The 56179-nt window shown below is 70.0% G+C and carries 53 protein-coding genes (2 of these 53 cut by a window edge); 36 read left to right on the forward strand and 17 right to left on the reverse strand.

What is annotated here, in order from left to right; translation table 11 throughout:
• From ACIA03_RS18840 to ACIA03_RS18885, 10 genes are all read left to right on the forward strand, one after another.
• A protein-coding gene (locus tag ACIA03_RS18840; RefSeq protein ID WP_396985237.1) for an ABC transporter substrate-binding protein crosses the window boundary here: on the forward strand, positions 1–421 show its final stretch. It extends 914 nt beyond the left edge of the window; 421 of the gene's 1335 nt are visible here — the last part of the coding sequence; its start codon lies beyond the left edge, outside the window; its stop codon occupies positions 419–421.
• Positions 422–525: 104 nt separating this feature from the next.
• Entirely contained in the window at positions 526–1497 is a 972-nt protein-coding gene (locus ACIA03_RS18845) for a carbohydrate ABC transporter permease (RefSeq protein WP_396985239.1), read from the forward strand.
• The gene (locus tag ACIA03_RS18850; RefSeq protein ID WP_350717347.1) at positions 1494–2441 is read left to right on the forward strand and encodes a carbohydrate ABC transporter permease; all 948 of its coding nucleotides are present in this window, start codon (positions 1494–1496) and stop codon (positions 2439–2441) included. The genes ACIA03_RS18845 and ACIA03_RS18850 overlap by 4 nt, the downstream gene beginning before the upstream one ends.
• Complete coding sequence (locus ACIA03_RS18855) at positions 2441–3541, forward strand: Gfo/Idh/MocA family protein (protein WP_396985241.1); 1101 nt, start codon at positions 2441–2443, stop codon at positions 3539–3541. The genes ACIA03_RS18850 and ACIA03_RS18855 overlap by 1 nt, the downstream gene beginning before the upstream one ends.
• A gap of 19 nt (positions 3542–3560) precedes the next feature.
• On the forward strand, positions 3561–4709 hold the full coding sequence (locus tag ACIA03_RS18860) for a CaiB/BaiF CoA transferase family protein (protein ID WP_396985243.1): 1149 nt from the start codon (positions 3561–3563) through the stop codon (positions 4707–4709).
• A complete protein-coding gene (locus ACIA03_RS18865; protein ID WP_396985245.1) occupies positions 4706–5884 on the forward strand; it encodes an extracellular solute-binding protein in 1179 nt (392 codons plus the stop codon). The genes ACIA03_RS18860 and ACIA03_RS18865 overlap by 4 nt, the downstream gene beginning before the upstream one ends.
• The gene (locus ACIA03_RS18870; protein ID WP_396985247.1) at positions 5881–6354 is read left to right on the forward strand and encodes a MaoC family dehydratase; all 474 of its coding nucleotides are present in this window, start codon (positions 5881–5883) and stop codon (positions 6352–6354) included. The genes ACIA03_RS18865 and ACIA03_RS18870 overlap by 4 nt, the downstream gene beginning before the upstream one ends.
• Positions 6351–7649 carry an L-fuconate dehydratase gene (locus ACIA03_RS18875; protein ID WP_396985249.1) on the forward strand — a complete coding sequence of 433 codons (1299 nt, stop codon included), beginning with the start codon at positions 6351–6353 and terminating at the stop codon, positions 7647–7649. The genes ACIA03_RS18870 and ACIA03_RS18875 overlap by 4 nt, the downstream gene beginning before the upstream one ends.
• Positions 7646–8539: an amidohydrolase family protein gene (locus ACIA03_RS18880; protein WP_396985251.1), complete on the forward strand. Its 894-nt coding sequence runs from the start codon at positions 7646–7648 to the stop codon at positions 8537–8539. The genes ACIA03_RS18875 and ACIA03_RS18880 overlap by 4 nt, the downstream gene beginning before the upstream one ends.
• Positions 8540–8703: 164 nt before the next feature.
• A complete protein-coding gene (locus tag ACIA03_RS18885; protein WP_396985254.1) occupies positions 8704–11109 on the forward strand; it encodes a glycosyl hydrolase family 95 catalytic domain-containing protein in 2406 nt (801 codons plus the stop codon).
• Positions 11110–11146: 37 nt separating this feature from the next.
• Here ACIA03_RS18885 and ACIA03_RS18890 read toward each other — a convergent pair whose 3' ends face one another.
• The 4 genes from ACIA03_RS18890 to ACIA03_RS18905 all read right to left on the reverse strand — a co-directional run bounded on the left by ACIA03_RS18890 (position 11147) and on the right by ACIA03_RS18905 (position 14540).
• Positions 11147–12121: a 2-hydroxyacid dehydrogenase gene (locus ACIA03_RS18890; protein ID WP_396985256.1), complete on the reverse strand. Its 975-nt coding sequence runs from the start codon at positions 12119–12121 to the stop codon at positions 11147–11149.
• A gap of 2 nt (positions 12122–12123) precedes the next feature.
• A complete protein-coding gene (locus tag ACIA03_RS18895; protein ID WP_396985258.1) occupies positions 12124–12819 on the reverse strand; it encodes a FadR/GntR family transcriptional regulator in 696 nt (231 codons plus the stop codon).
• A gap of 16 nt (positions 12820–12835) precedes the next feature.
• Positions 12836–13603 (reverse strand): SDR family NAD(P)-dependent oxidoreductase, encoded by a 768-nt coding sequence (locus ACIA03_RS18900; protein WP_396985260.1) that lies wholly within the window; start codon positions 13601–13603, stop codon positions 12836–12838.
• Positions 13604–13679: 76 nt separating this feature from the next.
• Positions 13680–14540: a fumarylacetoacetate hydrolase family protein gene (locus ACIA03_RS18905; RefSeq protein WP_396985262.1), complete on the reverse strand. Its 861-nt coding sequence runs from the start codon at positions 14538–14540 to the stop codon at positions 13680–13682.
• Positions 14541–14689: 149 nt separating this feature from the next.
• Here ACIA03_RS18905 and ACIA03_RS18910 point away from each other — a divergent pair, with 149 nt between their 5' ends.
• The 7 genes from ACIA03_RS18910 to ACIA03_RS18940 all read left to right on the forward strand — a co-directional run bounded on the left by ACIA03_RS18910 (position 14690) and on the right by ACIA03_RS18940 (position 22369).
• The gene (locus ACIA03_RS18910) at positions 14690–15640 is read left to right on the forward strand and encodes an aldo/keto reductase (RefSeq protein WP_396985264.1); all 951 of its coding nucleotides are present in this window, start codon (positions 14690–14692) and stop codon (positions 15638–15640) included.
• Positions 15631–16386: a (Fe-S)-binding protein gene (locus tag ACIA03_RS18915; RefSeq protein WP_396985266.1), complete on the forward strand. Its 756-nt coding sequence runs from the start codon at positions 15631–15633 to the stop codon at positions 16384–16386. The genes ACIA03_RS18910 and ACIA03_RS18915 overlap by 10 nt, the downstream gene beginning before the upstream one ends.
• A complete protein-coding gene (locus ACIA03_RS18920) occupies positions 16383–17819 on the forward strand; it encodes a LutB/LldF family L-lactate oxidation iron-sulfur protein (RefSeq protein WP_396985268.1) in 1437 nt (478 codons plus the stop codon). Before ACIA03_RS18915 ends, ACIA03_RS18920 begins: the two co-directional genes overlap by 4 nt.
• Positions 17806–18411 (forward strand): lactate utilization protein C, encoded by a 606-nt coding sequence (locus tag ACIA03_RS18925; protein WP_396985270.1) that lies wholly within the window; start codon positions 17806–17808, stop codon positions 18409–18411. Before ACIA03_RS18920 ends, ACIA03_RS18925 begins: the two co-directional genes overlap by 14 nt.
• Before the next feature lie 28 nt (positions 18412–18439).
• On the forward strand, positions 18440–18763 hold the full coding sequence (locus ACIA03_RS18930; RefSeq protein ID WP_396985272.1) for an L-rhamnose mutarotase: 324 nt from the start codon (positions 18440–18442) through the stop codon (positions 18761–18763).
• A complete protein-coding gene (locus tag ACIA03_RS18935) occupies positions 18756–19607 on the forward strand; it encodes an amidohydrolase family protein (protein ID WP_396985274.1) in 852 nt (283 codons plus the stop codon). Before ACIA03_RS18930 ends, ACIA03_RS18935 begins: the two co-directional genes overlap by 8 nt.
• Positions 19608–19702: 95 nt before the next feature.
• Complete coding sequence (locus ACIA03_RS18940) at positions 19703–22369, forward strand: right-handed parallel beta-helix repeat-containing protein (protein ID WP_396985276.1); 2667 nt, start codon at positions 19703–19705, stop codon at positions 22367–22369.
• Between the two features lie 6 nt (positions 22370–22375).
• Here the strand turns inward: ACIA03_RS18940 and ACIA03_RS18945 are convergent, their stop codons facing one another.
• The 3 genes from ACIA03_RS18945 to ACIA03_RS18955 are packed head-to-tail and all read right to left on the reverse strand — an operon-like array spanning position 22376 to position 25583.
• Positions 22376–23125 (reverse strand): sugar phosphate isomerase/epimerase family protein, encoded by a 750-nt coding sequence (locus tag ACIA03_RS18945; protein WP_396985278.1) that lies wholly within the window; start codon positions 23123–23125, stop codon positions 22376–22378.
• Positions 23125–24570, reverse strand: coding sequence for a hypothetical protein (locus ACIA03_RS18950; RefSeq protein WP_396985280.1), 1446 nt, complete (start codon positions 24568–24570; stop codon positions 23125–23127). Before ACIA03_RS18950 ends, ACIA03_RS18945 begins: the two co-directional genes overlap by 1 nt.
• A gap of 26 nt (positions 24571–24596) precedes the next feature.
• Positions 24597–25583, reverse strand: coding sequence for a hydroxyacid dehydrogenase (locus ACIA03_RS18955; protein WP_396985282.1), 987 nt, complete (start codon positions 25581–25583; stop codon positions 24597–24599).
• A 215-nt stretch (positions 25584–25798) separates the two neighbouring features.
• Here ACIA03_RS18955 and ACIA03_RS18960 point away from each other — a divergent pair, with 215 nt between their 5' ends.
• From ACIA03_RS18960 to ACIA03_RS18970, 3 genes are read left to right on the forward strand one after another with little or no spacing between them, the layout of a single operon-like run.
• A complete protein-coding gene (locus ACIA03_RS18960; protein WP_396985284.1) occupies positions 25799–27061 on the forward strand; it encodes an ABC transporter substrate-binding protein in 1263 nt (420 codons plus the stop codon).
• Positions 27062–27100: 39 nt separating this feature from the next.
• A complete protein-coding gene (locus tag ACIA03_RS18965; RefSeq protein ID WP_396985286.1) occupies positions 27101–28078 on the forward strand; it encodes a carbohydrate ABC transporter permease in 978 nt (325 codons plus the stop codon).
• Positions 28075–28947 carry a carbohydrate ABC transporter permease gene (locus ACIA03_RS18970; RefSeq protein WP_396985288.1) on the forward strand — a complete coding sequence of 291 codons (873 nt, stop codon included), beginning with the start codon at positions 28075–28077 and terminating at the stop codon, positions 28945–28947. The genes ACIA03_RS18965 and ACIA03_RS18970 overlap by 4 nt, the downstream gene beginning before the upstream one ends.
• Positions 28948–28969: 22 nt before the next feature.
• Here the strand turns inward: ACIA03_RS18970 and ACIA03_RS18975 are convergent, their stop codons facing one another.
• Positions 28970–29734 carry a FadR/GntR family transcriptional regulator gene (locus ACIA03_RS18975; RefSeq protein ID WP_396985290.1) on the reverse strand — a complete coding sequence of 255 codons (765 nt, stop codon included), beginning with the start codon at positions 29732–29734 and terminating at the stop codon, positions 28970–28972.
• A gap of 223 nt (positions 29735–29957) precedes the next feature.
• On the opposite strand from ACIA03_RS18975, the gene ACIA03_RS18980 reads away from it, so the two are divergent.
• Positions 29958–31850: a right-handed parallel beta-helix repeat-containing protein gene (locus tag ACIA03_RS18980; RefSeq protein ID WP_396985292.1), complete on the forward strand. Its 1893-nt coding sequence runs from the start codon at positions 29958–29960 to the stop codon at positions 31848–31850.
• A 49-nt stretch (positions 31851–31899) separates the two neighbouring features.
• Here the strand turns inward: ACIA03_RS18980 and ACIA03_RS18985 are convergent, their stop codons facing one another.
• Positions 31900–32667 carry a hypothetical protein gene (locus ACIA03_RS18985; RefSeq protein WP_396985294.1) on the reverse strand — a complete coding sequence of 256 codons (768 nt, stop codon included), beginning with the start codon at positions 32665–32667 and terminating at the stop codon, positions 31900–31902.
• A 13-nt stretch (positions 32668–32680) separates the two neighbouring features.
• Complete coding sequence (locus tag ACIA03_RS18990) at positions 32681–33013, reverse strand: PepSY domain-containing protein (RefSeq protein ID WP_396985296.1); 333 nt, start codon at positions 33011–33013, stop codon at positions 32681–32683.
• A gap of 79 nt (positions 33014–33092) precedes the next feature.
• Between ACIA03_RS18990 and ACIA03_RS18995 the strand changes: the two genes are divergently transcribed.
• The 6 genes from ACIA03_RS18995 (at position 33093) to ACIA03_RS19020 (ending at position 37401) form a co-directional block, all read left to right on the forward strand.
• Positions 33093–33770: a response regulator transcription factor gene (locus ACIA03_RS18995; protein WP_396985298.1), complete on the forward strand. Its 678-nt coding sequence runs from the start codon at positions 33093–33095 to the stop codon at positions 33768–33770.
• Positions 33767–35110 carry an ATP-binding protein gene (locus ACIA03_RS19000; RefSeq protein WP_396985300.1) on the forward strand — a complete coding sequence of 448 codons (1344 nt, stop codon included), beginning with the start codon at positions 33767–33769 and terminating at the stop codon, positions 35108–35110. Before ACIA03_RS18995 ends, ACIA03_RS19000 begins: the two co-directional genes overlap by 4 nt.
• A gap of 12 nt (positions 35111–35122) precedes the next feature.
• A complete protein-coding gene (locus tag ACIA03_RS19005) occupies positions 35123–35596 on the forward strand; it encodes a nucleotidyltransferase domain-containing protein (RefSeq protein ID WP_396985302.1) in 474 nt (157 codons plus the stop codon).
• Complete coding sequence (locus tag ACIA03_RS19010) at positions 35596–35769, forward strand: hypothetical protein (protein WP_396985304.1); 174 nt, start codon at positions 35596–35598, stop codon at positions 35767–35769. Before ACIA03_RS19005 ends, ACIA03_RS19010 begins: the two co-directional genes overlap by 1 nt.
• A gap of 81 nt (positions 35770–35850) precedes the next feature.
• Positions 35851–36543 carry a hypothetical protein gene (locus tag ACIA03_RS19015; RefSeq protein WP_396985306.1) on the forward strand — a complete coding sequence of 231 codons (693 nt, stop codon included), beginning with the start codon at positions 35851–35853 and terminating at the stop codon, positions 36541–36543.
• Positions 36544–36630: 87 nt separating this feature from the next.
• On the forward strand, positions 36631–37401 hold the full coding sequence (locus ACIA03_RS19020) for an enoyl-CoA hydratase/isomerase family protein (RefSeq protein WP_396985308.1): 771 nt from the start codon (positions 36631–36633) through the stop codon (positions 37399–37401).
• A gap of 12 nt (positions 37402–37413) precedes the next feature.
• Here the strand turns inward: ACIA03_RS19020 and ACIA03_RS19025 are convergent, their stop codons facing one another.
• The 5 genes from ACIA03_RS19025 to ACIA03_RS19045 form a co-directional block, all read right to left on the reverse strand.
• The gene (locus ACIA03_RS19025) at positions 37414–39633 is read right to left on the reverse strand and encodes an MBL fold metallo-hydrolase (protein ID WP_396985310.1); all 2220 of its coding nucleotides are present in this window, start codon (positions 39631–39633) and stop codon (positions 37414–37416) included.
• A gap of 212 nt (positions 39634–39845) precedes the next feature.
• Positions 39846–41120, reverse strand: a complete 1275-nt coding sequence (locus ACIA03_RS19030; RefSeq protein ID WP_396985313.1) for a DUF222 domain-containing protein — start codon at positions 41118–41120, stop codon at positions 39846–39848.
• A gap of 552 nt (positions 41121–41672) precedes the next feature.
• On the reverse strand, positions 41673–42056 hold the full coding sequence (locus ACIA03_RS19035) for a DoxX family protein (protein ID WP_396985314.1): 384 nt from the start codon (positions 42054–42056) through the stop codon (positions 41673–41675).
• Positions 42057–42159: 103 nt separating this feature from the next.
• The gene (locus ACIA03_RS19040) at positions 42160–43062 is read right to left on the reverse strand and encodes a MerR family transcriptional regulator (protein ID WP_396985315.1); all 903 of its coding nucleotides are present in this window, start codon (positions 43060–43062) and stop codon (positions 42160–42162) included.
• Between the two features lie 9 nt (positions 43063–43071).
• Complete coding sequence (locus ACIA03_RS19045) at positions 43072–43509, reverse strand: SRPBCC family protein (RefSeq protein ID WP_396985317.1); 438 nt, start codon at positions 43507–43509, stop codon at positions 43072–43074.
• A gap of 125 nt (positions 43510–43634) precedes the next feature.
• Here ACIA03_RS19045 and ACIA03_RS19050 point away from each other — a divergent pair, with 125 nt between their 5' ends.
• Genes ACIA03_RS19050 through ACIA03_RS19075 form a run of 6 tightly spaced genes read left to right on the forward strand, consistent with a single transcriptional unit; the run spans position 43635 to position 51397 of the window.
• Positions 43635–44903: an NAD(P)/FAD-dependent oxidoreductase gene (locus tag ACIA03_RS19050; RefSeq protein WP_396985319.1), complete on the forward strand. Its 1269-nt coding sequence runs from the start codon at positions 43635–43637 to the stop codon at positions 44901–44903.
• Positions 44900–45655, forward strand: coding sequence for a DUF1365 domain-containing protein (locus tag ACIA03_RS19055; RefSeq protein WP_396985321.1), 756 nt, complete (start codon positions 44900–44902; stop codon positions 45653–45655). The genes ACIA03_RS19050 and ACIA03_RS19055 overlap by 4 nt, the downstream gene beginning before the upstream one ends.
• Positions 45652–46920, forward strand: a complete 1269-nt coding sequence (locus ACIA03_RS19060) for a class I SAM-dependent methyltransferase (RefSeq protein WP_396985323.1) — start codon at positions 45652–45654, stop codon at positions 46918–46920. Before ACIA03_RS19055 ends, ACIA03_RS19060 begins: the two co-directional genes overlap by 4 nt.
• Complete coding sequence (locus ACIA03_RS19065) at positions 46917–48257, forward strand: cryptochrome/photolyase family protein (RefSeq protein ID WP_396985326.1); 1341 nt, start codon at positions 46917–46919, stop codon at positions 48255–48257. The genes ACIA03_RS19060 and ACIA03_RS19065 overlap by 4 nt, the downstream gene beginning before the upstream one ends.
• Positions 48254–49273, forward strand: coding sequence for an SDR family NAD(P)-dependent oxidoreductase (locus ACIA03_RS19070; RefSeq protein ID WP_396985329.1), 1020 nt, complete (start codon positions 48254–48256; stop codon positions 49271–49273). The genes ACIA03_RS19065 and ACIA03_RS19070 overlap by 4 nt, the downstream gene beginning before the upstream one ends.
• 51 nt (positions 49274–49324) lie before the next feature.
• A complete protein-coding gene (locus tag ACIA03_RS19075) occupies positions 49325–51397 on the forward strand; it encodes an MMPL family transporter (RefSeq protein WP_396985331.1) in 2073 nt (690 codons plus the stop codon).
• Here the strand turns inward: ACIA03_RS19075 and ACIA03_RS19080 are convergent.
• Both ACIA03_RS19080 and ACIA03_RS19085 read right to left on the reverse strand, forming a co-directional pair.
• Complete coding sequence (locus ACIA03_RS19080) at positions 51381–52421, reverse strand: isopenicillin N synthase family dioxygenase (RefSeq protein ID WP_396985333.1); 1041 nt, start codon at positions 52419–52421, stop codon at positions 51381–51383. The genes ACIA03_RS19075 and ACIA03_RS19080 overlap by 17 nt on opposite strands.
• A gap of 122 nt (positions 52422–52543) precedes the next feature.
• Positions 52544–53251 (reverse strand): dienelactone hydrolase family protein, encoded by a 708-nt coding sequence (locus ACIA03_RS19085; protein ID WP_396985335.1) that lies wholly within the window; start codon positions 53249–53251, stop codon positions 52544–52546.
• A gap of 250 nt (positions 53252–53501) precedes the next feature.
• Between ACIA03_RS19085 and ACIA03_RS19090 the strand changes: the two genes are divergently transcribed.
• The 3 genes from ACIA03_RS19090 to ACIA03_RS19100 all read left to right on the forward strand — a co-directional run.
• Positions 53502–54668 (forward strand): ROK family protein, encoded by a 1167-nt coding sequence (locus tag ACIA03_RS19090; RefSeq protein WP_396985337.1) that lies wholly within the window; start codon positions 53502–53504, stop codon positions 54666–54668.
• 154 nt (positions 54669–54822) lie between these two features.
• Positions 54823–56145 (forward strand): ABC transporter substrate-binding protein, encoded by a 1323-nt coding sequence (locus tag ACIA03_RS19095; protein WP_396985339.1) that lies wholly within the window; start codon positions 54823–54825, stop codon positions 56143–56145.
• A 3-nt stretch (positions 56146–56148) separates the two neighbouring features.
• On the forward strand, positions 56149–56179 hold the start of the coding sequence (locus ACIA03_RS19100; RefSeq protein ID WP_396985341.1) for a carbohydrate ABC transporter permease. Its footprint extends 881 nt past the window's final position; 31 of the gene's 912 nt are visible here — the first part of the coding sequence; it begins with the start codon at positions 56149–56151; its stop codon lies off the right edge, out of view.

A 56179-nucleotide genomic window follows, 5' to 3' on the forward strand; every position in this document is an offset into this window, starting at 1 on the left:
CGGTGAGAGCGAGCCCTCCACCGGCAACGAGGGCGGGGGCCTCTGGGGCGTCTCGAACCACATCACGGGCAAGCAGCTCGAGAACACGCTGACCTTCGCCGAGTTCGTCGCCACCGACCCGAGGTGGCAGGTCGAGCTCTCCACCGGCCTGCCGGCGTACGGTCCCGTGCAGGACGCGTGGGCGGAGAAGCAGGCCAAGGCCAACTACTTCGCGGACAACGAGACCACGTTCGAGGCGATGAAGAAGGCCAACGACTACGTCGTCGACGGCCACGCCTACATGCTCTACAACACCGGAGCGGTGTGGACCGAGACGGTGGCCGCCGCCCTCGCCTCAGGAGGCGACGTCGACCAGGCCTGGAAGTCCTTCGGGGACGAGCTGGTCAGCCAGGCGAAGGCGATGGGCTACACGGTCGAGTAGCCCGGCCACTCACGAGCTCCTTCGGCCCGGAACGCCCGGGCCGAAGGGTGCCATCCCAGTCACATCGGGGCCTCACGGTGGCCCGGACACATCGGAGGAGCAACATGTCGACCGCCTTGATGGAGGACGTCGCCACCTCACCGCCCGAGGCGGGCCCGAGGCGCCGTCCCCGGCGACGAGTCGCGCGGCCCAGCGAGACGCGTGGCGCCTGGGTGCTGATGGCGCCCTACCTCGTCCTGCTGATGATCGCGGGCATCATCCCGGTCGCGTACGCGATCAAGACATCTCTGGAGAAGGCGCCGACGCCGCTGGACCCCACCGGCGGCTTCGGGGGCGTGGACAGCTTCAGGACCGTCGTCACCGACTACCGGTTCGTCGACACGTTCGTCAACATCTTCGCGACCCTGGTGGTCTGGCTTCCGATCATGACGATCGGCATCGTCGGGCTGGCTCTGCTGGTCCACGCCAGCCCCGGATGGTTCGGGTCGTCGATGCGGTTCGTCTACTACATCCCCGGCGCCCTGGCAGGCGTCGCCAACCTCGTGCTCTGGGTCTATCTGCTCAACCCGAGCCAGTCCCCGATCGAGGGGTTCTGGCAGGCGCTGGGCATCGACACCATCAAGCAGGCGGTCGCTGGACCCGGGAACCTGCCGTTCATCCTGGCCGCGATGATGTTCTTCCAGGGCGTCGGTCAGTGGGTCATCGTGGTCAACGGCGGCCTCAACGGGATCTCGGAGGAGACGCTCGAGGCGGCGCGGCTGGACGGTGCCAACGAGTGGCAGCTGGCCTGGCACGTGAAGCTGCCGATCATCCGGCCGTGGATCGGGTACGCGGTGCTGATGAACCTCGCCTACGGGTTCCAGCTGTTCCTCGAGCCGCAGCTGCTCGACCAGGTCGCCAGCAACGCCCTCGAGGACCAGTGGACGCCCACCCAGCTGGGCTACGCGTTCGCCTTCAGCAACTACAACTTCCCCGCGGCCGCCGCGATGTCGCTGATCCTGCTCGTGATCACGCTGGGGATCGGCCTGCTGGTCGTCTTCCGGACCGGCCTGTTCGGTGAGGAGGAGCAGCGATGAGTCAGATCACCGCAGACGTACGTCCGAAGGCCCGGCCTCGGCGGGCCATGTTCGACTGGAGCATCGGCAAGACCGCGCGCGTCGTCACGATGCTGTTCGTGGCGTGCCTGTTCGTCCTGCCGATCACCGGCTTCATCGCGATGGCGTTCCGGTCCAACGAGGGGGTCGCCTCCGGCGCCGGCGGGCCCTTCGGGTTCGGCGACATGTCGTGGGACAACGCGCAGTACAGCTGGTCCCAGGTCAACGGGTTCGGACCCGGCGGCGGGCTGTACACCCGGTGGCTGCTGAACACGCTGGCCGTCGCGGGCGGGGGTGCGCTGCTGGCGGTCTTCGCCGCACTGCCGGCCGGCTACGCGATGGCCCGGCTCCGGTTCCGTGCCCGCCGTCCCATCCTGCTGATCACGCTGGTCACGATGGTTATGCCGAACACCGTGCTGGTCATCCCCATCTTCCTCGAGGTGAACGCCATCGGTGCGGTGGGCCAGCTGTGGCCGGTGGGGCTGATCATGGGCTTCTTCCCGTTCGGGGTCTACCTGGCCTACATCCACTTCATGACCACCATGCCCCAGGAGCTCGTCGAGGCCGCCCGGATCGACGGTCTCGGCGAGGTGTCGATCTTCTGGCGGGTGGGGCTCCCGATCTCGCGCCAGGCCGCCGTCCTGGTCGGCTTCTTCGCCTTCGTCGCCAACTGGATCAACTTCTTCCTGCCGCTGGCGCTGCTCTCCTCCAACCAGAACAACCAGACCCTCCCCGTCGGGCTGCAGCAGCTGATCGGCGCGAGCCCGCTGTTCAACCCGACCGTCGCCGCCGGGCTGGACGTGAAGCTCTACATGCCGCAGCTGGCGCTGGCGACCTTCATCTCGATGCTGCCGCTGCTGATCGTCTTCCTCGGCGCGCAGAAGTTCCTGATGCGGGGCGAGACGATGGGGGCGGTGAAGGGCTGATGGCCCCGCATCCGCCACCGGAGCTCGACCCGCATCCCGGCTACTCGGCCGAGATGCCGAAGTCCCCGCGGCCGATCGTGGTCGTGGGCGCCGGCGGGATCGTCCGTGACGCCCACCTGCCGGCGTACGCAAAGGCGGGGTTCGAGGTCGCCAGCATCACCGACCTCGTCCCCGAGCGAGCGCGGGACCTCGCCGAGCGTTACGGCATCCGCACCGTGTGCGCGGACGTCGCGGACGCGGTCCGGTCGGCTCCGGCCGACGCGGTCTACGACGTCGCCCTTCCGCCCGAGGCGCACGTCGAGGTCCTCGAGCAGCTGCCCGACGGCGCTGCGGTCCTGCTGCAGAAGCCCTTGGGGAACCACCTGGCCGAGGGGATCCGCACCCGTGAGGTGTGCCGGCGCAAGGGGCTGGTGGCTGCGGTCAACACGCAGCTCCGGTTCGCACCGTACGTCGTCGCTGCCCGCGAGCTCATCGCTGCCGGCACGATCGGGGAGCTCTACGACCTGGAGGTCCGGGTCTCGGTGCGGACCCCGTGGGAGATGTTCCCGTACGTGCTCGATCTGGACCGGCTCGAGATCAACATGCACAGTGTCCACTACCTGGATCTGGTGCGTTCCTTCCTGGGGGACCCGACCGGGGTCCACGCGGTCACCGTGCGTCACCCCGAGAAGCCCCACGCCAACAGCCGCTCCGACATCGCGCTGAGCTACGGGGACCGACCCATCAGGGTCGTCGTCTCCACCAACCACGACCACCACTACGGACCCCGGCACGAAGAGTCCTTCGTCAAGTGGGAGGGCACCCGCGGCGCCATCCGGGCACAGCTCGGCCTGCTGCTGGACTACCCCCGCGGCGGGCAGGACTCGCTCGAGCTCGTCACCGACGACCGGCTCGGCGACGGCTGGCGGCCGGTGCCGTTCGAGGGGTCCTGGTTCCCCGACGCGTTCATCGGCTCGATGGCCGTCGTCCAACGCTTTCTCGAGGGGTCGATCCCGTCCCTGCCCACCGGGGTCGAGGACGTCTTCCGCACCATGGCGGTCGTCGAGGCGGCGTACACGGATGCGGCCCGCGGGGGAGAGCGGCCGCCATATGACCGGTAACCAGCCGAAAGGAACGTCGATGAGCGACGCTCAACCCTCCGAGCTGCCCTTGGAGGGCGTCACCGTCCTGGACTTCAGCCAGTTCCTGGCCGGTCCCGTGGCGGCGCTGAGGCTCGCCGACCTCGGCGCCCGGGTCATCAAGATCGAGCGACCCGCCGGGGGAGACGCGGGCCGCAGCCTGGCCTTCGCCGGACGGACGGTGAACGGCGGCAGCCTCTCCTTCCACGCCATGAACCGGAACAAGGAGAGCGTGGCAGCCGATCTGAAGGATCCCGCCGACCTCGAGCGCGTACGCGCACTGGTCGCGGGGGCCGACGTGATCGTCCAGAACTTCCGCCCCGGGGTGATGGAGCGGATCGGTCTCGACTACGAATCCGTCCGTGCGCTCAACCCGAGCATCGTCTACGGCAGCGTCACCGGGTACGGCGGCGTCGGCCCGTTCCAGGACCGCCCGGGACAGGACCTGCTCGCCCAGGCGATCGCCGGGCTGCCCTGGCTCAACGGGTCGGCCGATGACCCACCGGTCCCCGTCGGGCTGGCGGTGGCCGACCACCTCGCCAGCTGTCACCTGGCCCAGGGCATCACCGCTCTGCTGGTCCGGCGGTTCCGGACCGGGAAGGGCGGGCTGACGGAGACGAGCCTGATGGAGTCCCTGCTGGACCTGGAGTTCGAGCTGCTGACCACCCGGCTCAACGATCCGTCGGTCGAGGTACGCCGCAAGGGACCCCGATCGGCCCACGCCTTCCTCTCGGCTCCCTACGGCATCTACCCGACGAGCGACGGCTATCTCGCGATCGCGATGAACCCGGTGCCCACGATCGGACGGCTGCTCGGGCTCCCCGATCTGGAGGCGATGACCGACCCGCAGACCTGGTGGGACCGGCAGGCGGACATCGAGGAGGCGATCAGCGAGCGGCTCCGGAGCGACACCCGGGACGCCTGGCTGGCGGTCCTGGACGCCGAGGACGTGTGGTGCGCCCCCGTGCTCACCCTCTCCGAGCTGGTGGAGCACAAGGGCTTCGAAGCCATCGCGATGACCCAGCAGATCCGCCGTGACGGCCTCACCCTGACCACCACCCGCAGCCCGATCCGCATCGACGGCGAGCGGTTGACCAATCCGCGCCCGGCTCCACGCCTGGGCGAGCACGACCTCGAGGGGGACCGATGACCGTCCTGCACGGCATGACCTGGGAGCACCCGCGTGGCTATGACTGCCAGGTCGCGGCTTCCCAGGAGTACGCGCGCCGGACCGGTGTCGAGGTGCGCTGGGAGTTCCGCTCCCTGCAGGCCTTCGCCGACGCGCCGCTGGCTGACCTGGCGGAGCGCTACGACCTGCTCGTCATCGACCACCCCCACGTGCCGCAGGCCGTCGCCGAAGGCGTGCTCGCGCCTCTGGACGGCGCCGGGTACGACGACGCCCTGGCCGCCCTGGCCGCCCTGGCCGCCGATGCCGTTGGCAACAGCCACGCGTCCTACCGTCACGGCGGGCGCCAGTACGGCCTGGCCACCGACGCCGCGGCGCAGGTCGCCGCCCACCGCCCGGACCGCCTGCCGACTCCGCCCCGGACGTGGGAGGAGGTGCTCGAGCTGGCCGCGGAGGGCGCCGTGCTCTGGCCGGGCAAGCCCATCGACGCCTACTCGACGCTGTGCACCCTGGCAGCCAACCGAGGGACGCCGGTCAACGCCGAGCCCGGGACCTTCCTGCCCGAGGAGGACGCGCTGAGCGTGCTCGACCTCATGCATCGGCTCTGCGAGCAGGTGCCGTCGTGGTGCCTGGATGCGAACCCGATCGAAGTCGCCGAGGCACTGTCCACCGACGCCACCGAGCCGTGGGCCTACGCGCCGTTGCTCTACGGCTACAGCAACTACTCCCGGGCGGGGTTCCGGCCACATCGCCTCAGGTACGTCGACATGCCCTCCGGCCCCCGAGGGGTGGCCGGTTCGCAGCTCGGCGGTGCCGGCGTGGCCGTCTCGGCCCGGTCGCGAGACCTGGACGCAGCCCGCGCGTACGCGCTGTGGGTGGCCTCCCCGGAGGTTCAGTCGGGCATCTACTACGACGCCGGTGGCCAGCCCGGCTACGCCTCGTCGTGGGACGACGACCGGCTCAACGAGGACTCGTGGGACTTCTTCCGGGGCACCCGCGCGACCCTCGAGGGCGCCTGGGTGCGGCCGCGTACCGCCGGCTACCTGGAGTTCCAGGACACCGTCTCGCCATGGGTGACCGAGGCGATGGCCGGGCGGCTGAGCGATGCCGAGCTGGTCCGCCGGGCCGGCGAGCTCGCCGAGCGCCTGCTCGTTCCGGGAGCCGACGCGACGACCATCGAGGAAGGAGCATTAAGATGAGGGTCGAGGAACGCTGGTTCGAGGACTACGCGGTCGGGGAGACCCGGACCACCCTGGGGCGCACCATCACCGAGGCCGACATCGTCCTGCACGCCGGTCAGACGGGCGACTTTTTCCCGCACCACATGGACGCGGAGTGGATGGCCACCCAGCCGGCCGGGCAGCGGATCGCCCACGGGACGCTGATCCTCGCGGTGGCGGTCGGGATGACCGCCACCGACATCAACCCACAGTCCATGTCCTACGGCTATGACCGGATCCGGTTCATCGGCCCGGTCTTCATCGGCGACACCATCACGGTCACTGCCGAGATCACCGAGATGTCGGAGCACAGGAAGAAGCCGGCCGAGCTCGGGTACGTCCACGAGCTCGTCACGGTGACCAACCAGCGTGGCGAGACGGTGCTGGTCCTGACCCACCTCTACCTCGTGAACAAGCGCCACCCATCCCCACAGGAGGATCCCTCGTGACCCGTATCACCGCCGTCGATGTCACCGATGTCCGCTTCCCGACCTCTGTGTCGATGGACGGGTCCGACGCCATGAACAAGGACGGTGACTACTCGGCCACGTACGTCGTGGTGAGCACCGACGACCCGGAGCTGTCCGGCTTCGGCTTCACCTTCACCATCGGGCGTGGCAACGACATCTGCACCCTGGCGGCGCAGCGCCGCGGTGAGCCGCTGGTCGGGCGCGAGGTGAGCGACGTGGTGGGCGACCTGGGCGGGGTCTACCGGGATCTCGCCTCGGACTCCCAGCTGCGCTGGCTGGGCCCGGACAAGGGGGTCGAGCACCTGGCCCTCGCCGCCGTGATGAACGCGGTCTGGGACCTGGCCGCCCGGGCGGCCGGCAAGCCGCTGTGGCGGCTGCTGGCCGAGATGAGCCCCGAGGAGCTCGTCGACGTCGCCGACCTGACCTACCTCAGCGACGCCCTCACCCGGGAGGAGGCGCTGGACATCCTCCGCGAGAGCGTCCCCCACCGTGAGGAGCGGATCCGGCAGCTCGAGGCGACCGGCTACCCCTGCTACACCACGTCGGCCGGCTGGCTGGGCTACTCGGACGACAAGCTGCGCAGGCTGGCCGCCGAGGCCGTCGACTCCGGCTATCGACACATCAAGCTGAAGGTCGGCGCGAACCTCGAGGACGACATCCGGCGCTGCGAGATCGCGCGGGAGGTGATCGGCTGGGACGCCAAGCTGATGATCGACGCCAACCAGGTCTGGGACGTGCCGCAGGCGATCGAGTGGGTCAACGCGCTGGCCCGCTTCGAGCCGTGGTGGATCGAGGAGCCGACCAGCCCCGACGACATCCTCGGCCACGCTGCCGTCCGCAAGGCGGTGGCCCCGATCGGTGTGGCGACCGGTGAGCACGGCATGAACCGAGTGCTCTTCAAGCAGATGTTCCAGGCAGAGGCCATCGACTTCTGCCAGCTCGACTCGGCGCGGTTGGCCAGCGTCAACGAGATCCTCTCCGTCTACCTGATGGCCAGGAAGTTCGACGTCCCGGTCTGCCCCCATGCCGGCGGCGTGGGCCTGTGCGAGCTCGTCCAGCACCTGTCCGTCTTCGACTACGTCGCGGTCTCGGGCACGCTCGAGGACCGGGTCACCGAGTTCGTGGACCATCTCCACGAGCACTTCACTGACCCGTGCATCGTCGAGAACGGCGCCTATCGGCTGCCCGCCAAGCCGGGCTACAGCGCGGAGATGCACCCCGAGTCGGTGGCGACGTACGCCTATCCGGACGGCAGCTACTGGGCGAACCGGTGACGCCGCAGATGATCATCGACAGCCACCAGCACGTCTGGGACCTCACCCGCTCGCCCTACCCGTGGCTCGGTCCCGACGTACCCGAGTACAACCGCACGTTCACCTTCGACGAGGTCCGGCCGCAGCTGCGGGCGCAGGGGGTGGACGCGACCGTGCTGGTCCAGTCCGACGACCACGACGGCGACACCGACCTGATGCTCGAGGTCGCCGACCAGCATCCGGAGGTGGTGGGGATCGTCGTCTACGTGCCGCTGGACCGGCCGGACCTGGCCGCCGAGCGGCTCGACTGGCTGCGCGGGGACGATCGCGTCGTCGGCGTACGCAACCTCATCCACAACATCCCAGACCCGGACTGGATCCTCCGTCCGGACGTCGCCGAGGGGCTCGGGCTGCTGGAGCGGCTCGGGCTCACCTACGACCACGTCTCGGTGCTGCCGCGCCACCTCGAGCACGTGGCGACGCTCTCCGAACGCCACCCGGACCTGCGGATCGTGATCGACCACCTCTCCAAACCACCGATCGGCGATGCCGAGCGAGAGCCGTGGTGGAGCCTCATCGAGCGGGCGGCAGAGAACCCGAAGGTGTTCGGCAAGGTCTCCGGGCTGTACCCGGGTGCGGCCCCCGACAGCTGGACCGTGGCCGGCATCCAGCCCTTCGTCGACCGGGCGGTCGAGGTGTTCGGCCCGAGCCGGCTGATGTACGGCGGAGACTGGCCGATCTCCGTCACCGCCGGTGGCTACGAGCGGGTGTTCGCCGGGCTCGAGGACGCGTTGGCCGGCCTGTCGAGCGGCGAGCGCGATGAGATCTACGCCGGCAGTGCGCGCCGTTTCTACGGTCTCGACGAGCAGCGGCTGGCCGCCGCGGAGGCGTCTGTTCGGGAAGCGCGCTGATCTACAGAGATCAGATCACTTGTCCATCTCTTCTGTTGCGCTTCGGCCTACATCGGCCATATCCAGGCCAAATCCCGGCAAGCATCGACATGACGTGTGATGTCTATTACATTGAAACAACCGATGTTTGCCCCACCTCTGGGGCGTGAGTCAGGAGGAAGCTGATGGTGGACTTCACGAGACGACGGGTGCTGCAGGCCGCTTCGGCGCTGGCGGGCGGGGCCCTGGTGCAGCCGGTCGTCACCGAGGCGGCCGCAGCCGCCGCCGATGAGCCGGAGACCAACCCGCTGGAGCTCTGGTACCGCCAGCCGGCCGCGGAGTGGCTCCAGGCGCTGGCGATCGGCAACGGCCGGATGGGCGCGATGGTCTTCGGCGGTGTGGCCAGCGAGAAGCTGATGCTCAACGAGGACTCGGTCTGGGCGGGCCATCCGCACAACTACGACCCGCCCCGCGGGGCGGAGGTGCTCCCCGAGATCCGCCGGATGATCTTCGAGGAGAACTGGGTCGGGGCCCAGCGCCTGGCCGACCAGGAGTTCCTCGGGCGGCCCAGCGAGCAGGCCTTCTACCAGCCGGTGGGCGACCTGCTGCTCGAGTTCCTGGGCATCGATGGTGAGCCCACGACGTACCGACGCTCGCTCGACCTGCGGTCGGCGATCGCGACCTCGGAGTTCGAGGTCGGCGGCGTGCGCTACCGCCGGGAGTCGTTCGTCAGCCACGCCGACCAGGTGATGGTCGTCCACCTCACCGCGGACCAGGCCGAGAAGGTCTCGTTCAACGCCACCTTCGAGTCCCCGCAGCAGAGCGACGTACGTCCTCACGACGCGCGGACGCTCGCGCTGGAGGGCATCAGCGGCCCCACGGAGGGGATGGAGGGCGCCGTACGCTTCGTGAGCCTGGTCCGGGCCGAGACCGAGGGCGGGACGGTCCAGTGCCAGGGGGACCTCCTCCGGGTTCGCAACGCCACGTCGGTGACGCTGCTGGTATCGATGGCGACCAGCTACCGCAACTACGCCGACGTGAACGCCGACCACATCGGGCGAGCGACGAAGCCGCTGGAGGCAGCGACCGGGCGCGGGTACGGGCAGCTGCGCTCGGCGCACGTGCGGGACTACCAGTCGCTCTTCGGCCGCGTCGACATCGACCTGGGCACCTCCGCCGCGATCGAGAAGCCGACCGACGAGCGAGTGGCCGCGTTCCGTGCCGGCGGCGATCCGCAGCTGGCGGCGCTGTGGTTCCAGTTCGGGCGCTACCTGCTCATCTCGTCGTCCCGGACCCCCGGGCAGCCGGCCAACCTGCAGGGCCTGTGGAACTACAAGATGCAGCCCGAGTGGCAGTCGAAGTACACCCTCAACATCAACGCGCAGATGAACTACTGGCCCGCCGGCTCGGCCAACCTCGCCGAGTGCTGGGACCCGATGTTCGCGATGACCGAGGAGCTCGCGGAGGTCGGGCGGAAGACCGCCAAGCAGATGTGGGGGTCGGACAAGGGCTGGGTCGCCCACCACAACACGGACGGCTGGCGGGGAACTGCACCGGTCGACTTCGCCTACTACGGAGTCTGGCCGATGGGAGGCGCCTGGCTCTCGCTGCTGTTCTGGGAGCGCTACGAGTACACCGGCGACAAGGAGAACCTCGCCGAGCACTTCCCGACCCTGCGTGGAGCCGTCGAGTTCTTCCTCGAGACGATGGTGCGCGACGAGCAGTCCGGCTACATGGTCACCTGCCCGTCGCACTCGCCCGAGGTCAAGCACCACGAGCAGGACGACGAGGGGGTCAGCATCTGCGCCGGCCCGACGATGGACTGCCAGATCCTGCGCGACCTGTTCACCGCGTTCGAGAAGGCCGCCGCCGCGCTCGGCAAGCACGACCCGCTCGTCGAGAAGGCCGTGGCGATGCGGGACCAGCTGCCGCCCAACCAGATCGGCTATCTGGGCCAGCTGCAGGAGTGGCTGATCGACTGGGAGGACGCCGCCCTCGAGCGGAGCCGCCACGTCTCCCACCTGTGGGGCGTCTTCCCCTCGGACCAGATCAGCCCGCTGCGTACGCCGGAGCTGGCCGACGCGGCCCGCAAGGCGCTCGAGCTGCGCGGTCCGGCGATCACCACGGGCTGGTCGCTGGCCTGGAAGATGAACATCCGCGCCCGCCTGCTGGAGGCCGAGAACGCCTACCTCCATGTCCAGCACATGCTCCATCCCTCGCGGACGGCGCCCAACCTCTTCGACCTGCACCCGCCCTTCCAGATCGACGGCAACTTCGGCGCCGTCTCCGGGATCACGGAGATGATCATGCAGAGCCACTCCGGCGAGCTCTTCCTCCTTCCGGCGCTGCCGGCGGCATGGCCGGAAGGCAAGGTCCGCGGGCTGCGTGCCCGTGGTGGATTCGAGGTCGACCTGAGCTGGGTCGACGGCAAGGTCGAGGTGGCCCGGATCCGGTCGCTGCTCGGCAACCGCCTCCGGCTGCGTACGCAGCAGCCGGTCCAGGTGGCCGGGACGGACGTCTCCCGACCGGAGGAGAACGTCGTCGAGCTCGACACCCGGCGAGGCAGCACCTACACCGTGGTTCCGCGGTAGGACGATCTCGGACCGGCCGCGGTTGACCCGAGTCTGCCTACGGGTGGACCGGGGTCGGCGCGGGCTCGCCGGCGAGCACGGCGCGGGCGTTGTCGATCGCGAGCATGGCCATCCGGTCGCGGGTGGCCCGGCCGGCGCTGCCGATGTGGGGCAGCAGGACGACGTTGGGGAGCGTCAGCAGACCGGGGTGGACGGCCGGCTCGTTCTCGAAGACGTCGAGCCCGGCTGCGCCGATGGTGCCGTCGGCAAGCGCGGCCGCCAGTGCCGCCTCGTCGACGATGGGGCCGCGAGCGGTGTTGACGAGGACCGAGCCCGGCCCCATCGCCCGGAGCTCCTCGGCGCCGATCAGGTGTCGCGTGTCCGGGGTCAGCGGGCAGTGCAGCGACACGACGTCGGAGGCGACCAGCAGGTCGGGCAGCGGCAGGGTCTCGATGCCGAGGCGTGCGGCCTCGTCGCCGGCGGAGCGGGACGGGGTCGCGACGATGCGCATGTCGAACGCGCGGGCGCGCCGAGCCATCGCCAGCCCGATCCGGCCCAGGCCGACGATGCCCAGGGTCGCTCCGCTGCTCACGTCGAGGCCCACGAAGAGGTCCGGCCGCCAGGACCAGGGTTCGCCGCTGCGTACGAACGCGTCGGCCTCCACCACCCGACGGGAGGCCGCGAGCAGTAGCGCGAAGGCGAGATCGGCGGTCGCCTCGTCGAGCACCCCAGGGGTGTTGGTCACGGTGATGCCGCGAGCGGCGCAGGCGGCGACGTCGATGTTGTCGTGGCCGACCGCCATGTTGGCGACGACGCGCAGCGACGGACCGGCGGCGTCGAGCAGTTCGGCATCGACGCGGTCGGTCAGCAGGCAGACCAGCGCGGCGGCCCCGTGTACGTCCGTGAGCAGCTCCGCGCGGGCCTGTCCGGCAGGATCCGCGGCGCAGGTCACCGGTCCCGGCAGCGCGTCCAGAGCCTGCCGGGCGCGGTCGCTGGGCCGGAAGCTGACGTGCAGCCGCCCCTGGTTCGGCACGCTCACTCCTCCTTCTCCCGGTCCTCGGCGAGGCTGCGGCGGATCCAGTTCTCGATGCCCGCGACGTGGGCCAGCGACAGTGCGGCAGCGATGCTCGGCTGTCGGTCCGCGATGGCCAGGGCGATGCCGCGGTGCTCGCGCTGCGTCTGGTCGAAGGAGTCCTGCTGGGTCACGCCACGCCAGATCCGTGCTCGCTGGGTGCGGTTGGCGACCCCGTCGATGAACGAGCAGAGCACGGTGTTGCCGGAGGCCTGGGCGATCCGGTGGTGGAACTCCAGGTCGTTGGCGACGACCTCCTCCAACGACGTTTCCGGGTTGACCGAGTCGACCAGCGCGAGCAGGTCGGCGGACTCCTCCGGTGACATCTGCATGGCCGCCTTCTCGGCGGCCAGCGGCTCCAGCGCCCGGCGTACCTCGAAGAGGTCGAGGACACTGGAGTCCTGGTGGAAGTCGATGACGAAGCCCATCGTCTCCAGCAGGATCTCCGGTGTCAGGCTGGTGACGTAGGTGCCGTCGCCCTGGCGTACGTCGAGGATGCGCATCATCGAGAGCGCGCGCACCGCCTCTCGCAGGGAGCTGCGGGAGATGCCGAGCTGGACCGACAGGTCGGCCTCGCGGGGGAGACGGTCGCCGGGCTTCAGGCTGCCGTCGAGGATCATCTCCTTGATCTTCTCGATCGCCTCGTCGGTCAGCGCCATCGGGATCCTGGTCCTCTCACTCGGTCGGTCGCAACCGTAACGTTGCCATGCCGCCGTCGACAGCGAGGGCCACTCCGGCGGTCGAGCCCGACGAGGGGCTGGCCAGGTACGCGACCGCGAGGGCGACCTCGTCCGCGCTGACCAGCCGGCCGTGCGGCTGCCGCGCGTCCAGGGCGGCACGCTCGGCCTCGGGGTCGTCGGCCGAGTCGAGCAGGCGCTGAACCCAGGGGGTGGCGGCGGTCCCGGGGTTCACGCAGTTCACCCGGATGCCCTCCCGGAGGTGGTCGGCGGCCATGGCCTGCGTCAGGGACTGGACCGCACCCTTGCTCGCGGAGTAGACGGCTCGTTGCTGGATGCCCGTGGTCGCGGCCACCGAGGCCACGTTCACGATCGCCGCAGCGGGGGAGCGCCGAAGGTGCGGGAGCGCGGCTCGTGAGACTCGTACGGCACCGAGGACGTTGACGTCGAAGACCGCGTGCCACTGCTCGTCGGGGTTGTCCTCGACGGTGCCCTGGGCGCCGATGCCGGCGTTGTTGACCACGATGTCGAGCCGGCCGAGGTCGGCGACCGTCTGCTCCACCGCGGCCCTGATGCTCGCGTCGTCGGTGACGTCGGCGCGGATGCCGAGGGCCTTGGGGTGGATGCCCTCGGGGTCGAGGTCGAGGGCCGCGACCTGGGCTCCCCGCTCCAGCAGGACCTCGACGATGGCAGCGCCGATGCCGGAGGCGCCGCCGGTGACGAGGGCGACGAGCCCGTCGAGCTCGCGCGTCCCCGCGGCGCTCATGCCGCCGCCTCCGTAGCGCAAGCGCAATCGTACGGATGCGGCGACCTGAGGTCTATGGTCGCTCGCTGGCGCTCGCTCATGCCTGGCTCCCGAAGGCGACGTACTCCTGGCGCTGGCGGCCGAGTCCGTCGATCTCGATCTCGACGACGTCGCCGGGCTGGAGGTAGGGGAAGCGACCGGAGAGCGCGACGCCCTCCGGGGTGCCGGTCATGATCAGGTCGCCCGGGTCCAGGACCATGAACTGGCTGAGGTGGTGGATCACCGTCGCGACGTCGAAGATCTGGTCGGTGGTGACCGAGTCCTGGCGGGGCTCGCCGTTGACGAACGACCGCATGCCGAGCTTCTGGTGCTCGACCTCGTCGGGAGTCACGACCCAGGGGCCGACCGGGCTGAAGCCGGGGGCGATCTTGCCCTTGCTCCACTGGCCGCCGGAGATCTCGAGCTGGAACTCGCGCTCGGAGAGGTCGTTGGCGACCACGAAGCCCGCCACGTGCTCCAGGCTCTGGGCGGGGGAGTCGAGGTAGGACGCGCGCTTCCCGATCACCACGCCGAGCTCGACCTCCCAGTCGGTCTTGGTGCTGTTGCGGGGGACGGTGACGGTGTCGTTCGGCCCGGCGATCGTGTTGGGGGCCTTGAAGAAGATGACCGGCACGGCGGGCGGCTCCGCGCCGGACTCGGCGGCGTGTGCGGCGTAGTTCATGCCGATGCAGACGATGGCGCCGGGCTGGGTGATCGGGGCGCCGACGCGGAGCGTGTCGGCTCCTTCGACGAGGGGGAGGTCGCCCGCGGCAAGGGCGGCGGCGGCTCGTGCCGGTCCGTCGGAGGCCCAGAAGGCCCCGTCGATGTCGTCGGTGAGGCCGGCCAGGCTGCGCACCTCGTCCTCGAGCACGAGGACGGGCAGCTCCTCACCTACGGGTCCCAGGCGGGCGAACTTCATGGTGTGGCCTCCAACGTTGATTAATCGGATCTATGGTGGTCTGAGAGCGCCGAATAGGGCACTCAATGCATATTGACAGCCCAAACATCAGATGTCTAGCCTCGACGTGGCGGTCGGACGACCGTGGAGTCAGAGGTTGAGGAGGGCGGATGGAGATCCCGCTGTTCGGACTCGGTTGTGCGCCGATGGGCAACCTGTTCCGGCCGCGCACCGACGAGGACTGCCACGCCACGCTCGACGCGGCCTGGCAAGCAGGCGTACGTCACTTCGACACCGCGCCCCACTACGGGCTGGGGCTGTCGGAGGAGAGGATCGGGCGGTTCCTGGCCACGCGTCCGCGCTCGGAGTTCGTCGTCTCGACCAAGGTGGGCAGGCTCGTGCGGCCCAACCCGTCCTGGGACGGGCAGTCCGAGGACGACATGGGCTTCGCGGTCCCGGCACGTACGCACCGGGTCCTGGACTACTCCGTCGACGGCGTACGCCGCAGCCTGGAGGAGTCGCTGGTCCGCCTCGGCCTCGACCGGGTCGACATCCTCTACGTGCACGACCCCGAGTTCGCGAACGATCCCGCGGCCGTCCAGACCGCACTCGTCGGTCTGGCGAAGCTCCGGGAGGAGGGTCTGGTCGGCGCGATCGGGACCGGGTCGCTGTCGGTCGCGGCGCTCACCGCGACGGTCGAGACCGGCCTGGCCGACGTGATCATGGTCGCCAACCGCTACACGCTTCTCGACCAGTCCGTCGCCGACGGCGTGCTCGAGGCGTGCGACCGGCACGGCACCAGGATCGTCGCGGCGGCCGTCTTCGCCAGCGGCCTGCTGGCCACCACCCCGCGCAGGGGCGCCATGTACAACTACGGCGAGGTGCCCGAGGACATCCTCGAACGCGCGCTGAGGATCGGCGAGGTGTGCGAGGCGCACGGCGTGGAGATCGCCACGGCCGCGCTGCACTACCCGCTGCAGGACCCGCGGGTCGTCTCGGTCGTGGCGGGCGCGGGCCGGCCCGAGCAGGTGAGGCAGAACCTCGAGCGTCTGGCGGCCACGGTGCCCGAGGCGCTGTGGGCCGACCTGGCCGAGGAGGGGCTGGTGCCGTCGTGCGTGTAGCTCTGATGGTCACCTGTATCAACGATGCCCTCTTCCCCGACACCGGGCGCAACGTGGTCCGGCTGCTTCGCAGGCTGGGCGTCGAGGTGGACTTCCCTCAGGCCCAGACCTGCTGCGGCCAGCCGATGGTCAACACCGGCTACGTCGACGAGGCGGTGCCCGTGCTCCGTTCCTTCGTCCGCGCCTTCGAGGGGTACGACGCCGTCGTGACACCCTCGGGCTCGTGCGCCGGCTCGGCCCGACACCAGCACGACCTGGTGGCGCGCCGCAGCGGCGACGAGGGCCTGCGGGCGGCCGCGCGTGAGGTGTCGCAGCGTGTCTACGAGCTCAGCGAGTTCCTCGTGGACGTGCTCGGCGTCGAGGAGGTCGGCGCCTACTTCCCGCACCGGGTGACGTACCACCCGACCTGCCACTCGCTGCGGATGCTCGGGGTCGGCGACCGGCCCCTGCGGCTGCTCCGTAACGTCCGCGGGATCGACCTGGTGGACCTGCCGGGCGCGACCGAGTGCTGCGGGTTCGGAGGCACCTTCGCTATGAAGAACTCCGACACCTCGGTGGCCATGGGCTCAGACAAGGCCCGTCACGTACGCGAGACCGGGGCCGAGGTGCTCGTCGCCGGTGACCGCTCGTGCCTGACCCACGTCGGCGGCCTGCTCTCGCGGCAGCGCGCCGGCGTACGCGTCATGCACCTGGCCGACGTGCTCGCCCCGACCGAGCCGGCGGCCACCCGGGTGGGTGCCTCATGAGCGGCACGTTCGTCGGGATGCCGGTGTTCCCGAAGGCCGCGCGCGAGGCGGTCGGCAACTCCCAGCTGCGCCGCAACCTCGCGCACGCCACCGGCACCATCCGGGCCAAGCGCGCCGCCGTCGTCGGCGAGGTCGAGGAGTGGGAAGAGCTGCGCCTGGCCGGCGCGGCGATCAAGGAGAACGTGCTGCTGCACCTCGACGAGCACCTGGTACGTCTCGAGGAGACGCTCACGAAGGCTGGGGCGACCGTCCACTGGGCGAGCGACGCCGCGGAGGCATGCCGCATCGTCGGCGACATCGCAGCGGCGCACGACGCCACCGAGGTGGTGAAGGTGAAGTCGATGGCGACCCAGGAGATCGGCCTCAACGAGGCCTTGGCCGCTCGCGGCATCGATGCGTGGGAGACCGACCTGGCCGAGCTGATCGTGCAGCTCGGCGACGACCTGCCATCGCACATTCTCGTGCCGGCGATCCACCGCAACCGTGCCGAGATCCGCGAGATCTTCGCCTCCGCGATGGGCGAGGTCGGCCGTCCCGCGCCCGAGGACCTGACCGACGAGCCCGCGCGGCTCGCGGAGGCCGCCCGCCTGCACCTGCGCGAGAAGTTCCTGCGCGCCAAGGTCGGTGTCTCCGGTGCCAACTTCGCGGTCGCCGAGACCGGCACGCTCGTCGTGGTCGAGTCGGAGGGCAACGGCCGGATGTGCCTGACCCTGCCTGAGGTGCTCGTCTCCGTCGTCGGGATCGAGAAGACCGTGCCGACCTGGGACGACCTCGACGTGTTCCTCCAGCTCCTGCCACGCTCGGCGACCGGGGAGCGGATGAATCCCTACACCTCGGTGTGGTCCGGCGTCACCCCGGGCGACGGCCCGCAGGAGGTGCACGTGGTGCTGCTCGACAACGGCCGCACCCGGGCGCTGGCCGACGAGGTCGGCCGCCAGGCGCTGCGCTGCATCCGCTGCTCGGCCTGCCTCAACGTCTGCCCGGTTTACGAGCGCACCGGCGGCCATGCGTACGGCTCGGTCTACCCGGGCCCGATCGGCGCCATCCTCAACCCGCTGCTCAAGGGCGTCGGGCACGACGAGCAGACCGACTCGCTGCCCTACGCCTCGACGCTGTGCGGCGCCTGCTTCGAGGCTTGCCCGGTGCGGATCGACATCCCTTCGGTGCTCGTGGAGCTGCGCTCGCAGGTCGTCGACGCCCACCGAGGTGGCGTACCCAAGCCGGAGGCGGTGGCGATGAAGGCCGCCGGGGCGACCCTCGCCTCCGACCGCCGGCTCGGCCTCGCCGAGCGCCTCGTCGGCACCGGCGTCCGGCTTGCCCGCCGCGCCGGGGCGCGCCCCTGGACGCAGGCCCGCGACCTGCCGGACCCACCCGCAGAGTCGTTCCGCGCCTGGTGGCGCCGCACCGAAGGAGGTGCCGATGAGCACCCGTGAGGAGATCCTCGGCCGTGTCCGGCAGGCGCTCGGCGAGGTGCCTCGCCCGACCGCTGAGGTGCCGCGCGGCTACCGGGGTGTGGGTGACGACCTCGACCGGTCGACGGTGCTCGCTCGGTTCGTGGAGCGGGTCGAGGACTACCGCGCCACGGTCACCCGGTGCCGTGCGGCAGAGGTCGCCGAGGTGCTGGCGCGGGCGGTCGCCGGCCGGAGCGTCGTCGTACCCCCGGGCCTGCCGTGGCCGGTCCCCGGATCCGTGGACGACACCGGGCAGTCGGCCGCCGAGCTAGACGCGATCGACGCGGTCGTGTCCGCAGCCGCGCTCGGCATCGCAGCCACCGGCACGGTCGTGCTCGACCACGGCCCCGGCCAGGGACGTCGCGCGCTCACCCTCGTCCCGGACCTGCACGTGTGCGTGCTCGGGGCCGCCCACGTCGTGGCCGGTGTCCCGCAGGCAATCGGCCGGCTCGACCCGGCGAGGCCGCAGACCTGGATCAGCGGCCCGTCGGCGACCAGCGACATCGAGCTCGACCGTGTCGAGGGCGTCCACGGCCCACGCACCCTGCACGTCGTCCTCGTCGACGACCTCTGACCGCCCCCCCGCACCGAGAGGAACCACCATGACCCGACACGGCTCCGTGGTCCGGCTACGTCCCGAGAAGGAGGCGGAGTACGTCGAGCTGCACGCGGCCGTGTGGCCCGAGGTGCTCGAGCGCCTGACCGCCAGCAACATCCGCAACTACTCCATCTTCCTGCGTGAGGGCTGGCTCTTCAGCTACTTCGAGTACGTCGGGACCGACTACGAGGCCGACATGGCCGCGATCGCCGCCCACGACGTCACCCAGCGGTGGTGGGAGATCACCGCGCCGTGCCAGGAGCGGCTGCCCACCGCCGCCGAGGACGAGCAGTGGGCACCGATGACCGAGGTCTTCCATCTTGACTGACCCTGTGGTCCGCATCGACGCCCACCACCACGTGTGGGACCTCGAGGTCCGCGACCAGGAGTGGACGCGCGAGCTCCCGGCCATCCGGCGCTCCTTCTCCTTCGACGACCTCCGGCCGCACCTGGCCGACCACGGGATCGCCGGGTCCGTCGTCGTCCAGACCGTGGCGGTCGCCGAGGAGACGCCGGAGCTGCTCGCGCTCGCGGCCGCGACCCCCGAGATCCTCGGGGTCGTCGGCTGGGTCGACCTCACCGCCCCGGACGTCGCCGACCGGCTCGCTCGGTTGCGCGAGGGGCCCGGGGGAGAGCTCCTCGTGGGCGTCCGCCACCTGGTGCAGTCCGAGCCCGACGCCGGCTGGCTGCTGCGTGACGACGTGCTGCGCGGGCTCGCCGCGGTGGCCGAGGCCGGCCTGGTCTACGACCTCCTGGTCCGGCAGCACCAGCTGCCCGCCGCCGTCGCCGCGGTCGAGCGGGTCCCGGGTGGTCGGTGGGTGCTGGACCACGTCGGCAAGCCGGTCATCGACCCCGGTGCGTTCGACGAGTGGGCGGGACACATCGATGCCCTGGCCCGTCACCGGTCGGTCGCCTGCAAGCTGTCGGGGCTCGTCACCGAGCTCGCGCGCGAGCAGCCGCTCGATGAGCTGCGCCCGTGGGCGGCGTACGTCCTCGAGGTCTTTGGTGCCGAGCGCACCATGGTCGGCTCGGACTGGCCGGTCTGCCTGCTGCGCTCCTCCTACGACGAGGTGATCGGCCTCGCCGAGACCGCCCTCGCCGGGCTCGACGACGCCGGCCGGGCCGACGTCTGGGGCGGGACGGCCGCGCGGGTCTACGGCCTCGACCCCTGATCTCGCCGCCCGCCGGAAAGACTGGAAAACGCTTGCCGCAGTCTCCGATGTGATGCTAGGCACATGTCATACGTCATATCTCAAGGAGGTTGGACATGCTGACTCGCGCGAGACGCCGCGCCCGGGCCGTGGTGGTGGCCGCGGCCCTGGTGGCCCTCGGCTCGACGGCCCTGGTATCCGGCGCACACCCCGCCGTCGCGGGCGAGGCGACCCTCACGGTCCACGTCGCTCCGGACGGTGACGACGCCGGCCCGGGCACGAAGAGCCGGCCGCTGCGTACGGTGGAGGCGGCCCGCGACGTGCTCGCCGGACGTACCTCCGCGGAGGACCGCGGCACGGTGATCGCCCACGGTGGTCAGTACGTCCTCGACGACGCGATCGAACTGACCGGTCCCGAGCACTCGTGGGTCACCTACCGCGCCGCGGCGGGGGAGAAGGTCCGCCTTACCGGCGCGCACGCTCTGAAAGCCCAAGGCTGGCGGCCGCTCGCGGACCTGTCCGAGGATGAGCTCGCCCAGCCGCAGTTCTCCTCGAACACCCGACTCGACTCGCCGGCGCTGCGCGAGGGTGTCTGGGTCTACGACCTTGGTGCAGAGGGCATCGACCCCGGCGCGCTCTACAAGAACGGCTTCAACTGGCTGCCGCAGCCCTTCGCTCCCGAGCTCGTCGTCGACGGCGGGACGCAGACGCTCGCGCAGTTCCCCAACCAGGAGGGCTGCACCGGGGCGGACGCCAGCTGCCACCTCTACGGCGACGGCGGCAAGTGGAAGGTCCCGGCGACCAACGACCTCATCCAGCCGACGCTGCGCGACCGCTTCGGGATGGAGCCGGACTGGGCGATCAGCGGCACGACGCCGCGGGCGCAGTTCGAGGACAAGAAGCAGCAGCTCCCGAAACCCGAGGACCGCGACACCTGGTCCCAGGACGAGATGCGCAAGATGACGCCTCCCCTCTACGAGGTCGGTGGACGGCTGCTCGAGGGCAACCGCTATCAGGGCTGGGCTCCTGAGGGGGTGCCGGAGATCGTCGACCACGGCACCCGTGGCTTCGGCGCCTACTCCCACATCCCGGTCCAGGTCGACCCGCAGGAGCTCCCCGACATCGACAACGCGACGTACGAGACCGAGGCCTGGCTCTCGGGCTACCTCGGCAACAACTACGCCAACGACATGGTGCGGCTGATCTCCTGGAGCGGCATCACGATGTACGCCAAGTACCCCTCGATGTACTGGCCCCGCAACGACTACACCAAGGTCAAGGCGATCAACATCCTCTCCGAGATGGACGTCGAGGGTGAGTACTACATCGACCGCCACGCGGGCAACGACGTCGTCTACTACAAGCCGGCCGGCGGGACCATGTCGGGCAAGACCGCGACCCTGAGGGCCTTCGACGACAACATCTTCCGGCTCGAGGGCACCACCGGAGTGAGGATCGAAGGGCTGGCGATGTCGGACTCGCTGATCAGCGCTGTCCAGCTGCTCGACGCCGAGAAGACCCTCATCGACGGCGTCGACATCTCCAACGTCAGCATGGACGCGATCCGCATCGGCGAGACCACGGAGTCCATCACCGCGCTGCCCGACTACGAGACCGTACGCGGCGGCCGCGACAACGTCGTCCAGAACTCCTACCTCCACGACCTCGGCGGTGGCGGAGTCCTGCTCGGTGGCGGTGACCGCAGCACCCTCGAGCGCGGCGACAACGTGGCCCGCAACAACGAGATCGCCAGGTTCTCGAGGCTGGCGACCTACACGCCCGCCGGCTACCTGTACGGCGTCGGGAACAGCTTCGAGTACAACTACGTCCACGACGCGCCCCACATGGCGGTGCAGGTCATGGGCAACGACATGCGCGTCAACCACAACTACTTCCACGACCTGGTGAAGAACGCCGGCGATCAGGGTGTCGTCTACACGGGGCGCGATTACACCTATCTGGGCAACGAGGTCGCGTACAACTTCTTCGACACCATCGGCGGCTCCAACGACGCGTTCTACATGGACGACGGCGTCTCGGGGATGCGGTTCCACCACAACGTCGTGAAGAACGCGCACTCGGGTGTGTTCTTCCAGTCAGGCCACAGCAACAAGGCGACGGACAACGTGTTCATCGACGTCGACCAGACCGGCCACGACCAGCTCTATCACCGCAACGGCGAGCGCGGCCTGCCGGTGGCCAACGGCTGGGTGGTGCAGAGCCGCTACAACTCCTTCCTCGACGTCCGGCCGGGGGAGAAGTACTCCGCCTCCGCGGAGGACGTCGCCAGGTGGCACCGTCACTACACCGACGGCAGGGCCCGCTACTCCGACGGCACACCCATGTTGTCCCCCGAGATCGAGCACTGGTACGTCCCGCGGGTGACCGCGACCGGGGAGGACTGCAAGGCGGCCCACTACGCGCCCGACGCCACCAACGGCTGCGACCGGGCGACCGTGTGGGAGGACCCGAACTCCCTCTACGTCCCCGCGCGCAACGAGATCGACCGCTCCGTCATCATCGGCGGCGGTGAGTACCGAGCCGGGCAGAGCTCTTTCACCGACCCCGCCGCGACCTACCGCCTGGCCACCTGGAGCGACGCGATCAACACCAACCTCAGCAAGCCCGCGTCACTCGAGGCCGCCGGCCTCGACCTCGACACGCTGAGCTTCAGCTACACCGGCGAGGTCGCCAAGACCTTCGGGGAGGAATGGGTGGCGACCTGGAACCGGCTGGTCACCAGGAAGGGCATCGGGCTGCCCGGCGGCCCGGCCGCCGGCTGACCGGGCTCAGGACGCCTGTGCGATCCATTCGCGCAGGCGTCCTGCCTCGTTCGGGAGCAGCGACAGGTCGTCGTGGGGCAGGAACTCCAGCAGGACGTCCGTCGCCCGCCCGGTCGCGGCGAGCATCTCCAGGGCTGGTGGCCACAGGTTGGCGCGGGCCTGCAACGGCAGGCGCTCCAGACGCGGCCACCAGGAGAACGCGTGCACCGCACGTACGTGGGGGAGCAGCCGGGCCAGCCCGGCCAGGGCGACCGCGGCCGGTTCGCCGACGCGAGGCTGCCAGTAGGTGCCGACGTTCGGCCGGTCCACCTCGGCGAGGAGGTCCAGGGTGGACTCGACGGTGTCGGTGAGCGTCAGGTCGTGATGCTCGAAGGCGAGCTCGAGACCGTGGCCGGCCGCCTCCTCGGCCAGCGTCCGTACGTGTTCCACGACCGCGGCTCGTTCGGCGGGGGAGGTCTCGGCCGAACCCTTGGTGCCGGCCCAGATGCGCAGGCGCGTGCACCCCAATGCCCCGGCCGCGCCGAGGAGGGCGCTCCCGTCGTCGTCCGGCGTGGCCCGCCAGTAAGTGCCGTAAGAGGCGACGGCGAGCCCGGCGGCGGCGGTCGCCTCGGCCAGACCATGGAGGTCGCCGGTAGGCGGGGCGTGGACGTCCGCGCCCCACTCGATGCAGGCCAGACCGGCGCTCGCGGCGGCCTCGAGCACCTCGTCCGTCGGAAGATGACGGGCGGTGACCGAGCACAATCCAGGACGCAGCATCAGAGCCCGCCGTGGTAGGTCGTGCCCAGCGTGGAGACGTCCGTCGGGCGGTCGGACGTGTCCACGCGACGCATGCCGTCGTTGGTCTCGAGGAAGAGGGGCGCCTCGGGGTAGCGCAGCTCGTCGTCGAGGGGCTCCTTGTCGGTCCAGGCGAAGAAGTCGCGTCCGAACACGGCCCGGTCCTTGCGGCCGTAGAGGTGGAGGTCGCCGGCGGTCAGCGGGCTGCGGATGCACCAGTGCGCGCCGTACTCGGCCCACACGGCGCGGTTGGTCATCAGCACGGACTGGCGCTCGTCGGGGGTGAGCACCGTGGTCCAGAAGTCGGGGCCCGGGTCCTCGACGTCGTCGGCGAGGAACACCAGGTCGTGGGCGTGCCAGGCGGTGCTCGGCGCCACGTCGGCCTCGGTGCCCCAGTGGGTCGCCGAGGCGAAGTAGCCGGCCGGCGCCTGATAGTGCGAGTACGTCGCCCGGCAGCGCGCCATGAACTCCTCGAGCTCGGCGTCGGGTCGAACCCGGCACACCTCGCGCATGCCGTGCAGGCTCAGGCCCATGCCCGCGATCAGCATGGGGGTGTCGCTCTTCAGCGTCGTGCTCGGCGCGACGTACCAGTAGCGGTGGAACCGGGTCTGGCCGTCCGCGTCGATCCATGCCGAGCGGGCGACGTGGCGGCACAGCCGCACCGCCTCGTCGAGGTAGCGCTGCTCGCCCAGGCGCAGGTGACCGAGCAGCAGCGGCATGATCATCAGGCCGTAGTACTCCGCGGGCTCGAGGATCCCGCCGGCGACCCGATCCTCCGCCTGCCGCCAGGTGCCCGAGGAGTCGGCGTCGGGGACACCGGGCTCGTGGTGGCGAGAGATGAGGACGTCGAGGTCCTCGCCGATCTCGGCCAGGCCGCTGTCGTCACCGGTCACCTCGGCGAGCAGCAGCTTGACCCACACCCGGGCGTACTCCTGGTTGCAGGTGCCGTCCTCGGCCGGGCGGCCGCCGCCGAAGGAGTGGAGGGCGACCAGGTTGCGACGCACCACCTCGACGATGCGGTCGACCTCGGCGTCGTCGAGCAGGTGCCGGGCGTGCTTGAGCCCGAGGAGGAGGCCGATGCTGCCGGTGGCGTTGTGGATCAGGCCGGTGGTGGCGGACTCGCCGACCTGGAAGCCGACGTGCTTGTACTGGTCGTCGTCCTGCAGGGCGTTGCTCTGGAAGCGCATCATCCGACGCCAGACCTCGGCGGCCCGGTCGTCGGGCCGTGCCGCGAGTAGCTGCGCGAGGGCGCCGAGCGCGGGCGCGGAGAAGGCGGCGTGGCCGCTGGTCCAGTCCAGGAAGGTTGCCGGGTTCGTGCCCCACACGCTGTGGTTGTGGAAGCCGTTGATCGCCCCTTCGTCGGTGACCCAGGTCAGGAACCAGCGGGTGAGGTGGGCGAGGTCGGGCGCAGGGGTGGGGGTGGTCACGTGGGTCTCCGGTTTCGGGAAGGCGGTCATGCGCTGGTGGCCAGGGTGGCGGGGTCGACCGGGTGCAGGGGCGGCCGGCCGTCGATCAGGGCGCGCACCTCGTCGACGGCGGCGCGGCCGAGGCGGCGCAGCTCACTGCCCTGCGAGCCGGCGACGTGCGGGGTCAGGGTGACGTTGGGCAGGTTCCACATCGGGTCGTCGGCGGGGAGCGGCTCCGGCTCGGTGACGTCCAGGACGGCCCGCAGGCGCCCCGACACGAGCTCGGCGCGGAGCGCGTCGTGGTCGACGATGCCACCCCGTGCGGTGTTGATCAGGGTCGTGCCGTCGCCCATCAGCCCGAGCAGGCGGGCGTCGACGAGGTGCCGGGTCTGCGGCAGCAGCGGGGCGTGGAGCGAGACGACCCGCGAGCGCTCGAAGAGCTGCTCGAGGCCGACGAGCTCCGCACCCAGCTCGGCGGCCTGAGCCGCGTCGATCGTCGGGTCGCTGACCAACACCGGGATGTCGAACGGCGCGAGCAGCTCGATCAGGGCCCGCCCGGTCGCCGAGGCGCCCAGGAGGCCGACGGTCGTGCCGTACGCCCCGTCGATGGTGTCGTCGACGGTGAGGTCGGGCGTCGCGCGCTCGGCGCGGAACCGCTCGGTCAGCGGCAGGACCGACTTCGTCGCCCACAGCACGGCGGCCAGGGCGTACTCGGCGACCGGGCGGGCGTTGGGCTCCACGCCGCACGTGACCAGGAGGTCGCGCTCCCAGGCTGCGGGGGAGAGGAAGTACTTCACCGAGCCCGCGGCATGGACGACGGCCCGCAGACGCGGCATCCGGGTGAGCGCCGCCGCGTCGATGGTGGGCGTGCCCCAGGCCGTGATGAGAACCTCCACCCCGACGGCGGACGAGTCGTCGTAGGACGTCAGCACGGTGTCGGCATCGATGTCCACGAGGTCGCTCAGCTCGGCCAGCAGGGTGGCATCGAAGAACCGATGCTGAAGGTCGGGAGTCATGGCGAAGGCGGCACGCACGAGGCGGCTCCTCTCGGTGTTGTCGAGGCTGGTTGGACCGTTTCAGAAATGTCGAGAACGGGGCTTGCCCATTTAAACATCATATGTGTTATCTTCGTCACGTTAGTGCCCGGGATAGCGCTTTCCTAATCCTGGTGGTCGGCAGCTCGCATCGCCAGGATCCCCACGAACAACCTCCGTCGGAGAGATCGGCGGACGACGAAACGGAGACTCCTGTGGAGACACGACGCATGTGGAGGGTGGGTGCTGTCGCAGCGGTTCTCGTCCCCCTGATCGCGACCGCGGCCTGCGGCGGCAACGGCGCCGACAGCGGCGAGGACAGCAAGGAGGTGCGAGTGCTGGTCAACCTGACCGACAACCTCACCAAGGACTTCTGGAACGACCTGGTGAAGCCCTTCGAGGACGAGACGGGCATCGACGTCAAGATCGAGGGCCCGACCGGCACCAACGTGAGCGAGACCTTCAGTTCCCAGCTCGCGGCAGGCACCGCTCCCGACGTGGTGCAGTCGATCTTCCCGGACGATCAGATCGCCCCCGAGGTGCTCGACCTCTCCGACGAGAGCTGGGTCGAGGACACCCCGATGGTCGACACGTACGCCATCGACGGCAAGCGGCTGGTCGCCGGTGTCGGCTCCCAGGCGCAGTCGCTCGTCTACTACAACAAGACGGCCTTCGAGAAGGCCGGCATCAAGGCCACGCCGCAGACCTGGGACGAGTTCGACGCCGCGCTCGGCAAGCTCGCCGACGCCGGCTACACCCCGCTGCAGACCGCGGGCCAGTGGCAGACCGGCCTCCAGCTCCAGCAGCTGTGGCACCCCACCCTCAACACCGAGCAGCCCGAGTGGCAGTCGACCGTCGCCGACGGGAAGCTGACCCTCGGTGACGCCTTCGAGCCGATGTTCGAGCACTACGCCACCTGGCTGGGCGACGGCTACATCAAGAAGTCCGACGTCGGCCTCGACCCGACCACCGCCGACGCCAACTTCATGGACGGCAAGGTCGGGATGTACCCGCTCGGGAGCTGGCTCGTCGCCAGCCTGGACAACGCGGGCGACCTCCCCTTCGAGGTGGGTGTCTTCTCCCCGCCGGTGGACGAGGGCATGGCCTACCCCGGCCCGCAGGGCGCCACCATGGCCAGCCCCTACATGGTCTACGCCGGTAGCGAGCGCTCCGACGCGGCCCTCCAGCTCGTCGAGTATCTGGTGACCGACGAGGCCGCGATCGAGAGCCAGCTGACCGCCGACGGCGTGTTCCGTGCCGGCGCTGCCGTGGAGCAGTCCCCGGTCGCGGCGGAGATCCAGGCGATCATCGACGACGCCCCGGAGCTCGTGGCGGTGGGTGAGGGTGCGGGTGACATCCGCCTGCCCGTTGTCGGCCTCAACGACAAGTTCACCGAGATCGTCCAGAGCCTCTACACCGGGACCAGCCCCGCGGATGCCGCGAAGGCGCTCGACGACTGGGCCGAGCAGAATGGCTGACCCTTCGGGGCCACGACGAGGGGGACGACGATGGCACTCATGAGCGCCAACACCACCGACAAGCCTCCCGCGGCAGCGGACCTGCCGCGGAGGGGCGGGACCGTGCCGGGCCGGGCGGCCGGCCGGCCCTCGGGCTCCCGCCCGCGCACCTCGGGATGGGTGGAGGCCTCGATGGTGCTGCCTGCCCTGGTGGTCTTCGTCGGCCTCCTCGTCGTCCCCGTCGGCTACGCCGTCTACTACAGCTTCACCGACTACAACGGCTTCCCGACCCAGACCCCGGAGATCGTCGGCCTCGACAACTACGTCAGGATCTTCGAGACCGCCGACGTCCGGGGCTCCATGGTGGTGACCGCCGTCGTCGCGGTCGCGGGTTCGCTGGCGGTCAACGCCGCCGCGCTGTGCTTGGCCCTGCTGCTGTGGCGTACGACCCGCTTCACCGCGTTCGCCCGGGTGGTCATGTTCTACCCCCACGTGCTCAGCCTGATCGTCGTCGGCTTCCTCTGGTCAGCGATGCTGGGCCCGCAGGGTGCGGTCAACTCGCTGCTGGAGAGCCTGGGCAGCAGCCCGCTCCCGTTCCTCAGCGACGAGACCTGGGCGCTCGCCACCCTGATCGTCGTCATCGCCTGGGCGCAGTTCGGCGTCCAGCTGCTCATCTACCTCGCCGGGCTCCAGGCCGTGCCCGCCGAGCTTCTGGAGGCCTCGCGCATGGATGGCGCCAACCGCTGGCAGACCTTCCGCCACGTCACCTGGCCGGCGCTCGCGCCCTCGGTGACGGTGGCTCTGATCACCTCGATGATCTCGCTGCTCAAGACCTACGACGTCGTCGTCTCCCTGACCGGCGGTGGGCCGGCGGGGTCCACGAAGACCTTCGCCTACCAGATCCTCGCCGTGGAGTTCCCCAAGCGCCAGGTCGGGCTCGCCTCGGCCGAGGCCGTCGTACTCATCCTCGTGGCCGCGATCCTCGCCTTCGGCGTGCTCGCGCTGCGCCGCCGTCACGACGAGGGGGCCCAGGCATGAGCGCCCTGCGAGCGATCACGGCTCGCCGGAGCCTGACCGGGGAGTGGCGTACCCCGTTCTGGTACGCCGCGGTGTCGGCCCTGTGCCTGCTGATGCTGGTGCCGATGTACCTCTTGGTCGTCAACGCGTTCAAGGACCAGCGCGACATCGTCAGCAGGCCGTTCTCGCTGTCGCCGGGCCAGCTCACGCTCGAGCACATCGTCGCAGCCTGGAACAACCCGGACTTCGACATCGCGTTCGGCTACGCCGTGACGATCGGACTGGTCGTCTGCGTCAACGTGGTCTCCATCGGCGTGTGCGCACCGGCGGCGTACGTCATCGCGCGCTCCCCACGGCCGGTGTTCGGTGCTGCGCTGCTGTTCTTCATCTCGGGCATGTTCATCCCGACCCAGGTGATCCTCGTGCCGGTGATCTTCGTGCTCCGGACCCTCGGGCTGATGTCGACGTTCCCCGGACTGGTGCTCTTCATGGCGTCGGCGACGGTGCCGTTCACGATCTTCGTCTTCACCGGGTTCATCCGCATGCTGCCCGCATCGCTCGACGAGGCCGCCGCGATCGACGGCGCCGGCCCCTACCGCACGTTGTGGACGATCATCCTGCCGCTCATGAAGCCGATCCTGGCGACCGTGTTCATCTTGAACACGTTGAGCGTGTGGAACGATTTCGCCAGCCCGCAGCTCATCCTGGGTCCGGGGTCCGGCCTCTACACGGTCACGACCGGCGTCTACGCATCGGTGGGGGAGTACTCCGCCGACTACACGCAGGTGTTCCCCACGCTGCTGCTCGCCGTGCTGCCGATCCTGGTGATCTTCGTGCTCACCCAGCGCTGGGTGATGAGCGGTCTGGCCGCAGGGGCGGTCAAGGGCTGACCTCGCCGTGCTCGCCTGTGGGTCAGTCGTCGCGGCCGCCGGCGTCGGACAGGGGCAGCCTGCGGCGGCGCCACGCCTCGAGGATGTGGCCGTTCATCGCGTCCTGAGCCCGGACCGCGTCGCCCTCGGAGATCGCGGCCAGGACGGCCTCGTGCTCGTGCAGGGTCACCGCGAACGCGTCGGGGGTGTCCACCCCGTGGTAGCGCGAGCTCTCCAGCGCCCGGTCCATGAGCGTGCGCGCGATGTTGCTGGCCAGCCTGTTGCGGGAGATGTCCATGACGGTCTCGTGGAAGGCCACGTCGGCGGCGCGGAAGACCTCCTCGTCGGCGGTGCTCTCCCGCATCCGCTGCATCGCCTGCTCCAGCTCGGCCACCTGCTCGTCGGAGCGTCGCTGGGCGGCCTCCGCCGCCATCACCGACTCGAGCTGTGCCCGGACGACGCTGAGCTCGTCGAGGATACCCAGCGTCTCGTCGTGCTTGATCAGGGCGGTGAGCACCACCCGGTCCATCGTGTTCCACGCCGTCATCGGGCGCACCTCGGTGCCGCGCCCGCGCGCGATCGTGACCAGGCCCTTCTCCTCGATGCGTTTCACGGACTCGCGGACGACGGTGCGGCTCACGCCGAACTGCTCGCTGAGCGGTCCCTCGGGCGGCAGCGCGTCGCCCGGAGCCAGGCGTCCGGAGACGATCGCGTCGACGAGCTCGTCGACGACCACCACCCCGAGCATCGGCTGCCGATCACGTGGCTGAGCAAGGACCGTGGTGGTGCGGGAGAGCGGTTGCGGCATACCGCGAAGTGTAGGACATCGTACGTCGCCCGGAGGGTGTCCTCGGTGGCCGCGGGTGAAACATCTCATCATGCAGGCATGACTTGACACATCATATGTATGACATCACGCTTGGAGCGTGGCGTATGTCACACGGAGCTCGTCTCGGAGGCCGCCCGGCCACCTTCGGTGCTGGTCCTGCCTCTCGCCGGGCGCTCCGCCCCCATAGAGAAGGGAACGGACCATGCAGCAACCAATGGCGCGCCGCCTGGGCGCGCTGGCCGCGGCGGCAGTCGTCGCGGCCACCGGCTTCGCGGTCACCACAGGAACCGCCGACGCGGCGGGAGGAAAGTGCAAGGCCGTCTGGGTCGCGCCCGACGGTGACGACAAGGCCGCGGGCTCGGAGACGGAGCCGTTCGCGACGCTGGAGCGGGCCCGCGACGAGATCCGCGACAAGAAGCTCAATGCCCAGATGGGCTGCGACGTCACGGTCAACGTCCGGGCCGGTGAGTACCAGGTCGACTCCACCCTCGAGCTCGACGACCGCGACAGTGGCAGCAACGGCCACGATGTGGTCTATCGCTCGGTGGATGGACCCGGCAAGGCGGTTCTGACCGGTGCGAAGGAGCTGACCGGATGGGAGCCGTTCCGCGACGGGATCTACAAGACCAAGGTCGAGCCGGGCCAGCGTTTCTACACGCTGTTCGAGGACGGTGCGCGCGCCGAGGTCGCCCGCTACCCCAACCGGGGGTCGGTGGACTCCCACGGGCCGTACCTCTTCTCCCGTCTCGGTGAGCCCGAGAAGGAGGCCGTGCGGCAGTGGCTGTACTGGGAGGAGGGCGACTGGGACCCGGCATGGGACGACACGGCGACCAGCAACCCGCTGGCCAACGCCCAGCTGACGGTCTGGTCCGGCGGCTCGTGGAGCTGGTTCACCGACATCGTGCCGATCGGCGGGGCCGACTACCGCAAGGGCTTCACCACGCTGAAGTACTGGACGCGCTACGCCCTCGTCAACAGCGGTGGCGGCTCGCGCTACTTCATCCAGAACGCCCTGCCGTTCCTCGACCAGGCCGGCGAGTACTACTTCGACTACGCGAACAACGAGGTCTACTACAAGCCGAAGGGCGACATCAGCAAGGTGCGGATCATGGCGCCCACGGTGAAGAAGCTGATCGACGTGAAGGGCGCGACTCCGGAGCGACGGGCGCACGACATCACCTTCGACGGGATCGGGATCCAGCACAGCGACTTCGTCGACTGGTACCGCTCGGGGTGGATCTCGGCAGGCGACTCGGGCGAGCCGCACAAGTATCCCGAGTACGACCGCCAGATCGAGATGCCGCGCAACCGGTTCGGTGCGATCACCCTCGAGAACACCAAGGACGTCACGCTGACCAACCTGCACGTCTCCGACACCGGGTTCATGGGTGTCTACGCGCTCTTCGCCAACGAGGGCCTGAAGGTGACCAACAGCTGGTTCGAGAACATCGGCGCGGACGCGATCAAGGTCGAGGGTGGCTGGCCCGGTGAGGGCGACCTGAGCCACGGGCACACGATCTCCAACGTGTTCATCGACCACATCGGTGAGCTGGTTCCCGGCGACGCGTCCGGGATCGAGCTGATGGACACCGGCGACAACCTGGTCGAGAACGTCTTCGTCAACCACTCCGCGCGGTACGGCATCAGCCTGGAGTCGCGCCCGGAGGTGATCGACGGCGAGCAGTACACCGACAACAACACCTTCCGCTACATCGAGATCCAGAACGCGGGCCTGGACTCCGGCGACATGGGCGCGTTCTACACCTACGGCGTGGCCAACCAGGATCCCCACCCGGTCAAGAACACGGTGGAGCAGATGGTGATCGGCGACGTGCTGACCGACCCGGTCGGGGAGATGCCCGACTCCGGCACCCGCGGCATCCACATGGACGCCGGTGGCTGCGGCTTCTCCTTCACCAACATCGAGGTCGGTGCCACCACGGACCAGTCCTACCAGTCCTACCAGTGCAACGAGGTCACCAACGGCAACTGGAACGACGGGTTCGACGCCTCGAAGATGGAGTACGACAAGATCGGCATCACCTCGGAGTTCCCCTACGACGTGAGCGCCCAGATCGAGGCGGCCCGCTCCTGAGGACCGCACCGTGACATCGCGGGCCCGGCGCGTCGCGCCGGGCCCGCGTTCAGTACGTCTCGCCCAGCGGTGCTTCCCCGGCGCGGCGGGCCTGCGCGGGGGAGACGTGCGTGACCGCGAGCAGCTCCTCGCGACCGCCGGCCCCCTTGTCGATCGTGAGGACGAGCCCGACACCTCGTGCGTAGTACTTGTGCTCCAGCACATCGGGCTCGAGCGGGGTGGTGTCGGCGGTCTTGACCAGGTCGTCGTACTCGCCGGCGGGGACGCGGGCGTGCCGGCCGAGCGCGAGGACCTCGCCGTTGTCCTCGGCCTCGCCCTGGGAGTACTCCTGCCGGTAGGTCATCCCGACCTCGGGCGAGGCGGGCATGATCACTCCCGCCTGCGCGTCGTCCACGCCGGCCTCGAAGGATCCGTCGCGGGTGGCGATCTCGCCGTCCTCGAACTCCGCGGTGTCCTCGCCGAGGTACCAGACCGTGCCGTCCTCGTCCTGGGCGTACCAGTCGAAGGTGTCCTCGGCGATCTCGCCGTCGAGGGTGACGGTGTCGCGTACGACCCGGGCGGTGACGCCGTTGGCGATCTCGCGGGTCACCGAGGTGGCGGTGACGACGACATCGGCGACCTCACCGTCCTCGGTGGTCTCGCGGTAGGTCCAGCGGGTTCCCGGCTCGAGCGGGAACCAGGGGTTCGTGATGTCGGTGGTGAACTCGGCCGGCTCGAGCTCGACCTGGTCGTCGGACTGCGGGAGCGCATCGCTCCGGGCACCACACCCGGTGGCCACCAGGAGGCATCCGACGAGGGCGAGGGACAGGCGAGGCATCGTACGTCCCGGGTCAGTCGTCGGAGCCGGAGTCGTCATCGCCGTCGGTGCCGACGACCTGGAAGCTCTCGTCGAGCTGGACGTCGACCTGGTGGCCGTTGTCGAGGGTGACCTCGACCTCGTACTTGCTCTCCTCGTCGTCGACCTCGGTGCCGGTGACGGTGCCGCCGCCGGTCTCCTCCAGGGCGGCCTGCTCGGCCCGGTCGCGTTCGGAGGTCGGGATGGGTTGTTCGTGCGTGTCGTCGTCGCCGGACAGGGCGCGGGCCGCGCCGACGGTCCCGGCGGTGACCACTGCCGAGGCCGCGAGGACCACGGCGATGCGCTTGCGGGTGGGGTTCGTGTTCATGCCATCGACGCTACGGCGGCCGGATGAGGAGCGGATGAGTCTCTCATCCGACGCTCATCCGCGGACCTAGCATGAGCATGTGCGGGTGCTGCTGGTCGAGGACGAGGAGAAGCTCGCCGCGCTGGTCGCCCGTGGGCTCACCGAGCGCGGCGGTGTGGTCGACTCCGTCGGAACCGGTACGCAGGCGCTCGCCTCGGCACGCGGCGGCGAGTACGACGTCATGCTGTTGGACGTCATGCTGCCCGACATCGACGGGTTCGAGGTCTGCCGCCGGCTGCGTACGGCGCGGGTGTGGACGCCGATCCTGATGCTGACCGCGCGCACCGCGGTGGCGGACCGGATCGCCGGCCTGGACAGCGGTGCCGACGACTACCTGGCCAAGCCGTTCGCGTTCCAGGAGCTGCTGGCCCGGATGCGTGCTCTCGCCCGGCGTGGCCCGGTGCCGCGACCGGTGCTGCTGGAGGTCGGCGGGCTGCGCATGGACCCGGCCGAGCGGCGGGTCTGGCGCGGGGAGACCGAGCTGTCGCTCTCGACCCGGGAGCTCACCCTCCTGGAGGCCCTCATGCGCCGGCGCGACCAGGTCCTCACCCGTGAGCAGCTGCTCGCGCTGGCCTGGGGCGACCACCACGACGTCACCTCCAACGTCGTCGACGTCTACGTGCGCTACCTGCGCGCGAAGATCGACCGGCCCTTCGGCGTGAGCACCCTGCAGACCGTACGCGGCGTGGGCTACCGACTCGTCGCGGAGCCGTCGTGAGGGGCTGGCCCCCGGCGCGGTGGCCGCTGCGGATCCGGGTCGCGCTCGCCTTCCTGGCCGCGACCGGCTTCGCGATCACCGGCCTCGGCGTCCTGGTCCAGGTGCGGGTGAGCGACGCGTTGGAGGACCGGCTGCGCGACTCGGTCGCCGCGGAGGCCGACCGGCTCGAGGCGGAGCCGGACAGCGACCGGTCTGCGGCCGTCGCCGGCCTCGGCGGAGAGGTGCATGCCCAGGTGATCGGTCCGCGGGGTGACGTACGGGCTTCGTCGCGGCTCGTCGCGGATCCGCTCCTGGATGCTGCCTCGCTGCGGTCCGCCGGCCGGTCGGGCTGGCGGGAGCGGACGGCGACGGTCCTCGACGACGATGCGGCAGCGGCGGGACGACGCGACCCGGAGCGGGAGCGTCTCGTCCTGCTGGTCAGGCGGGTCGGGGAGGACTACCTGGTCGTCGGTACGTCGCGGCAGGATGCCGACGAGGCCCTCACCACCCTGCGCAACCAGCTGCTGATCGCCGGACCGCTCGCCCTGGCCGTGGCGGGCGGACTCGGCTATCTGGTCGCCGGTGCGGGACTGCGGCCGATCGAGCGGATGCGCGCCCGTGCGGCGACGATCTCGGCGCGCAGCGCCGGCGAGCGGCTCCCGGTCCCGGCGGCCGACGACGAGCTGCGCCGGCTCGCGCTCACCCTCAACGCCATGATCGAGCGGCTCGACGACGGCCTGCAGCGCGAGCGCCGGTTCGTGGCCGATGCCAGCCACGACCTGCGTACGCCGCTCGCGCTGATCCTCACCGAGATCGAGCTCGCGCTGGCTCGGCCGAGGACGCCCGAGGAGCTGAGGCTGGCGCTGTCGTCCGTCGACGACGAGGTGCGCCGCCTGATCGCGCTGGCCGAGGAGCTTCTCGAGCGCGCCGGCTCCGGGGACCTTGCCCTGCCGATCGAGTCGCGTCCGGTCGACCTGGTGGACCTGGCCGCCCGGGTCGTGGAGCGGTTCCGGGTGGCCGCCGGAAGCCGGTGCATCGAGCTGGCGGCGCCGCGACCTGTCGAGGTCCTCGGCGACGCCACCCGCCTCGACCGGGCGCTGTCGAACCTCGTCGACAACGCGATCCGGCACGGCGCCGGCGACATCGAGGTCGCGGTCGTTGGTGGACCGGACGGCTCTGTCGTCACGGTCACCGACGAGGGCGACAGCCTCCCGCAGGACTTCTGGCCGCGGTCCGCAGACCCCGGTCTCGGCCTGACGATTGTGCGTGAGATCGCACGGGCCCACGGAGGCTCGGTCGACGTCGAGCGCTTCGACGGCCGCACCTGCGTACGCCTGGTGGTTGCCTCGCCCGTGAGTTGATAAGGTTTCCTTATGACCGTGTTGGCCGCATACCGCCAAGCGCGACATGATGAAGAGGTCGCGCGGCTTCGGCGTGGACTTGCTCTCCGGGCGATGGTGGCGTCCGGGATGAGTCAACGCGACATCGCTGCTGAGCTCGGGGTGAGCCAGCCGGCGGTCAGTCAGCAGTTGAAGGTGGCGCACGATCTTGCGGGGCTTCACCCCGCATTCCTGATCGAGGCCGCTGGACCGGTCCTCAGGAGCGTTGCGGAGGACGCGGGCTACCGCAGACTCGCGGTGTTCGGGTCGGTCGCTCGCGGTGAGGCGCGGTTCGATTCCGACATCGACCTCATTGTCGAGTCTCCAGAGGGAACGTCGTCGTTCGGGTTTCTTCGGTTCAAGAAGGTGATCGAGCAGGTGCTCGGTCGGGAGATCGACCTGGTCGACTACGCCGGCCTGAAGCCGCGCCTGGACGATGACGTCCGAAACGATGCGGTGCTGCTCTGATGGATCTCAAGGGAGCCAAAGAGGTACTGCATATCCAGGCATGGCTCGTTCGGATTGACGAGATCAACCGGGAGCTCACCTGGTTGACACTCGCTCGCGACCTGCCAGCGTGGGAGATGTCGCTCCAACATCTCTTTGGGGAGGCTGAGACGACTGTCGGCGACGTCGACTGATCGGCGCTGTGCGTAGACCGCTGGCGCATCGTCGCGCTCCTGGAGCGAGACGGCGCGGCCCGAGAGGTCTAGCCTGTGAAGATGAAGCCACCGCGTGAGTACGCCGAGGAGTCCGAGCGACACCCGCAGCTGCCGCCGGGGTCGGAGGAGCGCGTCGCCGGCTACGGCGTGATGGGCCAGACCTTCGAGTCGGGACACGTGCTCGGACTGCGTCGGTGGACCGCGTCGTCCGTGGGGGAGCAGTTCACCTCCATCTGGCACCGCGACCCGGACGGGGCCTGGCGCTTCTACGAGTCGGCGCAGCCGCAGTTCGCGTGTTCGCGATGGTTCGGCCATGGCGTCCAGGAGTCTGTCGTCGTCCCGATCGACGTGACCTGGGACGGTCCCCGACAGCTGCACGTGAGAGCCGAGGGCCACGTGGACTGGCAGCTCACCCTGGCGGCATCGCCGATGACGCGAGTGATGAACGCGATGGGCGGCGCGATGCCGTTGGCGGCCTGGCGCTCGACCGCCATGCTCAAGGCGATGGGCGCGATGGCGTCGGCCACCCTCGGAGTGGGCAAGGTCTCGATGACGGGGCTCACCGCGAACGGTCTCCCGTTCGACGCCAACCCACTCCGGATCTGGCGGGTCGTCGACTCGGTGGCGACGATCAACGGCACGGATGCGGGCCGGCCGGCGCCACTGCCGCAGCAGGCGCGCCTCGGTGACTTCTGGATCCCTCAGCGCGGCATCTTCGCCATGGGCCGCGTGTTCGTCGACACTCCCGGCTGACCCTCGAGCTGCGGTCACGGGGACGTGGACGGTCCTCTACGTTGGTGCGACGCGTCGCCTGACGTAGACCTGCCCGAAGGGATAGCCATGAAAACGAACGAACCAGGTGTGGACCTGAGCATCGACGGTGCGGTCGCCACCGTGCTGCTGGACCGTCCTGACGTACGCAACGCCCAGCATCCGGCGATGTGGGCGGCGATCGCGGGGTTCCTCGAGTCGCTTCCGGACGAGGTCCGGGTCGTGGTGGTGCGTGGGGCCGGTGGGACGTTCTCGGCGGGGCTGGACCTGTCGCTGGTCGACCCGGGGCAGACCGACGTCGACGGCAGCCTGGTTGCGACGCTGGCGCGCAGTGACCAGGAGGTCATCGACCTGATCGGGGAGTACCAGCGCCCGTTCGTGGCGCTGGCCGACCCGAGGTTCATCTCGATCGCCGTCATCGACGGGTACGCCATCGGGGCCGGATTCCAGATGGCGCTGGCCTGTGACCTGCGGATCATGGCCGCGGACGCCTGGGTCTGCATGAAGGAGCCCGCGCTGGGGCTGGTTCCCGACCTGGCCGGCACGAAGCCGTTGGTCGAAGCCGTGGGCTACTCGCGCGCGCTGGAGATCTGTGCCACCGCGCGCCAGGTGGGCGCCGCCGAGGCCGAGCGGATCGGGCTCGCGCAGAGCGTGGTGCCCGCGGCCGAGCTGGACGCCACGCTCACCGGCCTGGTCGCCTCGCTCCTCGCCCACGATGCGACCGCGGTGAGGCGTACGCACGAGCTCTTGGCGGCTGCGTCGAGCCGGAGCCTCGATGAGCAGCGTCTCGCCGAGCGCACCGCCCAGGTGGGCCGGCTCCGCGCCGTGCTCGGGTGCTGAGGCAGCGCGTCGTCAGTCGGATTCGAAGACGGGAGTCCCGTCGGTGGGGATGACGATCGCGCTGGCCGGGGTCAGATCGACCCGGTAGGTGCCGCCGGCCCTGACGGTGGCGAGCACGGCCTCGGCCTCCGCGCGGCTGCCGAACCGCTGCGTACGCAGGATCTCGGTCACCTCGGGACGGATGGACTCGACGGGGCCGACGCCGGGGAGGAAGCCACCGTAGGAGTCGAGGACGTCGAGCTCGAACTGGACGTACCAGCCGTCGGGGTCGTGCACGAAGCTGTCGATCTTGATGTTGATGCCGTCGGCCAGGAGCGGGATCAGCGGGTTGCGGTTGAGGGCGCGGTCGTAGCCGTGCTGGACCCGGCCGCCGTCGACCAGCCGGACGCGTACGTCCCGGGCGCCGTTCTCGCGGCCGGGTTTGAACGGACCGTAGGTCTCGATGCTCTGATAGCCGGGCTGGGTGTCGGCGATCGCGTTGGTGGCGGTGGCATACCTCCTCTCCAGGTAGTTCACCCACTCTCCGGGGACCATCGCATCCAGCATCGTCAGCTGGCGGTCGCTGTTGGCGGGGTCGTTGTTGTAGGCCTTGAGCGCCTGGTAGATCTCGACCAGCGGGAACTGGTTGGCGTGCTGGCCGGTGACGTAGTCCGGCGCGACGCGCTGCTGGAGCCAGGCGAGGTTGTAGGGGAAGCCGAGCCGCTGCCAGCCGTTCGTCGGGGTCACGGTCTTGGAGCTCCAGCCGTAGCCGCCCATGTAGCCGAAGGTCAGCCGCTTGCCGTCGCGAGGGTTCTTCACCTCGAACACGAACGAGGCCGACCCGGGGGTGTGGCCAGGAGACCACAGCGGCATGAGGCGTACGTTGCCGAAGTCCATCCACTCCTCGTAGACGAGGAAGTCGCTGCGCTCCCGGATCAGGGTCTCGGTGGCGGGCAACGCCGGCGGGAGGTTCCAGGTGTTGCCCACAGCGTCCTGGCCCAGGCCGACGATGTCCTCGCGCGGGGAGTGCAGCCGCACCGCGCCACCGGCGTTCTCGATCATGGTGACCAGCTCGACCGTGGTGCCGTAGTGGTCGACGTGGCCGTGAGCCATGATGATGTCGTCGATGTCGCGCGGGTCGAAGCCCATCGCCTCGATGTTCTTCCAGTACTGGTAGCCGCTGTTGGGCCAGCCGGTGTCCAGGAGCACGAGCCGGCCGTCGCGCGGGTCCCGGGTGCCCATGTCGGTGTTGAACAGGTAGCAGGACACCTCGTTGTCGCCGACGAAGTAGAACGTGTCGGGCACGATCTCGAAGGGCTCGGTGCTACGGGTGTAGGGCGCCGCGGCGACGCCGGTGGCGACGATGTCCACGTAGCGCTGCCCTGAGACCGGGTCGACGCCCTTGTCGGTGAGCAGGTCACTCTGCGTGGGTACGTCCCATACGGGCTTGCCGTCGGAGACGTCCTGCGGCGTGAAGTAGAAGATCTGACGCACCCGGGCGTCGTCGGCGTCGCGGAAGTCGCGGTCGAAGACGACGAACGCGGCCTGCCGCTCGGTCGTGCTGTAGGCGTAGTCCTTAGTCACCGGGACCGCGGCGAACGTCGACGGCGTTGAGGCTGCCCAGCTCGTCGTGTCCACGCGATAGACCTCGACGTCGCCCGCGACCCGGTAGGTCTCCTCATAACGCTTGCTCGGCCGGGGAAGCGGGCGGCCGCCGATGTCCTCGGTGAGCACCCGCCCGTCGCCGATCGTGATCGTCCGGCCGCGCTTGGCGTAGACCCAGCCGGCGGCGACCATCGCACCGGCGCGACCCTCGCGTGGGGCGAGCTCGGGCCCGTATCTCTGGGTCGCGAACACGGGCCTGGCCGACTTGGTCAGCACGGTGTGGAACGGCTGGGTCTGGTCGTCGTCGACGACGACCTCGCCACGCCTGACCACGAAGTCGACGAGGGTGCCCACTGCGATGCCGGCCGCGATCTGCTCGGCCGCGCTGGGACGTACGCGCTGGGTCACCGCAAGCCGGTGGCCGCCCTCGGCCAGCACCGGGACCTCGACGACCGCCTGGGTGCCCTGGTCGACGACCTTGGGCTCGCCGATGACGAATCCGGTCGCCACCCCGTTGCGCTCGAGCCTCCGCTCGGGGAGGGCGTGCGCCGGCTGCTGGACCCCGGCTCCGCTTACCGCCAGAGTGCCGCCGCCGGCCACGCTGGCGCCGACCTTGAAGAGCGAGCGCCGATCGAACTCCATACCCATGCGATTGCCTCTCCGCGATGGCCCTCCCTGGAGAGGAGGTCCCCGGATCGGCAGCCTAGGAACGGTGCGGAACACGCGTCCAAGCCCGTTTCGGACTGACGTGATGCGCCTTCGGTATGACGGTGGTCACACCGATGTCTCACGCTCTTGCGGTCAGTCCTGTGCGGTGTTGAGCGGGCGATGCGCCGGGACCGGAATGATCTTCCCGGGGTTCAGGGGCGGCGGGTGAACCGGATGGTGCCATCCGGCAGCCGTTCATGGACGTAGGCGGGGTTGTGGGCCAGCCGGTGGTGATGGAGACAGAGCAGTGCGCCGTCTTTGAGGTTGGTCTTGCCGCCGGCGGCCCAGGGGTCGAGGTGGTGGGCGTCGCACCACTCCGGGGGCACGTCACAGCCTTCGGCTTGGCAGCACTTCTGCTGGAGCCGGAGTGCTTTGCGTTGGATGGGTTGGAAGAGCCTGCTGGCCCGGCCGGCGTCGAGGACCTCACTGTCACCACCCAGGACCCAGGGGATGATGGTGGCGTTGCACGCCATCCGGCGGGCCTCAGCGGCGCTGATCGTGGTGCCGTTGGTCTCGTCATAACCGAGGGTCGCGATGCCGAGGTCCTTGCGGAGCTCCTCGAGGGAGATGACCACGTTGATCGTGGTGGCGTCGCCACCGTGGCGGGGCAGCCTGGCGGGGTCGAGGGTCTCCAACAACCGTGAGAACCCCTGCCCCATCAGCCGTTCCCAGGGCGGCAACGACGCGCCCTTGTCGAGGAGTTGCTGTTTGCGGGGCTGGGCGTAGGCCTCGACCGCCTTCTTGAACCTCATCCCGACCGAGAGCGGCAACACACCTTCGAATCCGAGGGTGCCGTCGTGGTTGTCCCAGACTCGGAGTGCGGTCTTCTGCTGAGCCCGTTCCTCTTCAGCCAGGAGTGCTTTGGCTTCGGCGTCCTCGAACCGGACCGGGTCGATCTCGGCCAGGATCCGCTTCCCCACGATCCGCAGCTCGTTCGCGGTCAGCCGGGTGGCGTACTCGACCAGCAGCTTCTCGGCCAGGACCAGGTCCTCACGGCTGGCGACCGGGTCGGCATCGATCTTGTCCAGTGCCTGGGTGATCACCCGGGCCTTGTCCAGGGACACGACACCCTCGGCCAGGCCGGCCGCGACGCGCTCGTACTTGGCGACCCCTGAGGCGAGCTTGATCTGCGAACGCGCCGTACCTTTGTCGATCAAGAGCTCAGCACGCATCCACCCCGAGGCGTCCTTGTCGCCGGTCTCCTCGGCGATGTCGCCGGCAGCAGCGAGGACGCGGAGCTTCAACGCGGCCTGCTGGGCCTGGAGCCTCTCCAGCCGCACGAGCAGGTCCTTCTTCTGCCCGATGCGCCAATAAGACGGGTCGGTGGCGAGCAGGTCGTGGAGGGCGGACTCGATGGCAGCCAGGGCAGCGTCGATCGCATCCCCGGGGTTGGTGCCCCAGTGGTCGATCGAGCGGCCGAGACTCATCGCCGTTCCTCTCTCAGATGCGTGCTGTGATGGTTCTGATTCTACGCTTCGGCCGCCGGTCTGACCATCTATTTTTCCTGGTCAAACCCCCTTTTCGCATTGAGTGAACGGTGTCGTCCCTGTGGATGGTAAGTGGCCCGAAGGGCCACGCCTTCCACCCCACCAACACCACCCGTTCCACGCAAGACTCTCCCGCGGCCACACCCGGGCCGCCGCCCCGATAGCCAGCCAAGTTCTTCTCGATCTGGTCCGGAGTCCAGGACCGCGAAGCGGCCGGCGAAGCCGGCGGGCCGAAGGCCCGTCCTTGACGCCGGTCCAGATCGAGAGACCCTCGAGATCGGGTCGGCGGCCCACACCGACCCCGAAGAAACAGCCCCCACACAGACGGGGCTCGACAAGCTCGACCACCGGAGCATCAGCGGTCCATGGCACACAACGTCGCTGCAGCAGCGGCTGGCGAAGCCGGCGGCCGCAGGCCGTCCTTGACTCCGGGGTCCGGCGAGAAGACCCTCGAGATCGGGTCGGCGGCCCACGCCAACCACAAGACACCGTTCAGGCCGCGAACGACGTCGGCCCGAAGCGCCCGACGACGATGAAGATCGCCAGCGCGAGGTAGACGACGTTGACCATGACCAGCTTCGCCTGGCCGAGGCGGCCGTGGGTGATCATCGCGCCGACCATCAGGGCGATCCAGCAGGCTGCGGTGACGGGCACCATGACCGGCACGATGTCGAGCACGGCGGGCAGGACGAGGCCGACCGCCGCCAGGATCTCGAGTACGCCGAGGGTCCTGACGAAGGTCGGGCTGGTGCCGCGGATCCAGGCGGCGCCGTCGTGCTGGGACAGCTTGTCCAGGGGCATGAACGTCTTGGTGATGCCGCCGGCGAGGGCGACGAGAGCCAGCAGTCCGGCAGTGATCCAAAGGGCGACGTGCATCGTTTCTCTCCTTCGTCTGTGGGTTCACCACTGGAGACGAGACGACCTGATGCCGTGTGACACGTCGGCGCGTGAGTCGGGGCGGTCGCAACCCGACGGGCGCTCAGCGTTGCTGCCGAGCGATCGCGTCCGCCAGCGCCTTCGCGCCGGCGACGATGTCGTGGCCCAGGCGGACGGCTGACTCGGGTGCGTGGTCCTGCTGTGCTCCGCCGACGGCGACGACGAGACCGGGGCGGCGGTCGCAGATGGCGGTGACGACCGCTGCGGTGGCTGGGATGTCGGCGGTGGTGGGGATCGCGAGCACCACGGCGGCGAGAGCGGGTTCGTCGATGACGCCGAGCCAGTCCTCGACGGGAAGGTCGGCGCCCAGGTAGTCGGTGTCCATGCCGTGTCGCCGGGCGGTGACGGCGAAGGCGAGGAGACCGATCTCGTGCCGGGTGAGGGGTGCTGTTCCGAGAGCGATGCGGGGCCCGCGACCGTAGGCGGCGGCCGCCTCGTAGGCGACGGCCAGGCGGCGCATCACCGCGTTCGAGGCCAGGTGTTCGCCGGCGACGCTGACCCGGCCGTCGGCCCAGGCGTCGCCGAGCTTCTCCAAGGCGGGAAAGACGTGGTCGGTCATCACCGCCTCGAAGCTGCTGAGAGCGAACACCTGGTCCAGGGTCACGGCCAGGTCGGTGGTGTCGAGCGCCGCCGCGGCGCTGGTCATCCGCTCCGCGAGATCGGAGGAGGGGTGCGTCGGGGCTCCGGAGCCCGTGGCCTCCACGGCCGTGCCCGGAGCGGGCTGTGCGCGGTCGAGCCGGACCGCCTCCGCCGCGGCGAGGGCGGCCGACCAGCCCTGGTCCACCAGGTCCTTCATCGAGCGGAGCACGGCGACGTCGTGGTCGCCGTACAGGCGGTAGCCGCTCTCGGACCGGTGCGGAGCGATGACCCCGTAGCGGCGCTCCCACGCGCGGAGCGTCGCCGTGGTGATGCCGACCTGCTGCGCCGCGTGCTTGATGGTGTACATCTGGTCGGCTTACCGGTCCAGCCGGTCCAGGGTGGCGCGCAGCTGCGCAGAAGCGGCGTCACCCAGGCGGGTGAACGCGGGAGCCAGCAGGGGAGCCACCATCCGGGCGATTCCTTTCATCTCGAACTCGGCCAGGTAGCGCACAGAGGTGCCGCCCGAGGCCGTCGACGCGAAGGTCATCGTGTCATGGGCGACGACCGTCTTGTTCTCGCCACGTAGCACGAGGCGGGTACCGGGCTCGTAGGTCTCCACCACATAGGTCAGGTCGGTGGTGCGCCCGAGGAAGCGGGAGGTGTTCGCGTACGTCGTCCCGACCCCGCCGTCGCCCGAGATGTGCTCCGTGCGCACGGTGCCCGGGTCCCACTGCTCGGTGGTGGTGAAGTCGGCCAGGAAGTCGAAGACCTCGGGCCTCGGTGCGGAGGTCTCCACAGTTCGATCGATTCGCATCATCGTTCCCCTATCCAAACCTTTGACAGACCTTGAACAAGGATTGTACATTCGATCTCGGACGCAAGCCAGACCACGACCGGCGCGCGCCGCTGTCATGCCCGTTGCGGAAGAGGGAGTCCCCCGTGAGCCGAGCGACCCACACCCGGCCCACCGTCGCCGTAATCGGCGGCGGGGTCTCCGGGCTGACCGCGGCCCACCTCCTCGGCCGCACCCACGACGTCACGCTCTTCGAAGCCGAGCGGCGGCTCGGTGGTCACGCCCACACGCACGACGTCTCCAGCGCGTCGGGAGCCGCTCTCCGCGTGGACAGCGGCTTCATCGTGATGAACGAGCGCACCTATCCGAACCTGCTCCGCCTGTTCGGCGAGCTCGGTGTCGAGACCAGGCCGACCGAGATGAGCATGAGCATCGTCTGCGACGACTGTGGCCTGTCGTACGCCGGTGGTCGAGGCCTGGGCGGCATCCTGGCCGACCCGCGTCGCATCGCCGACCCGCGTTTCGTGCGCATGCTGGCGCAGGTGCCCCGCTTCCACCGCCGGGCGCGTCGCCTGCTCGCCTCCGACCACGACCTGACGTGGGGGCAGTTCCTCGCCGAGGGTGGCTTCAGCGACTACTTCGTGCAGCACTTCGCGGTGCCGCTGGTCTCGTGCGTCTGGTCGTGCGGCGACGAGGACGCCGCCGCCTACCCGGCGAGGCATCTCTTCGCCTTCCTCGACCACCACGGGATGCTCCAGGTCACCGGATCGCCCACGTGGCGCACGGTCGTGGGCGGCTCCCGCACCTACGTCGACAGGATCGCGGAGCAGCTCGGCGAGATCCGGGTCGGCGAGCCGGTCACCGCCGTGGAGCGGTACGCCGATGGTGTCGAGGTACGCATCGGGGCCGGGTCCCGGCACTTCGACCGCGTGGTCGTGGCGACCCACGCGGACCAGGCGCTGAGGCTGCTGGTCGACGCCACCCCGGAGGAGAAGGCGGACCTGGCCGCCATCCGATACTCGCGCAACGAGACCTGGTTGCACCGCGACGCCACCCTGCTGCCGGACCTGCCTCGTGCCCGCGCGTCGTGGAACTATCGCCTCGCCTCGTGCGACGGTGGCGCCGACAAGGTGGTCGTCAGCTACTGGATGAACCGGCTCCAGGGCCTCGAGGACCGTGACGAGCACGTGGTGACGCTCAACGCGACCGAGCATGTCGATCCGGCCACGGTCACCGCGCGGATGAGCTACGAGCACCCGGTCTTCACCACCGAGGCGGTCGCGGCGGCCGCGCGGCTGCGTACGGCCGGTGGACCGCGGCTGGCCTTCGCCGGTGCCCATCTCGGCTGGGGCTTTCACGAGGACGGCTGCCGCTCCGGCGTGGAGGCAGCCGAGTCGTTCGGGGTGACGTGGTGATCCCGTCACCGGTCTTTCCCGAGGTGCCGGCGCTGGTCGTCGGTCACGTCAGCCACACCCGAGAGGTGCCGTTGCGGCACGCATTCCGCCACCGCAGCTACCACTGGCTCATCGACGTCGACGATCCGCCTCGGCTCCCGCTGTGGCTGCGTCCGCTGGCCGGGTTCCGGGTCGAGGACCATCTCGACGGGGGCGCGTCGGGTCGTGGCGTACGTGGCGATCTCGGTGTGTTCCTGGCCGGTCGCGGCGTCGACCTCGCGCCGACCGACCGGGTGCTGATGCTGGCGAACGCCCGCGTCCTGGGTCATGTCTTCGACCCCCTCACGGTCTTCTGGGTGCAGTCGGACGACGGTGTGCTGCGCGCGGTCGTCTTCGAGGTGCACAACACCTACGGCGAACGCCACGCCTATCTGCTCGACATCGATCGAAACGGGCACGCCCGCACCGACAAGGCCTTCTACGTCTCGCCGTTCAACGACATGGCCGGGACCTATGACATCCGGCTGCGGGTCGATCCAGGACAGCTCTCCGTGACCGTCGGCCTCGACCGCGACGGTGTTCGTGTGCTGACGGCGACCACCCGTGGGACACCGGAGCCCGCGACACGGCGTGCGCTGCTGCGGGTGAGTCTCTCCCATCTGCTGATGCCTCATCGGGTCAGCGCCCTCATCCGGTTCCACGGGATCCGGCTGTGGCTGCGCAGGTTGCCCGTCTTCCCTCGTCCGGCCCCTCCGAAGGAGACCACATCATGACCGCAGAGCCTGTGACGCTCGACCTGCCGGCGCACAGGGCGCCGGCCGCCACCAAGAGCCTGCGAGCTGGCATCGCCAAGCAGATCCTGCGCCTGGCCACCCGGCAGGTCCCGGTCGACGTAGTGCTCCCTGACGGCAGCCTGCTCAACCGTCGTGCCGGCTCGCCCACCGCGGGAAGGCCGGGCATCGTCCTGCACCGCCCGGAGTCGCTCTTCCGCCGGCTCGTGGAGAACCCGAAGATCGGCCTCGGCGAGGCCTACACGGCGGGCGACTGGCACGCCGCTGAGGGCACCGATCTCGCCGATGCGCTGACGCCCTACGCCGTACGCCTCTCCAGGCTGCTCCCGGGCTGGATGCTGCGGCTGCGCCGTCTGGTCGACCAGCCGATTCCCGCCGACCAGCACGGCGCGGTGGAGCACACCCAGGAGAACATCTCCGCCCACTACGACCTGGGCAACGACATGTTCGCCGCGTTCCTCGACCCCAGCCTGAGCTACAGCTCGGCCCTGTTCGACCACGCGCGTCCGGTCGCCGGGCAGGATCTGGAGGAGGCCCAGCTGCGCAAGGTCGACGCTGCCCTGGACATGGCGGGCGTCGGTGCCGGTGACGAGCTGCTCGAGATCGGCACCGGCTGGGGGACGCTCGCGATCGAGGCGGCCCGTCGCGGCGCGAGAGTCACCACGGTGACGTTGTCGGTCGAGCAGGCGGCCCTCGCCAGGGAGCGGATCGAGCACGCGGGATACGGCGACAGGGTCGAGGTGCTGGTCCAGGACTACCGACACGTCGTCGGCACGTACGACGCGGTGGCCAGCATCGAGATGATCGAGGCGGTCGGGGAGCGCTACTGGCCCGACTACTTCGCCGCCCTGTCGCGGCTGGTCCGCCCCGGCGGCGCCATCGCCCTGCAGGCGATCCTCATGCCGCACCAGCGCTACCTGGCGACCCGCAGCTCCTACGGCTGGATCCAGAAGCACATCTTCCCGGGCGGTCTCATCCCGTCCGAGACCGTCATCTCCGAACAGGCCACCGGCGTCGGTCTGAGGGTGACCCGCACCGACAGGTTCGGCGCCGACTACGCCGAGACGCTGCGCCGCTGGCGCGCCGCCTTCCTGGCTTCGTGGCCGCAGATACGGTCGGAGGAGTTCGACGAGGAGTTCCGGCGCACCTGGGAGTTCTACCTCGCCTACTGCGAGGCGGGCTTCCGGGCCGGGGCTCTCGACGTCGCCCAGATCCGCCTGGAAGCCGACGAACGGGACCGTCCATGACCACCTCACTGATGTGGTTCCGACGAGACCTTCGGCTGGGGGACCATCCCGCCCTGCAGGCCGCGGCCGCCGACGGGCAGGTGGTTCCGCTGTTCGTGCTCGACCCACGCCTGGCCGGCTCCCGGCGGAGGTGGGAGCGGCTGCTGGCCTCGCTCGCCGCGCTGCGCGAGGAGACGGACGGTGCGCTGGTCATCCGTCAGGGCGACCCGGCCGAGGTGGTGGCCCAGGTCGCCGCCGAGGCCGGAGCGAGCCGGGTGCACGTCTCGACCGAGACGACCCCCTACGGCCGGCGACGCGACGCGGCCGCGGAACGGCGCCTGGCGGCCGCGGGCGTCGGGCTGGTCGGCACGGGCAGCCCCTACGCGGTCACCCCGGGCAGGGTCCGGAACGCATCCGGAGCGCCCTATCGCGTCTTCACCCCCTTCCTGCGGGCCTGGCGCGAGCACGGGTGGCGGGCGGCCGCCGGCGATCCACGGGTCGAGTGGATGACGAAGGTCGAGTCGGACCCGCTGCCGGCCCACTCCGACCAGGAGGCCGGTGAGGGCGCTGCGCTCCACCGCTGGGAGAACTTCTGCGCCGAGGACCTGGCCGGGTATGCCACGGCCCGGGACCGACCCGACCTCGACCGGACCAGCCGCCTCTCGGCAGCGTTGAAGTACGGCGAGATCCACCCGCGTACGCTCCTCGCCGATCTGGACGCGCACGGCACCGGCGCCTCAGGTGAGGATGTCGAGCGCTTCGTCGCGGAGCTGGCCTGGCGCGAGTTCTACGCCGACGTCCTCTGGCACGATCCCGGGTCTGCCTGGCGGGACCTGCGAGGAGGCCTCGACGGGATGCGCTACGAGGAGGACCCCGAGCTGCTGGAGGCATGGAAGTCGGGCACCACGGGCTATCCGTTCGTCGACGCCGGGATGCGCCAGCTGCTCGCGGAGGGCTGGATGCACAACCGCGTGCGGATGGTCGTCGCGAGCTTCCTGGTCAAGGATCTGCACATGTGGTGGGCGGTCGGCGCCCGGCACTTCATGGAGCATCTCCTCGACGGCGATATGGCCTCCAACAGCCACGGTTGGCAGTGGGCGGCAGGGACCGGAACCGACGCGGCACCCTACTTCCGCGTCTTCAACCCGGTCACCCAGGGGCTCCGGTTCGACCCGCAGGGTGACTACGTACGGCGCTGGGTGCCCGAGCTTCGCCACCTCCCCGGGGCGGAGGCCCACGAGCCGTGGCGCCACCCCGAGGGGATGGCCCACGGTTATCCGGAACGCGTCGTCGACCATGCCGAGGAGCGTCGCGAGGCGCTGGCCCGGCTGACAGAGCTGAAGGAGGCCACGTCATGACCGCGCCGCGGCATGTCAGGCAGACCTCAGCGCCTGATCAGGGACTCGACCGCGTGCTCGACCGCACGGTCCTGCTCGGCTACTCGCGCCTCGGCTACGCGATCCGCCGCCGTCGCTGGGCCGCGGACGACCCGCGTCCCGGCGCACTGGCAGGGCAGGTCGCCGTGGTCACCGGTGGCGGGAGCGGACTCGGCGAGGCCACCGTGCTGGGCCTGGCCCGGCTCGGTGCGCGCGTCCACATCCTCGTACGCTCGCCCGAACGCGCCGCGCCCGCGGTCGCACGGATCGAGCGGCAGCTGGGCGAGAAGGGGTCGTCCGCCGACCTCCGGGTCGAGCGCTGCGACGTCTCCGACCCGGCCGCGGTCGGCGCGTTCGCCGAGGAGTTCTGCGCGCGTGAGGGTGGCCGGGCCCGTCTCGACGTGCTCGTGCACAACGCCGGCGTGATGCCGCCGGAGCGGACCGAGTCCGTCGACGGCCACGAGCTGTCCGTCGCCACCCATGTGCTCGGGCCGATCCGGCTGACCGAGGAGCTGCTGCCGGCCCTGCGCCGCTCGGAGCGCGGAGCGAGGGTGATCCTCGTCGCCTCGGGCGGGATGTACACCCAGCGACTCCCGGTGGACGACCCGGAGTTCACCCGAGGCGACTACCAGGGTGCGGTGGCGTACGCGAGGTCCAAGCGTATGCAGGTCGAGCTCGCGCCCCGCCTGGACCGGCGATGGTCGCCGCACCTGGTCTCCACCTACGTCATGCACCCCGGCTGGGCGGACACACCGGGCCTGGCCAGCTCCCTGCCCGTCTTCCGTACGCTGAGCCGACCGCTGCTGCGCCCGCCGGAGGCGGGCGCGGACACGACGGTGTGGTTGGCGTCCACGGACCCCGCCCCGCCGTCGGGAACGTTCTGGCACGACCGCCGCCAGCGGCCCACGAGCTACCGGTCGGCGACGCGTCCCGGTCCCGGAGAGGCCGAGGAGCTGTGGCGCTGGACTGCGGCCGCAGCCGGCCTCAGCGGGCCGTAGCGCCGATATCTCCTTCGAAGCATTGATCATCTCTCCCGGAAAGGCCCGACCATGCGGTCCGCGCTAGCACGTCTCGCACACATCACCACGAGCAGGGCCACGGCCTGGGTGGTCCTGGTGATCGCCGTCATCCTCACCGGTGCGGTGATGGTCGTCGGATCGTCGCTCGGGTCCACCAGCTCGGCGCCCGACCCGCTGCCGGCGGACGCCGAGTCGGCTCGGGTGGCGGAGCTGCAGCAGAGCTTTCCGGGCGGAGACGTGCTGCCCGCGGTCGCGGTGGTCGAGCGTCCGGGTGGCCTGAGCGCGGACGACCGGGCGTGGGTCGCCGAGGTGTCGCGGCGCTGGGCCGAGATCACCGGGAACAAGGTCTCGCCGCCGATCCCGGCGACGGACGGCGAGGCCCTGATCGTCGGCATCGACGTCGATGCCGATGTGACCGGGCTCGATCTCACCGCGCTGGTCGGCGACCTGCGCGAGACGGTCGACGAGGACCGGCCCGACGGTCTCACGGTCCAGCTCACCGGCGGTGCCGCCTTCGCCGCCGACATCTCCTCGGCGTTCGAGGGTGCTGACCTGCGGCTGCTTCTCGTCACGGCGGCGGTCGTCGCCCTGCTGCTGATCCTGACCTACCGCTCGCCGGTGCTGTGGCTCGTGCCCCTGGTCGTCGTCGCGGTGGCCGATCGCACGGCCGCGGTGGTGACCCAGATCGTCGCCGACTGGACGGGTAGCGGTCTCGACGGCTCGACGTCGGGGATCACCAGTGTGCTGGTCTTCGGCGCCGGCACGAACTACGCGCTGCTGCTGGTCTCGCGCTACCGCGAGGAGCTCCGGCGGCACGCGCATCACCGCGATGCCCTCGCCGCCGCGGTGCGTGGTTCCGGCGAGGCGATCGTGGCCAGCAACCTCACCGTCGTGCTCGCGCTGCTGGTGCTCGTGCTCAGCGTCGCTCCCAACAGCCGGTCGCTGGGGATCTCGGCGGCCATCGGCCTCTTGGTGGCGCTGCTGTTCGCGCTCTTCGCCCTGCCCGCCGCGCTGTCGTTGTTCGGTCGCGGCCTGTTCTGGCCGTTCGTTCCCCGCGACGGTGACGACAAGGCATCACGCGACGGCGTCTGGTTCCGGATCGCCCGCGTCGTCGTGAGCCGCCCGGGCGTGGTTCTGGCCGTGGCCGCGGTGATCCTCGGCGTACTCGCGTCCGGCCTCCTGGGCGTCAAGGTCGGGCTGTCGCAGACGGACCAGTTCCGTGTCCAGGCCGAGTCCGTCGACGGTCTGGAGACACTCTCGAAGCACTTCCCGCCCGGTTCCTCCGATCCGGTGACGATCGTGGTCGGAGCCGACGAGGCCGACGCCGTGCTTGCGCAGATCAACAGGATCGAAGGGGTCGACAGCGCGCGCCCGTCGGGCGAGAGCGGTGACCTGGTGAAGATCACCGCGACGCTCGACGCCGCGCCGGCCACCCCGGAGAGCATCGAGACGATCGAGACGATGCGCAGCGAGCTGGCCGGGTCCGGAGCGCTCGTCGGCGGCAGCGTGGCCAAGGACCTCGACAGCCGCAACGGCGCGGAGCGTGATCTCGAGGTGATCGTGCCGTTGATCCTGCTGGTGGTGCTGCTGGTGCTCTTCGCGGTGCTGCGGTCGATCGTGACGCCGTTGGTGCTCGTCACCATCAGCGTGATCGCCACGCTGGCGGCTCTCGGCCTGGGCGCCTGGATGAGCACTCACGTCTTCGGGTTCCCCGCGCTCGACGTGAGCACCCCGATCTACGCCTTCCTGTTCCTGGTGGCGCTCGGCATCGACTACACGGTGTTCCTCGTCCTGCGTGCCCGGGAGGAGGCTGCCGAGCACGACACCGTCGATGCGATGGTGATGGCGGTCGGGCTGACCGGTGGGGTCATCACCAGCGCCGGCATCGTGCTGGCCTCGGTGTTCGCGGTGCTCGGCGTGCTGCCCCTGATCACGCTGACCCAGGTGGGGCTGATCGTGGGCCTCGGCATCCTGCTCGACACGTTCCTGGTCCGCACCGTGGTCGTACCGGCCGTCTTCGCGCTGGTCGGCGACCGGATCTGGTGGCCGGCGGCGATCGCCCGCCGGCGCACCGAGGAGGCGTCGGTCAGTAGCCCGCGGTGAGCACGCGGTCCGCCTCGCGGCCGGCGGTGGCGTTGAGGACTCCGGCGCGAGAGCCCGCGAGCTTGGCGGCGATGTGCTCGTCGACGGTGACGTCGCGGTAGAGGCGGGGATGCTCGTCGTCGACGAACGCCGGCAGCGGGCCGATCGTCGCCTCGGCGTCGCCGTCGAAGAAGTACGCAGCCGACCGGCGTCGCTGGATGGTGCCGTCGACGATCGGCGGCTTGACCCGGTGCAGGGTCGAGAGCCACTGCTCGTTGGTCAGCCTGGTGGTGAGGTCGCCGAGGTTGATCAGCAGCGCCCCCTCGGCCGGGCTGACGTCGTGCCACTCGCCGCCGTGGAGGACCTGGAGGCCCCTGACCCGGTCGGCCCACAGGATCGTGACGATGCCGTAGTCGGTGTGCTCGCCCATCCCGATCATGTCCTCGTCGACCTCGACCCGGGTGCCCTCGGGCAGGGCGTAGTTGTTCATCCGCAGGACCTCGATCGGGTGCGTCGCGAGACGAGAGATGGTGTCGCGCTCCAGGCCGAGCGCGTCCTCGAAGATGGTGACCATGGTGCGCGCGACCCGGGCGGCCTCGGAACGCCAGGCGTCGATGCGGCCCTGGAAGTCCGGGACCGCCGGCCAGGTGTTCTCCGCGTAGTGCGCCTCGACGAGGTCGGCACCGGGGTGGTCGGAGACCGAGGAGCCGACGTTGAACGCCTCGAAGAAGTCCTTCATCCGGGTCTCGGACTGCACGCCGGCGCTGAGCGCGAGCGCCTCGGACTTCGGCGGGGTGTAGCCGCGGTTCTCGGCGGCCGGGCGGCGCCACCGGCTCTTCTCCGCCGGCGTCAGCGCGAAGAAGTCGTCCATGGCCGAGGCCAGCCCGTCGGCCAGCGCCGGCGCGACGCCGTGGCCGAGGATCTGGATGAAGCCCACCTCGCGGCAGGCGGTGTCGATCGCGGCCGCGACGGCCGCCTTCTCCTCGGGCGTTCCGCCCTGGACGTACGCAGCGATGTCGACGGCGGGGACGTGGAATTTGCTCACGGGTGCTCTCCTTGCAGGGGCAGACGGTTGGTCGTGCCCGGAGGTGTCCGCTTTCCCGGCCTGGAGGCCTTGCTGTCCGTTGAACTCGGGCCCCACCACCGTAGAGCGTCGAGGTTTCCGCGCTATTTCGGGCCGAGGTGCTCGCCGAAGAAGGCGAAGATGCGTCGCCAGGCATCCTCGGCCTCGGGTTCGGAGTAGTTGAAGCCGACCACCCGCTCCAGCGTGGGCGCCGGGGTGGGGAAGCCCCAGTCGTTCATGAAGCTGTGCCCGACCTCGGGGTACTCCTTGACGTCGCGGGGCACGTCGCCCTTGGCGAGCGCCGCCTCGACCTTGGCCGCGGCGTTGGGCAGGAGAACGTCATTGGCGCCGTAGGTCGCGACCATCGGGCACGAGGAGCTCAGCGCGGACAGGCTCCGCGGCAGCACGCCGTAGTTGGGTGCGGCGGCGTCGAAGATTCCGCGCGGGGCCAGCAGGAGCGTGAAGCCGCCGCCCATGCAGAAGCCGACGATGCCGACCTTGCCGGTGCAGCGAGGATCGGCGACGAGGTGGTCGCGCGCCGCGATGATGTCGTCGACCGCGGTGCCCTTGCCGGTCACCAGCGACCTCATCGCGCTGACGACGCACCCGACCTTCGGGCCGCGATGGTAGAGCGCCGGTGTCAGCGCCAGGTAGCCGTTGGCGGCGATCCGGTCGCCGATCCGCTGGATGTCCGTGGTCATGCCCATGATGTCCTGGACGACCACCACCCCGGGCCAGGGGCCGTCGCCTTCGGGCACCGACAGATAGCCACGCGTCATCCCTGCGGGGGCCGCATAGTCGATCATCGACATCTCATCACCTCGGGCGCCCATCCTTGCAGGTCGAGCGCCCGAGGTGCGATCAATCCACCTTGGACGGGTGCTTGGCCAGCGGGGTGATCTGGACGGCAAGGCGTACGTGGCAGAGCATCAGCCGCGAACCGGGTCGAGGACGAAGCCGTGGTCTCGGGCGCCCTACGGTCAAACGCCGGCTTTCCTGGGTCGTTTCGGGTCACTTTGTTCGAAACGACAACAAAATAGCTCTCAATGTTAGTGTCGCTTCATGACGAGCCAGACCACGGAGCATCTGCGTCGGCGAAATCTCTCCCGGGTGCTGACTGTGCTCCATGAGGGGGGTGCGCGGTCGCGGGCCGAGCTGACCCGGGAGGTCGGGCTCAGCCGGTCCACGATGGCCGGGGTCGTCGCCGACCTGGTCAAGCTGGGGTTGGTCACGGAGTCGACGCCGACGGCGCTCAGCGGTGGCGCGGGCCGGCCCAGCGGGGTGGTCAGGCTCGCCGAGGACGTTGTCGCGGTCGCGGTCAACCCCGAGGTCGACGCGGTGCACGTCGGCCTGGTCGGGCTGGGCGGGCGAGTCGTCAAGCACGTGCGCATCGAGACCCCCGACACCGAGGTGGCGACCGTCGTCGGCCTGGCCGCGGCCACGGTCAGGGGCATGCTCGCCGGCGACCCGGCGCGGGTGCTCGGCCTCGGCCTCGCGATCCCCGGTCAGGTCCGCCTCGACGACGGCGTCGTGCGGCAGGCCACCCATCTCGGCTGGAGCGAGGTGCCCATCGTCGACGAGGTTGCCAAGGCCACCGGAGTGCGGTCCTGGGCGGCCAATGCGGCCACTCTCGCGATGCGTGCCGAGAGTCGCTTCGGTGCCGGGAAAGGCGTCGCTGACCTGGTCTATCTGATCGGCGGAGCGAGCGGTGTCGGTGGCGGTGCGGTGATGGCTGGACAGCTGCTGACCGGCGCCGCGGGCTACGCCGGCGAGTTCGGCCACACCGTCGTGCGACCGGGCGGGAAACAGTGCCACTGCGGCGCCGCCGGCTGCCTCGAGGCCGAGGTCGACCAGGCGACCCTGCTCGCTGCCGTCGGCCTCGACGACGCCGATGCCGGACGCCTCGGCGAGCGGCTCGGCGAGCGTCTGGCTGACGACCCGGACCGCTCGCTCGCCGCCCTGGTCGAGGAGAAGGCGGGCCTGCTCGCGGTCGCGGTGCGCAACGCCGTCAACGTCCTCAACCCACGGGCGGTCGTGCTCTCCGGTTTCCTTGCCGCGCTGCACGACGCCGCGCCTGTCGACCTCGTCGGCGACGCGGTCGCCGCCATACGTGAGGGCGTCGAGGTGTGGGACGCGGCCCTGGGGGAGGAGCAGCTGATGATCGGGGCCGCCGAGCTGGTCTGGTCCGAGCTGCTCGCCGACCCGGCCGGCTTCCTGGCCGCGACCTGAGGCGGCCGGCGCCTCTGCGGGCGACGTACAAACCTCCGGAATCTCCCAAGATTCTGGAGGTTTGTGGCTTGCGCCACATTCACCGCTCCATTATGTTCATGTCGAGAACAAATGCTGGCGGTGCACCGAGGCACGCCAGAGGAGGAGGTACGCCATGCGCAGCACCAGACTTGTGCTCGGTGCGGCCGTGCTGGCCGGGACGCTGATCATGAGCGCCTGCGGCAGCTCGGGCGGCAGCACGAGCAGCGACGTCGACACCACGGTGGACGGCAAGGGCCACACGCTCACCCTGTGGCACTACGAGAACGACACCAGCGCGATGGGTGTGGCCTGGAAGGCCGCGATCGAGGAGTTCGAGAAGGAGACCGGCGCGAAGGTCGAGTTCGAGGCCAAGTCCTTCGAGCAGATCCGCACCACGGCCAGCCAGGTGCTCAACTCCGACAAGGCGCCCGACGTCATGGAGTACAACAAGGGCAACGCCACCGCCGGCCTGCTCGCCAGCCAGGGGCTGCTGACCAACCTCGACGGCGCCGTCAAGGCCTACAAGTGGGACGACAAGCTCGCCCCGAGCCTGCAGACCACCACGAGGTACGACAGCAAGGGCGTCATGGGCTCGGGCGGCTACTACGGCATCCCGAACTACGGCGAGTACGTCGAGTTCTACTACAACGAGGACCTCTTCAAGAAGAACGGCGTGAAGGTGCCGACCACCTTCGAGGAGCTCGAGCAGGCGATGGCCGCGTTCGAGGCCAAGGGCATCACGCCGTTGGCCGAGTCGGCCGCGGAATACCCGCTCGGCCAGCTCTGGTATCAGCTCGCCCTGATGAAGGCCGACCGTGACTGGGTCGACGCCTACCAGACCTACACCGACAAGGTCGACTTCTCCGGCCCCGAGATCAGTTACGCCACCGAGACCATCAAGGACTGGACGGCGAAGGGCTACATCTCCAAGAGCGCCACCGGTCTCAAGGCCGAGGACGCCGGGGTCAACTTCATCAACGGCAAGGCGCCGATGTTCTTCTCCGGCAGCTGGTGGTACGGCCGGTTCGTCGAGGAGGCGAAGTTCGACTGGAGCACCGGGCTCTTCCCCGGCGCGAAGATGTCGCCCGGCTCCTCCGGCAACCTGTGGGTCGTGCCGACCAAGGCGAAGGAGAAGGACCTCGCCTACAAGTTCATCGACATCACCATGAGCCCGAAGATCCAGAACCTGATGGGCAACCACGGCGGCGTGCCGGTGGCCTCCGACCCCGAGGCGATCACCGACGAGAAGAGCAAGCAGCTCATCGCCAACTTCAACACCCTGACCGACCAGGACGGGCTGGCCTTCTACCCGGACTGGCCGTCCCCGACGTTCTACGACGAGCTCAACGCGGGTCTGCAAGAGCTGCTCAACGGCACCAAGGACCCGGACGAGGTCGACAAGGAGCTCGGCGGGCTCTACCAGGACGGCGTCGACAGCATCACCGGCGGATCCTGACCGGTGAGCACCACGAAGGTCCAGCAGCCGGCGG

It is taken from the genome of Nocardioides sp. NPDC051685, from assembly GCF_044453405.1.
In the GTDB taxonomy this organism is placed as follows: Bacteria; Actinomycetota; Actinomycetes; order Propionibacteriales; family Nocardioidaceae; genus Nocardioides.

What these genes read in the sequence shown, in the direction of transcription:
- ACIA03_RS18940 (WP_396985276.1), top strand. Translation starts at nt 19,703, where the DNA reads ATGCTGACTCGCGCGAGACGCCGCGCCCGGGCCGTGGTGGTGGCCGCG.
- ACIA03_RS19075 (WP_396985331.1), top strand. Translation starts at nt 49,325, where the DNA reads ATGCGGTCCGCGCTAGCACGTCTCGCACACATCACCACGAGCAGGGCC.
- ACIA03_RS18985 (WP_396985294.1), bottom strand. Translation starts at nt 32,667, where the DNA reads ATGCCTCGCCTGTCCCTCGCCCTCGTCGGATGCCTCCTGGTGGCCACC.
- ACIA03_RS19070 (WP_396985329.1), top strand. Translation starts at nt 48,254, where the DNA reads ATGACCGCGCCGCGGCATGTCAGGCAGACCTCAGCGCCTGATCAGGGA.
- ACIA03_RS18870 (WP_396985247.1), top strand. Translation starts at nt 5,881, where the DNA reads ATGAGGGTCGAGGAACGCTGGTTCGAGGACTACGCGGTCGGGGAGACC.
- ACIA03_RS18930 (WP_396985272.1), top strand. Translation starts at nt 18,440, where the DNA reads ATGACCCGACACGGCTCCGTGGTCCGGCTACGTCCCGAGAAGGAGGCG.
- ACIA03_RS19085 (WP_396985335.1), bottom strand. Translation starts at nt 53,251, where the DNA reads ATGTCGATGATCGACTATGCGGCCCCCGCAGGGATGACGCGTGGCTAT.
- ACIA03_RS19095 (WP_396985339.1), top strand. Translation starts at nt 54,823, where the DNA reads ATGCGCAGCACCAGACTTGTGCTCGGTGCGGCCGTGCTGGCCGGGACG.
- ACIA03_RS19030 (WP_396985313.1), bottom strand. Translation starts at nt 41,120, where the DNA reads ATGAGTCTCGGCCGCTCGATCGACCACTGGGGCACCAACCCCGGGGAT.
- ACIA03_RS18895 (WP_396985258.1), bottom strand. Translation starts at nt 12,819, where the DNA reads ATGGCGCTGACCGACGAGGCGATCGAGAAGATCAAGGAGATGATCCTC.
- ACIA03_RS18845 (WP_396985239.1), top strand. Translation starts at nt 526, where the DNA reads ATGTCGACCGCCTTGATGGAGGACGTCGCCACCTCACCGCCCGAGGCG.
- ACIA03_RS19015 (WP_396985306.1), top strand. Translation starts at nt 35,851, where the DNA reads ATGAAGCCACCGCGTGAGTACGCCGAGGAGTCCGAGCGACACCCGCAG.
- ACIA03_RS18925 (WP_396985270.1), top strand. Translation starts at nt 17,806, where the DNA reads ATGAGCACCCGTGAGGAGATCCTCGGCCGTGTCCGGCAGGCGCTCGGC.
- ACIA03_RS18850 (WP_350717347.1), top strand. Translation starts at nt 1,494, where the DNA reads ATGAGTCAGATCACCGCAGACGTACGTCCGAAGGCCCGGCCTCGGCGG.
- ACIA03_RS18945 (WP_396985278.1), bottom strand. Translation starts at nt 23,125, where the DNA reads ATGCTGCGTCCTGGATTGTGCTCGGTCACCGCCCGTCATCTTCCGACG.
- ACIA03_RS18970 (WP_396985288.1), top strand. Translation starts at nt 28,075, where the DNA reads ATGAGCGCCCTGCGAGCGATCACGGCTCGCCGGAGCCTGACCGGGGAG.
- ACIA03_RS18865 (WP_396985245.1), top strand. Translation starts at nt 4,706, where the DNA reads ATGACCGTCCTGCACGGCATGACCTGGGAGCACCCGCGTGGCTATGAC.
- ACIA03_RS19005 (WP_396985302.1), top strand. Translation starts at nt 35,123, where the DNA reads ATGACCGTGTTGGCCGCATACCGCCAAGCGCGACATGATGAAGAGGTC.
- ACIA03_RS18990 (WP_396985296.1), bottom strand. Translation starts at nt 33,013, where the DNA reads ATGAACACGAACCCCACCCGCAAGCGCATCGCCGTGGTCCTCGCGGCC.
- ACIA03_RS19040 (WP_396985315.1), bottom strand. Translation starts at nt 43,062, where the DNA reads ATGTACACCATCAAGCACGCGGCGCAGCAGGTCGGCATCACCACGGCG.
- ACIA03_RS18965 (WP_396985286.1), top strand. Translation starts at nt 27,101, where the DNA reads ATGAGCGCCAACACCACCGACAAGCCTCCCGCGGCAGCGGACCTGCCG.
- ACIA03_RS18975 (WP_396985290.1), bottom strand. Translation starts at nt 29,734, where the DNA reads ATGCCGCAACCGCTCTCCCGCACCACCACGGTCCTTGCTCAGCCACGT.
- ACIA03_RS18905 (WP_396985262.1), bottom strand. Translation starts at nt 14,540, where the DNA reads ATGAAGTTCGCCCGCCTGGGACCCGTAGGTGAGGAGCTGCCCGTCCTC.
- ACIA03_RS19090 (WP_396985337.1), top strand. Translation starts at nt 53,502, where the DNA reads ATGACGAGCCAGACCACGGAGCATCTGCGTCGGCGAAATCTCTCCCGG.
- ACIA03_RS19020 (WP_396985308.1), top strand. Translation starts at nt 36,631, where the DNA reads ATGAAAACGAACGAACCAGGTGTGGACCTGAGCATCGACGGTGCGGTC.
- ACIA03_RS19045 (WP_396985317.1), bottom strand. Translation starts at nt 43,509, where the DNA reads ATGCGAATCGATCGAACTGTGGAGACCTCCGCACCGAGGCCCGAGGTC.
- ACIA03_RS19035 (WP_396985314.1), bottom strand. Translation starts at nt 42,056, where the DNA reads ATGCACGTCGCCCTTTGGATCACTGCCGGACTGCTGGCTCTCGTCGCC.
- ACIA03_RS18860 (WP_396985243.1), top strand. Translation starts at nt 3,561, where the DNA reads ATGAGCGACGCTCAACCCTCCGAGCTGCCCTTGGAGGGCGTCACCGTC.
- ACIA03_RS18920 (WP_396985268.1), top strand. Translation starts at nt 16,383, where the DNA reads ATGAGCGGCACGTTCGTCGGGATGCCGGTGTTCCCGAAGGCCGCGCGC.
- ACIA03_RS18885 (WP_396985254.1), top strand. Translation starts at nt 8,704, where the DNA reads ATGGTGGACTTCACGAGACGACGGGTGCTGCAGGCCGCTTCGGCGCTG.
- ACIA03_RS19025 (WP_396985310.1), bottom strand. Translation starts at nt 39,633, where the DNA reads ATGGGTATGGAGTTCGATCGGCGCTCGCTCTTCAAGGTCGGCGCCAGC.
- ACIA03_RS19060 (WP_396985323.1), top strand. Translation starts at nt 45,652, where the DNA reads ATGACCGCAGAGCCTGTGACGCTCGACCTGCCGGCGCACAGGGCGCCG.
- ACIA03_RS19065 (WP_396985326.1), top strand. Translation starts at nt 46,917, where the DNA reads ATGACCACCTCACTGATGTGGTTCCGACGAGACCTTCGGCTGGGGGAC.
- ACIA03_RS18900 (WP_396985260.1), bottom strand. Translation starts at nt 13,603, where the DNA reads ATGAGCGCCGCGGGGACGCGCGAGCTCGACGGGCTCGTCGCCCTCGTC.
- ACIA03_RS19010 (WP_396985304.1), top strand. Translation starts at nt 35,596, where the DNA reads ATGGATCTCAAGGGAGCCAAAGAGGTACTGCATATCCAGGCATGGCTC.
- ACIA03_RS18855 (WP_396985241.1), top strand. Translation starts at nt 2,441, where the DNA reads ATGGCCCCGCATCCGCCACCGGAGCTCGACCCGCATCCCGGCTACTCG.
- ACIA03_RS18910 (WP_396985264.1), top strand. Translation starts at nt 14,690, where the DNA reads ATGGAGATCCCGCTGTTCGGACTCGGTTGTGCGCCGATGGGCAACCTG.
- ACIA03_RS18980 (WP_396985292.1), top strand. Translation starts at nt 29,958, where the DNA reads ATGCAGCAACCAATGGCGCGCCGCCTGGGCGCGCTGGCCGCGGCGGCA.